Below are 57,671 nucleotides of genomic sequence, written 5' to 3'. Positions count from 1 at the left end.
AAGAAGGAGTATCTTTAAATGAGACAAGGATTTGGCTCAGCTTTTTTGTGCCTTGGAGAATCCAAGCAAAAGGATAAGATACTTCTTAGGCAGTAAGTTGCTTCGGAGACTTCATTTCCGTTCAAAGATTCTATTGTTATTATTTAAGCGGAAGGCTGTGTGCCAGTTAGTTTATGACTTTGCGGCAGGGTTTACATGCTTACAAAGGAGCTTAGGGCTCTATTATTGCGTCAGAGCCCTAAGAGCTGGGTTTCAAGGGAAGTGACAGTGCGGAGAACTTTATTCTTCAGTCGAGAACTTTATTGTTTGTGTACACTCTCTTCTCCGAGGCTCTCTATGCCTGAAATGCTTTGACCTATTGCGGGACCCGCAGTTTACCTTCGACTGAAACCTTCTGAGGAAGGGAGATCCAGAAGCTGACTCCTAGGGCTGGACTGAAATTGGACTAGTTCTACAGCCCCCTGCTCTGGGCTTCTAGAGGCTTCGAATAGGTTGTCAGGGTGAGGGGGAGGACAGCTGAGGGTATACATGAGCTAATCGCGCCTTTGGGCACAGTTACGCGAAATGAGCTATATTCCGTGGCTGATTTTGAATATCCAATTAAGGCTTTATCTCCCGTGAAGTTAGGAGAGAACCACCATCAGTTTAAAGCGCTGAGTTAAAGAGGAAGTCAAGTTGCAGGCAGCAACTACAGTTTGATTCAGTAAGAGATTTTCTCAGATACAGCTTTGTTACTACAAAGTCACACACCAGAAGTTAACGGTAAAACAGCTGAATCCTGAGCATTAAGAACCTGTTCAACGATGTTAGCTGCCTGATTAACACCACCAGCCTCATGAATTTCTTGCTTAAGCCTCTTTGCACTCCTCAAGTAAGAGTCCCCTGTGAGTACTCGTTGGATAGCGGCTTGCAACCTGGGAATGCTCAAGGCTGAGACAGGTAGCACCTCACCAGTTCCTGTCCAACGAATACGCGCTCCGGTTCCTGGTTGTTCGTAGGTGATTGGGATAGCTACCAGGGGAACGCCATAGGTGAGAGAGTCGAGAACAGTATTCAGCCCACCATGGGTGATGGTTAGGCCAGCCTTGGAAATTACCTCTAACTGGGGGGCATACTCCACCACCAAGGGAGAACCAGGAAGTTGCTCTATACCTTCTGTGTCCATGCTGCGGCCATGCGTGATGACTAGCTGGGCATCTAGGCCCTGGCAAGCTGCTGCAATATCGCGAAAGAGATTGTGCTTGGTATTCTGCACACTACCTAGAGAGGCGTAAATTAGAGGTTGACCGGTTAACTGCTCGAAGGGAAATGAAACTATTTGCGGTGACGGGTTCCGCAACGGACCAACATAATGAAATTGTTGAGGTAGCTCAGCGCAGGGAAAATCAAATGCAGCAGGCTGCTGGCTAATCTGAGCCAATGCTCTAGAAGGGACGTAGAGATGTCGGCAAGCGGGTAATTTCCACTGCTGGCGATACTGGTTAATTACTTGCAAGATAGGCTGGCATCCCCGGTCTAACAAGTAATAAGCAACTCGGTTACGAAGGTGTGCCCACCCGCTGTTCTGATAGCTCCAAGGTGTAAAGAAAGGAGGAATATCTGCTGTGCGGTGAATGACCTGAGCACAGCAGATAGAAATGAATGGAATGCCAAGCAATTCAGCAACGGTTTCGCCTGCTGGTTCAAGCTGATCGACTAGCAGAAACTCAATTCCAGTTGCTTCAATGGCACTAGGTGCGTCCTCACAAATGATCTGAGCCACTTTCTGGCAGAAGCTGACAGAATAATGCAGTGCCTCTAGACCACTCAGTTTGCCAATTTGCTTAAAAGTCTCTGCCAGCGAGCCTGGTTGATAGCTAGAGCTACCAATTGGATAGAAACTGAGACCTTCTGACCAAACTTTGAGCTCTAGATCGCCGATTTGTAAGCAAGTAACGCGGTGACCACGCGATTTCAATTCTCGTCCTAGTGCTGCTAGGGGATTTAGGTGACCAGGAAAGGGTGGACAAATGATGCCAAAGTGAGTCATGGATCAGGCTTTAGTAAATTCGAATACGCTTTTTTATGAGGAGGGAAACTGCTCAATGTAGGCTGCTGCTTGTAAAGTTAAACTGCCTGTGACTACATCAAGCTGCTGAATTTGTAATGACATTCCCTGACGGGCAAAATTACGCAGACTTAAAAGTTCGCTTATTCTTGTGAGCAGAGCTTTCACTAACTCTGGTGGAGGTTCTTTGCCTTCCAGATACCGTAGGTTGCGCAGAGCAACTTCTTGCCCGTTGGCTTCAAGGTAAGGATCGGCTGTGAAAGCGATGGCCTTAGTGTTAGCTACTTCGTCTGCAATCACAGTATTAAAAACGATTCTGCTGTCAGCCAGCAAGGAACATTTTATTTCCTCGATCCGAATACTTTGTTGTTGGTGTAGGGATTCAAGGAAAGGTTGAGAGTTAAGGAAACGAGTTAGGTTACCCTCAGAGATCAATAGGCGCAGTGTTCCTTGAGAGGGGTGAACTAGCTTAATCTTCCCTAAAACAGCACTGAAGGGCTTGACCGTGACACGCCCAATTTGCAAATTTAATTCTTCTACATAAAACTCTTGCTCTATGAGCAAGCTATAAATATTAATAGCAATAGAATCTATTTCTCCACGGGCCAGTTTGCTAAGATCTGTCTTGACACGAACTTCTAATTGTTTTGCCTCTTCCAGTTGGCTTGCAAGTGCGATTTCCGCTATTTTGTTAATCGCCTGCTCGCCAAACTTGGACTGGTCCTGAGTCACACTGCTGCCTCAAGTGCACTATCACTGCTTAATGTAAGCATTTCCTGAAAGGAAGATATCAGCCTGTTGGCAGAAGCCAGAATCCTGACAGAGTGAAGTTTGATTTAGTTGGTTTGTGTACTACGCTACTAATTTTTAGACAGCCAAACGTGACCAATAATAGCTAATGCACCTGGTATGCAGGTATCTCAGTGAGAAGTGACAGTCCAATCACAAAAATAAAGTTTTTAATAGAAGAGGAAGAGATCGATGGAGAGCAAATTCTCCTGACCTGATGGCTCTCTAGAACCTTGGCAGTTGTGTTGAGGACATCAGCTGCAACTCAATCATGCCCTTTTCTAAGGAGAAAAAATGTTTGATTCGATGAAGTGGTTAAGTTTCTACACTTTGACCTGCGGAAATTAAGCTACAGAAGTTAACCACCGCTTTAGGCCTAAACTTTAAGCTTGAAGCAGTGGTTTTGTTAAGTCCCGTTATTTCATTCGAGGTGCAATAGCCAATTCTCAGGCCGCAGAATGACTACTACTCACCTCTAGGGGGCTGGTCTCACCGGCAAGTCGCTACGTCGTCCCCACTCATTCCAAGAGCCATCGTAGTTGGACCAATTAGTGTAACCAGCGCGGTGGAGAGCGAAGAGAACTGTGGTCGCAGTAACGCCACCATTGCAGTAGGCAACGACAGGCTGATCTTCTGTTGCACCAACATCTTCAAGAAGAGCAGCTAGTTCCTTGGGCTGCTTCCAAATGCCGGTCTCCGGATTCCAAAACTTCGACGAAGGTAAGTTCACGGCTCCTGGAATATGGCCCCCTCGCCCGCTTAAAGGAATGTCGCCTCGGTATTGTTCAACTGAGCGTCCATCAATCAGGAGAGCAGTTTTCGTCTGACTGATTTGAGCTACTTCATCTACTGTTTTACGCAGTTCAGGGCGAACCTGAGGTACGAACGTTACTGGGTCGACTGTAGGTACCTCGGTCGTAGTCAGGTGACCCTCAGCAATCCACTGTTGCCAACCCCCATCCAAGATAGAAACTCGATCGTGACCATAGTATAGGAAAACCCACCAGAGACGAGTAGCAAACAAATGCCCCTGTTGGTCATAGATAACCACATGTGTCTCATTGCTAATTCCTAATCTAGAGGCCCAGGCGGCAAACTGCTCTTCGGTTGCAACTTGAACGGGTACAGGATCACTCGCGTCGGTGATGTCTCGTGTCCAGTCAACAAATATTGCTCCTGGCAGATGAGCTGCCTGATACTCTTCTCGCCTGTCTCGGTAGGAACTAACCCAAGCTCCACTGGCATCAGGGGCATGACCGGTGTAACCGCGCACATCTAAAATCCGGATCTGTGACTCATGGAGATGGTCATTCAGCCAGGCTGTGCTGACTAGTGAGTCTACGGTCGGTAGAGTAGTCATCAGTTACTCCTGATTAGAAGGAAACTCAGCTATCCGAATTGCAGAAAAATTAGCCCCGCAATACTTTGCCAATTGCTGTCGCTTCTGGCACTTCAATTAGTTGACCCGTCCGAACATCATAGAGATAGCCGTAAATAGAAATAGTTTCAGGTACTAAGGGGTGCGAACGAATGCGTTGAACATCTGTATAGACACTTTGCCTGGGGTCTTGGATAGTCAACCAATCTACAAACTCACCCTCAATCGAACCAGGCCCTTCCCCTTGATCGTGCCAACCCTGCTCGCCCAGCACAGCAGTCTCTAAACTACTGGCCAACAGTCTGCGAATAGTTTCATCAGAGAAGGTTTCCATTCCACAATTGGTGTGGTGAATGACAAACCATTCACGAGTTCCTAATAATTTGTAAGAGATGACTAAGGAACGGATTGCGTCATCACTGGCACGACCACCCGCATTACGGATCACATGCGCATCTCCTTCAGCCAGCCCTGCTAGCTTCGCGGGATCGAGACGTGCATCCATACAAGTCAGAATTGTAAACCGGCGACCAGGGGACATGGGTAGATCCGCTTTATTCCCAAAGTTCTCAGCATAAGCAGCGTTAGCAGTTAAAACTTCCTCTAGAGTCTTGCCCATGTTTTGGTCTCCAGCGCTTTTGAGAGTGAGCGATAGTGCTCTAAAGCAGGTCCTTAGAGATATCTGCGATAAATCGGTCGGAATACCGTACTAATCTATCAAGACAAGATTGTTGCACAGCAATTCTTGTAAAGCAAGCTTGTTTCAGGGCAGGAGCCTCAAGTCTGGGCAATGTCCCCTTACTATCCGTTTATGGAGAGTTAATAAATGCGGAGGCAAAAGTAGCAATTTAGGCAGCTCAAAAGTAAAAATTACTGCAAAAAGCTCTGCATAGAAACTGCTAGCGTACCTATTAATTTAGTGAGCGATCAAATTGCTCTACAAAATCGCAGGCTGAGCTTTATGTTGAAAGATACTCCTACGACTATCGCTATTATTGGTGGCGGCTTCAGCGGCTGCATGGTTGCAGCTCATCTGCTGCATAGAGCAACCCGTCCTCTAAACATCAAGCTGATTGAGCGGCAGACTCAGCTAGGTCGAGGAGTGGCGTACAAAACTCGCTGTTCGGCTCACTTACTCAATGTTCCAGCCGGCAAGATCAGCGCTTTTCCAGATCATCCTGATCACTTTCTGAATTGGCTGCAAAGACTCCAAAAAGAAGGCTGTACAGATGAGCTCAATCCAGGCTGGAGCGCAGGACCAGAGGCCTTTGTACCTCGTAAACTTTATGGGGATTACATTGAGGAGATTTTGGGAGAGGCTGAAGCATCTGCGTCAAACCATGTGCAATTAGAACGGCTTACAAACGAGGCCATTGCGATCCATCCCACAACCGTTAAAGGGCCATCGGCAGCAATGGGGGGAGCAACCCTATACCTCAGAAATAATCAGACCCTACAGGTAGACAAAATTGTTTTGGCCCTAGGGAATTTTCCTCCTAGCGATCCACGCGTTGGGGACCCTTCCTTCTACAAAAGTCGGCGTTATCGAAGGTCTGCTTGGTCTGCTGATGCCTTGACCGGGTTGAACTCTACTGAACCAGTCTTATTGATTGGTTCAGGGCTGACCGCAATTGATTTAGCAATTTCCCTCAAGGAGCAGGGACACCAAGGCTTAATTCAGGTAGTCTCACGCCATGGCCTGCTGCCCCAGTCTCACCGACCGACGGAACCTTATCCCAGCTTCTTAGATGCTACTTTCCCGTATACGATTAGCGCTTTAATGCAAAAAGTTCGTCAAGAAGTGCGAGGTGCAGCTATGCAGGGACACGATTGGCGGGCCGTGATCGACACCCTGCGTCCCCTAACTCAAGAACTCTGGCAATCTTTATCTCAAGTTGAGCGACGACGATTTCTCCGCCATCTACGGCCCTATTGGGAAGTTCATCGTCATCGCATTGCTCCACAAGTTGCCAAGCAGATCAATGATCTGCTGCGCTCAGGCCAGCTAGTTTTTCACGCAGGCCGGATTCAGAGCTATCAGGAAGATTGTGAGAGAGTAGAAGTTGTGCTTCACAAGCGCCATACTCGGGAGCAAATACGGCTGTGGGCGAGCCGAGTGATCAACTGCACCGGTCCTGAGTGTGACTACCGCAAGTTTCATCATCCACTGATTACTAGCCTGTGTCAGCAAGGCCTGTTGCGTTCCGATGCTTTGGGGTTAGGCCTCGATGTAGCAACAAATGGGGCTTTAATTGATGCTAATGGTAACGCCTCTCGCCTGTTGTTTACCTTGGGGCCACTGCGAAAAGGCAATCTTTGGGAAACGACGGCAGTTCCTGAGCTACGGATTCAAGCCTTTGCCTTGGCCCAGGAACTGCTACGGCATCAAAGCCTTCAAAAATCAGAAAGCGTTCTAGTTCGGCAAATGGGAGGGTAAACGGGGGATAAATGCAGAAATTCAGGCATCTCAAATTAATAGGGCAAGTCAATCTTGAAGTCGCAATTCGGCGACTAGTTCCCATGCTTCCATGTACCACTGCCGTTCATGAACGTACTTTACCTGATCAATCTTAAATTCACCATAAAACTGGTTTTGTGATTCTTCAACCAACTGCTTCAGTTGTATAAAGCAGCTCTGACCCACTGGATCGAGAATACGGCCCAGTGAAATATGCCCCAGCTCAGATTGCCGTTTTGATGCAAAGGGAATTTGTTGACGCAGTTGTTGACGCAGTGAGTCAAATTCGCCATACCCCGATACGATAACTGTGCCGTCAACCGTAATCAGAAAGCCTTGGTAAGAGAGCGTAAAAGAAGGCTGCTGGCGCAACCCAGACTGGAGCAACTTTGCCACCTGTAGAAGCTGGTCAGCAGCCACTATTTCATTTGGGCGCTTGATGATAAATAGCTCCCAGTGATAGTTAGCTGGGGGAACTTTGTAAAATCGTGTTCCAGCTGGCAGAATTGCCTCCACGTTGGACACAATTCTCTGAAATCTGCTGGTTAAAGGCTGAGGTAATGGCAGACCAGCCAAGCTTGTCCAAACTTCGAAGCTGCGAGGAGTGACCGGATTAGCATCTAAATTAAATAGCTCACGCGATTGAGCTAAACTTTCCAGTTCAAAGTCTTTAAGAGCTGAAAAACGCTGGTGAATTTGTAGATATCGCCCCTTCAGGTCCATAGGTTTTCCCCCTTGCAGCTCTAGTTTGAGTTTCCTCTAACCAGTCTCTCGTAATCTGGTAGCAAAGCAAAAAATCCCCTCTACAATGCGTAGAGGGGAAGAGATACTAGGTCGCAATCACTGTTTTAAGTAGGCTGTTTGTTTAAGCCGGGAAATTGGACACAGCAAGGGTAATATCAGAGAAATCTCCACCCTCATCTGTATTTGCAACTCTGACTGAGTGAGACACAAAGTCATTGATAGGCACAAACAAGTCGAACGAAGTTTGGCCGTCTAAGTCATTGGTTTGCTCAGAAGTGCCTTCGTACAACTTGACATCACCATGCAAGCTGATTTGTCCATCAGTCAAAGCGATGGCAGTCATTTCCAATTCAACCCGCAATTCTCCACCAATACTTCTGATCATCGTCATCACGCCTTGGGGCTGGCGGCTACCGATCACTCGATCTGCCTTCATCTCAAAAGTGCCGGTTTCGTTGCGTCCAAAAGTCTCATCATCTTCGAGATACATCTTGGCGGCAACGACAACTCTGCGGCGCACTTCCTCAGCAGTAACTGGTGTGTTTTGTGGAACGGTGTTCACACCAGAGGTAGGAATAGCGCTCCAAGAACCAGCACCCCGGATAGAAATAGGACGCATCAGGCGGACCGAACTGATGGTTCTGTTGAGCATTTCGTTGTTAGACATTTGGAGCTCCCTTCATTCAGTGGTGATGCTTACTCGTGGCTTGAGGTGTTTGGGCTGAACCGCTCAGCCACCGTCATAGAGAGCCTTTCCCCTCTGAGCAGATCACTAACCGGATGCTTTCCAAAAATGCTCTACAGAACTCTCTTCCCCTGCATACAAACGGTTAGGCTTGCTGCAATAGTTGCCCTTAACCCATCACCATATCCGAAACCTAGGCAGCTGCGAAGCTGATCTTGAGGTAGTCGTTCTCCATCTTTGCCCCGGCTGGTTGCAAAGCTGCCAAAGTCTGGGGCAGAACTAGATTACGGCGGTGATTGCCAATGCGAATGTTCAGTTCGTCTCCAGTTTTGCTGAGTTCAATCTGGTCCTTAGGAATTCCTGGCAAGTAGAGGTCTAAGCGGTACTGACCGTTTTCAGTGACCACATTGAGTGTTGTCTCTTTGTAGTAAACCTGGGTGGGGTCCTCTGTACCCTCAAACAGCGTATCTTTCAGACGCTCAAGGGCTGCAAAGCCGCACATCTCTTCCGAGTAGAGGGGTACTTCTTTGACCGGCAAAGGGCTGAAGTTGTCGTGGATTTCCTGGCGGTAGTGTTGCTGTGCCGTTTTCCAGCGCTCAAAATAGGGATCCTGAACCGTGTCAGGCAAAATTCGATTGGCAATCACTAAATCCGTCGCCACGTTATATAGGCTCAGATAGGCGTGAGCCCGCAGCGACTCCTTAATCACCATCTTTTCAGGATTGGTTACCAGACGAACAGTTGTATAGGTGTTGTCTGTAAGAATGCGCTCCAGAGCTTCAATCTGCTCATAGAACTCGTAGGGCGCATCAATCACCTCGCCCTGCGGTAGTGAGAAGCCAGTCACCTGTTTGAACAGGGGGTTAAACACTGGCGTAAACATCTTGGCCATACCCCGCATTGGATAAAAGAAGCGGCGCATGTACCAGCCTGAAACCTCTGGCAAACTCAGCAAGCGCAGGGCTGTACCCGTTGGTGCCGAGTCGATAATCAGAACGTCAAATTCATTCTCGTCGTAGTGGCGCTTCACTCGTACCAAGCCGAAAATTTCGTCCATCCCCGGCAGAATGGCTAATTCTTGAGCTTGCACTCCGTCAAGGCCGCGCGCTTGAAGGACCTCGGTGATGTAGCGCTTGACCGAACCCCAGTTGCTCTCCAACTCCATTAGGGCATCCAATTCTGCCCCCCACAGATTGGGTCGGACCTCGCGGGGGTCGTGGCTAAGTTCAGTATCGAAGCTATCTGCTAGAGAGTGAGCAGGGTCAGTGCTTAAAACCAGAGTGCGGTACCCCAGTTCAGCACAGCGCAGACCTGTGGCGGCTGCCACAGAGGTCTTGCCCACACCACCCTTGCCGGTCATTAGAATCAGCCGCATAGCTGGAGTCCGCTCACTGAGAATGCTTTACATTAGTTTACCTGAAATAATGCAGCCCTTTAATCGCAGCCACTAGAAACTATCAGCAAAGGCAAAGCGAATAGGCGTCGAAAATAGGGCGAAGTTGCGTAAAAACTCTCCAATTGAGCGGTTTATTTCCTGCAATTCCAACCTCGCTTAAGCAGTAGTCTAAAAATTATTTAACCCCCAGTAACTTAAACCTTTCTAAAGATGAACGGCTAGACAATCAACTGATCCCTAGAAAACCCACAGTTCATGCTGTGCGCGTTTAAAATCTGCCGTCAGTCGAGGGTTGCCCACTAGCCAATGTAGCGCCTAGCAACCTCAAAATAGGTCTGTTATGATTGCGTCGAGCAGGGTTGAGAATCAGTCGAGGCTCTTAACAGTTACTTTAGCTTTAAAAGGATAAAACGATGGAAAACAGTGAACTCTTTACTCTAATTATGCTGTTGAGCCCCGGTCTTTTGCTGTCAATCATTGTCATGCTCACCTTTGCCGCGGGTGGCTGAGCCTCAAGTCTTGATGCGGGGCTCAAAGGAATGCTAGAACTCCGTCATGCGACTAATGTAGTCTGAAATCTGCGCGATGCAGCGACGAATGTTTTGGTCCCTAGCCCCGCGATTATCAATCACGGTAATGATGTAACGCTCACCATTTAGCTCCAAAGCCAGCGTTGTTCCTAGAGCTTTAGAGTTTTGTCCCGTTTTTTCGCCCAGCCAACGCGCGGTAGAGCCTCGTAAAGCAGCAATTCCCAACCACTGATCGTACTGACGGCTGAGCGCGTCAACGATCACATCATCGCCAGCATGTTCCCGGTTGTAGATTTGAACCATCATTTCCGTGAGTTCATCACTGGTGATTTGATTGACGGTGTAGCCAGGATTAATTGGTACTGTGCTAGCTCCGGTAAGCTTATGATTCACGCGGGTGACACGGTAGCCGCGCTCTTGTAGAACTTGATTAATATAATCCTGTCCTAGGTAGTCAATCAACTGATTAGTCGCGATGTTACTGCTCCGCGCAATCATTTGCACGAGTAGCGTTCGTAAAGAATAACGTCGCCCCACTCGAATGGCCGCAGCATCTTCTGTAAAGTTGCCTGGGTTGACATAGATGAGGCTATCGAGATCAATATTTTCAGTCGTAACTTTGTGCATCAAGGCCACAGCTACAGGCACTTTGATCAAACTGGCTGGACTAGCTGGGGGAGTGTCACCCCGCAACCGACGGCACTCCCTTGAAAGCGTGCAAATCGTAATCATGGTTTGAGCAGACAGGCCACTGCGACGCACAATTGTCGGCAAGAAGTTTGCCTGTGCAGTCTCTAATTGTTGAGTGACCTGATCTAGGTAAGCTTGATATTCCTGGGCTTTTTGCAAAGCTGGTGCGGCTAACTCAGAAGTCCGTTCAATCTCACTCAATGAGGCAAGTGCTTGTTGCCATAACGAGCGCTCCTGTTGCCAGGTTTGAACAAAGGGACGGGTAGTTTGCTGGAGTTGTCTAGCCTGGCTGGCCAACTGCATTGCTCGATCCCAACGTGCCTGAGCGGCCGTTTGGTCTGAACTCTGTCTTCCTGCTTCTACAGATATTGCAGGAGCAACTTGAGCCAGCACGCGAGAAGCCTGCAATGACTCAGCGCTTAAGACCAAACTGAACCCGACCACCAGAGCCTGCCAAACCTGATTGCGCACCATACCCACCCACACCTCACCAACTCAGGATAAAGGCCACTGAAGCCATAAGCAAAGTTACAGCTACAGGCCAAAACTAGAAGCAGCCGTTGACCAGCTTTCGTGACTATGCCAATGTCTGTGCCAATTAATGTGCCAACTGCTGCCCCCTTCCTGTTTCTAGGAGTAGGGCTGGGCACCCGGTAAATTGCCCAAAGGCGGTCTACCTCTGGGCTGAGTTGGGCTTATTTGGAGGTTTGTTTTGGAGTTTATTTTGGGGCTAGGGGTGCAAGCAAAGCTAGCCCTGCTTACGCCAGCTGATTGGGATACCCGGTGATGAGGAATCAGCAGCTTGCTGAACAGCAGCCTGGGTTTCCTGATCCAAAGCATTCACAACCTGGTTATAAATATCTTCGGCCTGTTGCGGTGAATTACCGATGCAGGTGAGCCCTAGCTTACCGAACTCTGACAGACAACCCATTAAGTGAAAGACAGTACCGGTCTCAGTACAGCGATCAAAATGAAGCTGGTGATGGGCCATAATATCCATCAAGTCATCTGGCAGTAGCCCCCGATAACGCTCTTTCTGCAAATTGTCTGAAGCCATGTAGTACTTCGGGCGACCCTGCTGGCTGTAAAACAGACCAGTTGAGAGATCATAACGGCCATTAGTCAGAAACTGCAGCGTCATCAGTGGGTGAGTAGTCCCCCCTTTGCGCAAGTTGATTTCAATTGCTTGTAAATCCCAACGATCGCCTTCAGGAATCGCCAAAAAATCGACAGCGAAGCGCTCTAATGCCCCTTTAGCCGCTAAGTTCTTACCAATGCGCAGCCCTATTTCTTGCAATTGAAGGCGATAAGCCTCATCAGCAGGAAATGTACAACCGAGAAAGACTTGACCATCAGGACCCCCTAAAATCTGATCGTGGGTCGAGACAATTTCAACTTCCCCACTGGGTGCAATTCGGCCTTGAACACTGGGAGATCGCTTCTGTTCTCCTTCAACAAAGGCTTCAACAATTGCGCCAATTTCAGGAATACGGTTGGAGAAATTGGTCCAGTTTTCATTCTTGGCTTGAAAACTCAAATTCTCAAAGCGCTGGTGAAGAATAGCCGCTCGCTCTGTATGAGATTGAGGGTTAATTGATTGCAGTGGCTTGAGATCCAATAGAGCATTTCCCTCACCAGAAAAGCCCTCATTGAGTTTGACTACCATCCGCTTCAAAGAGGGCTGACGCTCCCAGAGATCTGCCGACGCAACGGCTAAATCTTGGCCATTCCAAACCGTGCCGCTGCCATCGGGATGGGGCACATCACACTCCGCAAAAATCTGACGGCTCCCACCTTTGGTACCCCAGTAAAGGAGATCTGGATCAACAGCAAACAGCGGAATATCTAACTGCACTGATAGATCGCGCTCTAAGGCCGTTGAATTAAAACAGATCATGTAGGACTTTTGGGGCCGAATAGCCTGACGCATCCGCTCGATCAGGCGAGGACGCTCCAAAATCTTCTGAGTTAAAGGCTTATCAGAAGCATCATAAGGTGACAGCAGCAGCAAGCGCTCACGGGCATGAGAGAAAGGAATACCCGGTAGCAAATGCAAATAGTAATCAACGATACTAGGATGCAGCGGTTGCGAGGAGACATAAACCAGCCGAGCTCGCGGATTGCGCAAGCGAATGAGCGAAAATAGCAGTCGCTCCTCGTAGTAATGAACGCCCTGAATCTTGGTCAGTTCTCGCTGGTCCAAACTAAGAGAAGGCACGACCAAAATGTCGTAGTCACTCCGGTCAAACTGATCAATCTCTAACCAACTGTCTCGTAATCGGGCCTGAAGCTGACGAAATTGCTCCGCCTGTTCGGAAGAGGAGAAATGCAGTGTTTGCATAGCCTCAGCTCACCCTAGTTCGTATAGCACTGATTTTAGGCGATGCAGGCAGCAGTAGTGGCGGCGATAGCAGCAAGGCCGTCTCTATAGGTTCCAAGAGTTTTCGACTGCCAAAACAACATTGGCTAGTTTAATTTCAAGCGCTGGCTGTACGAAATGATCTAGCGACAGAGTTACTCTGAGTTCTAAGCAGGAGTTTTAAGCAGCTTGGGCAGCGTAAGAGTGTGACAAGGGCGCAACTTAGTTGCAGCCAATACCAACCGACGAATAGCCAGCATTGATGTAGCCACTTTATGCTGCTTTGTTTAGGGGCTACATAGCTGATTGCGATCAAGGGTTGGTTCTGTCTGCACAGAACCAATCCCCCAGCTCTAATCGCCCCACACTCTTGGTCAATCCATTGGTCAAGCTGGATTTAGGCTATGTGAGCCACCTATGGACGCAACGCTGCTATCGTCTGCGGTCCTGCAACCCCATCTTCGGGCAGGCCGTAGTAACGTTGAGCCCTCGCCACGGCATCCCGCGTTGTCGGACCGTAGACGCCATCAAGCAGGCCTACATAAAACCCCCGCTCTGCCAGTAGACCCTGCAACTCCTCAACATCAACAGAACTGGGAACAAAGTCATCGACTACGCGATTGCTAGCGGCGACGGTAGTTGATTCCAGAGCTGCCAGAGTTTGCGAACCAGCAACGCCATCTACAGTCAGCCCATAGTAGCGCTGGGCTGCAAACACAGCGGCTTCGGTACTGGGCCCGTAGATACCATCAATAGGCCCCTCGTAAAAGTTTCGGGATTGCAGCAGGCGTTGCAGTCTAATGACCTCATCGGAGCTAACGTCGGCACTTGCATTGGCTCTGGTTTCTTCGCTGGGTGTGCTAGCGACAGTAGAGTCTTGACTTGAGCTGCCTCCTCGCAAGGCTCGAATCGTCCGGTTACCAGCAACGCCATCCTGAGACAGGCCATAGCTGCGTTGAGCTGCCACTATCGCAGCTTGAGTTCTGGGACCACAGACCCCATCAACCGCGCCGCCATAGAAACCTTGAGCACTCAGCAACTTCTGCGTTGCTGACGTGCCGTGGGGACAGGGATTGCTGCTGGTATTGGCTTCGCTTCTTGCCTCAGTATTGCGGGCGCTACTAGAGACGTTGCGGCTGCTGTTACTGGCATTGGTGTTGGCATTGGTGTTGCGCCGTCTGCTGGTCGCTGGCGTGCCCAGCAAGAGCCGCCTAGTTTGAGCGCCGACAATGCCATCGGGGGTTAGCCCCCGGCTGCGCTGAAATCGCTTAACTGCCTGTTGCGTTTTGGGGCCAAAACCACCAGTCACCGGTAGCTTGAGGGCTCTTTGAATTTGCTCCACCTCCGATCCTGAATCCCAGAGGTTGGTTGCCGCTATAGCACTAGTACCTAGACCAGAGAGGAGGGTGAGCAGAAGCGTTAACCCCCCTGTTGTCGCAGGTCGCGACAGGTGATGCCGTCCTGAGTTAGCGGGCTTTGAGGTTGCCTCCGCCTTAGAGGCGCCAGTCTCGCCTACGTTGGCCTCGCCGATATAGAGCTGCTCACGGGTTCGCCGGGGATGAACAAAGCCAAGAATTTCCATGAGTGCTACCTGAAGTTACGCGAATTGCACCAATCAGCAGTTCTAGTCAGCAATTAAGAGTTCAGCCGCAGGTTAGCCAGAGACAGCGCCTCCTAGGGTGTAGATGCACGTCAACGCCGATGGTACTTGGGACAGAATCATCCGTAGTATCCACCAAACGGTAGAAGTTTGGGGACAAGCACCTCCGCTGTGATCAGGTTAGGCCAGGTGCATCCGTTCGGGCAGACCAGGTTGATGGGGGGTTCAGGCAATGGAAGTTCAGACTTACCGTATTGGTGAAGAGTTTTTAGCATTTGAGCTAGGCCGGAGCTTCGTTCTTGAGTCTCTGTTTTTCTCCCAGTCCTATGCGTTTGGAACGGCTGGCATGCCGATAGAAGCAATCACAGAAGCAATGGCTGCTACAGTCTGCGACTGGCTAGATTCTCAGGGCTGTGATCTGGCGCTTACCTACAGCTTCCGTGAGGTCTGGGTGAAGGCACAGGCTGACCTTACCCTCAACCGTACTCCTGCACGTTCCATCGCAACTCTGGTGGCTTGAGCGGTCTGCGCTCGGCTCAAATCTGGCTCTAGTTCCGGTCTATGTCATAGGAAATAGAACCTAGCGGCGCTATGTTGCGCTGTATAGTTTTGTGACAACTTTTCCTGCTTAAGCAGGCGTTAGGAGCACTCTCAGCCATTTCCAGCCGAAGCCTGAGAGTTAGTTGCCATGCCTGTTTGCGCCTTTCACCTGTTTTCAGTAGCTGGACTACTGCATACTTTATGTCTTTCGGTAGACGCCGTAGACCTAAACTATCTACTTGTTGTCGTGGTCACAAGAAGGGGTATGCTGCCCTAGCACCTTACCGAGCTACGAGCGTCCCCAATTTTGGTGAATTTAGCGCGTTTCTTTGTGACCTTCTTCCTGGTCTTGCTAACCTCTCGGATTTTACATCCCGCGCCTGAACTGCCTCAGCCCGAGAGTAAGCTGGTACTGCCTGCGGTCATTGAGTCCTCTAATTTCCAATCGGAATACCTCAGATCTGAGTACAAAGCTTTCCTTCAGCCCTGCGTTGGCATCGTCGGCGACGGTGTGGGAGCCCGAGGTGGCAGACACAAGGGCGTTGATATTGCTGTCCAGGCAGGCACGCCAGTCCAGGCTGGTGCCACTGGCCAAGTAGTCAAGCTAAATGACTCCTGCCCCGCCTATGGCAGCTTGGCTTCGGGTTGTGGTGGCCGAGGTGGCAACTACGTTGTCGTTCAGTATGCCAATGGCCTATTTGGCCGCTATCTACATTTATTGCCAGGATTGCCGGTCCGCGTCGGCCAAGCCGTCCAGCAAGGGCAACTTTTAGGTTTGGTCGGATCGAGCGGACGCTCCAGCGGACCTCACCTGCACTGGGAACTGCGCAAAGGCAGACCCCTGGGCCGCGTGCTCAAACCCAGCGATGTCGGCGTCCAGCTCCTGCCACCCCAGTCCGGCGTCGTTTAGAACCAGGCGGACTTTGCCTTATCTAGCCGCGATTTCAATTGCCAGGTCTCTCTTCACGCCTGCTCATCTTCACGATGGGTAGGCTCAAATCACAAAAATGCTGTAACCTTTCTTAGAAGCCTCGCTTCGATGGTGAAGCAAAACAGGCAAGTGGGTGGGTACTCTGCCGCTGATCATTTTTGTGTCATGAGTATCAACCAAGGAAAAGCTTCCTCAAAAGCACCCTCAGATTCTGGCTCGTCCCCGCGGACGTCCCAAAACTTGCTCAGTTTTTACTGGACGCTTGGTACCAGCGCTGGCCTTTTGGTCGCAGCTCTGGTTGGGCTCAGCGCCTTTCAGGCCATTATTCAGGTACCGCAGACTCCGGATTGCAAGAGCCTAGATAGTGGTGCGGCGGACTCGCAACGAATCTATTGCGCGCGTTTGCTGGCTCAAGATGGCAGCGCGGCTCAACTGATTAAGGCCATTGACCTTGCCAAGCAGGTTCCCAGCAGCTCGCCTCTGAAAGCAGAAGCAAGCCAATCTCTGGAGCGCTGGTCTAGGCGTTTGTTGGAACTAGCCGACGAGAAGGCAGAACAAGGCGATCTCAAGGGCGCGATTGGCCTAGTGGATCGCATCCCTAGCAGCGTAGAAGTGCGGGCTTCTGCTGACGAGGCCAAAGCTCTCTGGCAGCAGGGCGAGCAGTGGGCTGGGGCAATCGACCAGAGAGTTCAGATCGCTCTACGCAATCAGCAGTGGGACGAGGCAGAGGCCCAAGTTCGTCTGCTGGTCGGTGCGCCTGGCGGTATCTCGCGGCAGCAGAAGCTCGACAAGCTCCTGGCCCAAATTAAAGAAGAGCGGGGTGCTGCCGAGCGTCTGGAAGAGGCCCGCGAACTGGCAGAAGAAGGCACACCCGAGCAACTGCTGAAGGCAATTGAGATTGCCCAGACGATTGGCCCAGACCGGATCGTGCGTAAGTCGGCACAGTCGGATATCAGTATTTGGGGGCGTCAGTTATTGACCCTGGCCCAAGAGCGTCTAGACGCAAAAGATGCTGCTGGCGCTGTGGAACTGGCCGAGCTGGTGCCCAAGGGTTTGTCTAACCAGGCCGAGGCCGAAGATTTCGCCGTATTAGCTCGGGCACAGCGTTGGGCTTGGTCCAATACCTTCTTTGGGCATCTGCTGGCACGCGCCGAAGCTCGACAGATTGCCCCAGATCGGCCTTTGCACAAGCGCGCTCAGACTCAACTAGCGACCTGGAAAGCCGAACTGCCCGATCTCACCTTGCTCGATCTGGGCCGTTTGCTATCGACCTTCCCGAATACTGCAACTTTGCGCGCAGCGATTGCCTCAGCCTCAGCTGTACAACCTGGACGGCCCTACCGGGTCCGAGCCCAGACCTTTGTGGCCCAGTGGCGTAAAGATATTGAGCGGTTTGAAGACCAGCCGATTCTGGATCAGGCTCGCGAGATAGCACGGGCAGGCACCATCCCGGCGCTGGAAGCGGCAATTCTTGCTGCTCAGCAGATTGAGGAAGACCGGGCGCTGCATGACAAGGCTCGCGGCTTGATTGCTGATTGGCGCAACGGCATCGAGCTGATTGAAGATCGGCCCGTCTTGGAGCGGGCAACCGAGCTGATCGAGGCCGGGGCCTTGAGCGAGGGAATTGCCGCAGCCGAGCGGATCGGGCGAGGCCGAGCGCTTTATTATGACGCGCAAGCCTTGATCGATGGAGCCCAGGCCAAGCTCAGGGAGGCTGAGGAGCAGAGCATTTTGACCGAAGCTTACGATCTGGCAGAGCAGGGTGAGCTGAGACAGGCGATTGGTACGGCGCGGCGAGTTCGACGCAGCAACCTGAGCAACGAGGCTCAAACTGCAATTGACCAATGGAACAACCAGCTGCAATCGGAACCAGCCCAGCCAGAGCCAGCCTTTGAGCCAGAACCGCGAACAGCCGAGGAGCAACCGGCACCAGGACCGGAGCCAAGTACCGACTCGCAGCCTCGTTTCGACCGTTAAAACAATTAAGGCCGATTTTATTAATGCTCAGCGAATTGCTTAGCTACATATAGGAATGCGCCTAACCAAAATTTATTTTGATCTAGGTATCTTTAAGCAAGCTTGAGTATCCAATCTGGCTCATATCTGGCTCATAGTGAACCAACCTTATGAGTTTGAGGTCGCTACTAGTCATTAAAGATACAGAAACTGATGGCAAGGCCAAAATATCTGCTTCAGTCAGCGATGTCTTTGCAAGCCAACGAATGCCGCTTCTTAAAGACATTTCAGATATTGGAGCCTCTGAATAACAACTGTTACCCAGAATATTTGGCTAGAGAACTGGGCAAGTAACAAAATCAGGCCTGCTGTTAATAAAACTTGTCTCTCTTTTGGATCAAAAGATTAAACAGGTTTGAGTATAGTTAACCTTAGGGAGAGGCCACGCAAAGCTATTTGGCTTCAAAGCTGTTGTTAGCAGCCATTCCTCAGATTCTAATCAGACTTCCACTAGAGTTCAGCCCGAAAATCTCAACAGAGAATGGTCCACAACTGCGGAGGTTTACCAGTGGTGTCAGGCAACACAGCCAATGGTCGCTCGAATCTGCGACTTCAACTTCAACAGAAGTCAGACTCTCTACAAACGATTCAGGTCCCTGCGGCTGTCGCGGATCAACTCCTGGAATTGGTTGAGCAACTACAAGCGGGTAGACCGTTTGCAGAGGTTTTCGCCAATCTACACCCAGATCTAGATATATACGGGGCTGAAACTGACGAAACTCAAGAAGATTCATCTATGGCCAAACTTGCCTTGGCAAGTTTGGCCATAGATGAGGCCTCCAAAACCTCTTTGCCTCCGTTTCTGCAACATATTGAGTTAATGCAGAGCCGTTTGGCCAAGCTGTTCGAGGAGTCCGACCAAACGGGTATGCAGCAGCAGGAAGTCTTGCCAGATGTTTTTAGAGGGCTTGGCATTGCCTCCGAAGAGCTGACCGTGGCAGTCGAAACCTTATGCCAACAAAACGAGGAACTAGCCGCAACCCGTCAGGCCATTGAACTGGAGCGTCAGCGTTATCAAGAACTGTTTGACTACGCGCCAGACGGCTATTTCATCACTGATACGCGCGGCAACATCGAGCAGGCCAATGCGGCAGCAGCACGACAGGTTGGCGTCTTACAAAAGTTCCTGGTCGGCAAGCCCTTAACTATTTACATTGCCGAAGTGCATCGCCCAGCTTTTCGGACCAAGTTGAGCCAGTTAGCAAAGAGCGACTGGAGTCAACAGGAGTGGCAATTTGAGCTGCAACCGCGCGACCGCCAACCCGTCCGAGCCGCGATCAAGGTCGTCGCCATCCGCAATGCAAGCCACAGCTTAGTGGGTCTGCGCTGGCTGATCCGCGAGATCAGCAGCAGCTCCACTCCTCCAGAAACAGCCCCAGACAGCACGCCCAAACAGGAGCGCCCTGCGCAGACCTACATGCGCGGTGAGTTGGTGCCGCTCAACTTGCATTCAATTTGGCAAGTGCAGCGGGGCGTGGTCAAGCTCAGCACGCTCAGTGACAACGGCGAGGAGATTTTAATCGGTCTGGCCGGCTCATCCACGCTATTTGGCCCCATCTTAACGACACTGTCGGTTTATCAAGCCGTTGCGCTCTCAGACACAGTTGAGCTGGTCGCCATTCCTATAGCCGAGCTGGCAACCTCGCCCGATTTGGTTCAAATGCTTTTTCCTCAGGTGACTCAACGGCTGCACCAGGCGGAGACTTTGCTCGCAATCGTGGGCTATCGGCATGTTCCCGACCGTCTCTGTCGGCTGTTGCAACTCTTTGGCAAAGAATTTGGGCGCCCCGTAGAGCAGGGAGTGCGCTTGAGCGTCCGGCTCACCCATGAAGACCTTGCCAGCGCTTGCTCCACCACTCGCGTCACGGTTACTCGCCTGCTCAGGCAGTTGCAAAAGCAAGGCAAAATTGATGTCGGTCCCGACCGCCATATCACTCTAAAAGCTGGATTGCAGGACGGCACCAGCTTTTAGCCAACTCATCTAGCAAACTCATCAATTAGATTCACAAGGTCCCAGTTGACGCCAGCCCAGCGTCAACCGGGAGCACAATCACCAGGCTTCAGACAGTTTCCACGCGGAAATTGAGACCTTTGATGGAGCCTTTTGACAGCCGTTTTAAATCATTATTTGGTTGAGACTGGCAAACGAGGCTGGCAAACAGGATTCTCTGGTTTTACTGGGCTAGGTGAGCCTAGCGATTTTAAACCGCCTCCTCCCCCAATCTCTCCCCGGTGGGGAAGGCAAGTCAGATTTGAGTTCCTACGGAGATGGGTAGGAGTCCCGGAGCGAATTTGACTACAAAACCTCGATACGAGTTCAGACCCTATCAGTTTCAGCGCCAGCAAAAGGCGGGCCAATGATTGGACATGACATTATCGTGATTGGCGCTTCTGCCGGTGGAGTCGAAGCGTTGATCCAGCTGGTGAGCAATTTGCCTGAAGACTTGCCAGCTAGCATTTTTATCGTCCTACATATCTCTGCTTCAGGCACGAGCGTTTTGCCCAAAATCCTCAAGCGTCATGGCTCTCTACCGGCTAGACACCCGGTAGACGGCCAGGTCTTTGAGCGAGGGCAGATCTACATCGCGCCGCCTGACCAACATCTGTTAGTTAAACAGGGCTTCATTCACATCGTGAGAGGCCCCAAAGAGAACACATATCGGCCCTCTATAGACCCACTGTTTCGTTCAGCCGCTAGAGTTTATGGCCCTCGGGTAGTGGGTGTAGTTCTTTCTGGCATGCTCGATGACGGCACCGCAGGACTACAAACCGTCAAGCTCAAGGGGGGCATAGCGATAGTTCAAGACCCTGCCGATGCGCTGTTTCCCAGCATGCCGCGCAGTGCCATTGAACATGTTGATGTTGACCAGGTCCTACCTCTGTCAAAGATTGCACCGGCCCTTGTAGAGTTGGCCAGAACTCCAGTGCAAGGAGGAAAAAGGATGGATGACGAAACAGATGAGCAGCTAGATATTGAAGCTGATCTAGTAGAGCTGCAACCAGAAACCCTACACCAGCAGGAGCGAGCGGGGACGCCTTCGGGCTTCGCTTGTCCAGAGTGCGGCGGTGCCCTGTGGGAATTGCAGGATGGTATGCTGCTGCGCTTTCGCTGCCGGGTGGGTCATGCTTACTCAAGCCAGACATTGCTCTCGGAGCAGACTGACGCTCTAGAAGATGCCCTCTGGCAGGCTCTGCGGGCGCTAGAAGAGAAAGCAGCGCTAACGGAGCGGCTGGCCGAGCGAGCCAGAAAGCGCAACCACGGCATCAGTGCAATAACCTTTCAAGAGCAGTCTCAGGATGCCAAGGAGCGAGCCGAGGTGATCCGACGAGTGCTGATTAATGACCAGGGCGATGGCCAAAGCCCGATCAGCAAGTTTGCTGAAGTGATGGGGGAAACCAGGACAAGCCCTGAGTAGCAAGCCCCAAGCAGCAAGCCCTGAGTAGCAAATATAAGTAGTAAGCCCTGAGTAGCTATCAGTAGCAAGCTACAAAGAGCCAGGCTTGCGCCTGTTCATACTTTTGTAACGCTCAACACTAATGGACCTAGGCGCATATCTGATGAAGATAGGTGTCTAGGTTCATTAGAGGAGCAAGATATTTAGTGTCAAAAATCTTAATAATTTCTTTACAGGGCTTGATTATTCATAGCTAAAATAGGCTCAGGTATTTAGAGCCATACAAAGCTCAAACACCTTAAAAGGAGTTGATAGTGGGGTTAAACGGCAAGGAACAAGCCTCTGGTTGAGAGAACCTGTGTCTACCTTGTGAGCTCAGCTTGTCCAGCAGCAGATATTGTGATCGAGAGCGGAATTGTGCCAAGCAAAGATTTTAGCCAACAGCGGTCTACAGCAGCGGCTTTACGGGCTAGAGCAGCTAAATTATGCCAACAGATCAAGTCGCCCCAAAAACTGGCAGCCCATTGCTGCCAACGCAGTGCAGAACTCTCCAACCAGGCACTGCAAGTTACTAGAGAAGCGGAAGAACTGCGGATACGCTCCCAAAAACTGCGGCAGCGCGTCCAGGCGAGCCGCACACAGCTCCATCAGATTGATCAGGACCTACCGCCTCAAACTAGCCGCTCAGCAGCGTCATACCAAGAACCAGCAAACCAATCTCAAGGCCAAGGCGTTATTAAGGTCGGGGCTGACAATGAGCGGGTTGCCTTTAACTACAGGGGCCACGTTATCTACATGGCAAATACTCTACAAGGCTGGAAGCCAATGGTCGATCACTGGATATTGCCAATGCGACCAACTCTTGGAGAGGCAACCTGGCTGGCTTGTACTTTTGTCGATCACGCTCAGGTATGCAACTCTGTAGGCCAAGTCTTGACGGAAATGTTCGAGTCGAGAACCTTGAGCCAAGAAGAGTGTCTGAATCTACTTAGCTCGCTTCACGAAAGTATTGGGCCGTAAACCTGCGCTTGCTCCTGATTCGGATTGGCCCCCTGGATCTTGCAATTCGGATTGGCCCTTTAGATCTCCCAGATCGGATTGGCCCCCTAAATCCCCCAATTCTGGGGGACTTTGACTTTTATTCAGCTTAGAACTAGCCCCAGAGGCAAGGAACCAGAGAGGCTCCACCTACTCCAGCTCCAACACTTGCTCCGGTTCCCCCCAGAATTGGGGGGCTAGGGGGGCCTACACCAACTCCAACGCCTGCTCCGGTCCCCCCAGAATTGGGGGTTAGGGGGGCCTACTCCGGTCCCCCCCAGAATTGGGGGGCTAGGGGGGCCAGCCGCATTTATTCCTGCTTCAGAAACTTCTTTGATAGCTCTATAGCTCGGCGCGTTTCTTCTAGGTGCTCTTGGGTCGCTTCAGCGTACTTCTTTGCTGCTTCTATATGCTCTTTATTCGCCAGCACATGCTCAATCGCAGCATTGACAAATGCCTGGGTTGAGCCTTCCTCCAAAGCCGTCGCTGCCTCAGCCAGCGAAGCCTCAGCATGCTCTATAGAAGCTTTGCCGTGGGCCTCAATTTCCTTGCCTGCTTCTTCACTGTGGCCCCCGTGAGCCTGAATGATCTGGCCTGTCTTCTTGAGAACCAGCCCCTGCTTCTGAGCCAATGCTGCGTGCTCAACAGCGGCCTCGGCGTTTTTCTTTGAAATTTGGTGGTCAGGGGTCCTGATCTTTGGGATCTGGTCCTTTGAGGTTGGGCGTTCTGGAGTTTCGGGCTTTGAGGTTTCGGGCTCTGGGTTTTTGGGCTCTGGGTTTTTGGGCTCTGGGTTTTTGGGCTCTGGGCCTTGCTGAGCGGACATGGTCTTCTCGGCCTCCTTGGTCACAGGATCGAGACGTTACCCAATCAGCTTAGCCAGCAGGCAAAATTGGCACCTATAGCGATGGGCTAGGCTTTAGGGGATGGTAGCTGTAGTGACCTGCTCGCTTGAGACCTCACCGCTTAAGACCTTCATCGCTTGACACCTCATCACTTGACCCTGGCTTGAAGCCGTCTTTAAGGCGACATTTTGGGCCGCCTCTTAAGACCAGCTCTTGGACCAAATCCTGGACCAGCTCCTGGACCGGCTTTTAGGCCAGCCTTTGGACCATCTTTTAGGTCGTCTCTTGAACCCATATATTGTAAAGATGTCGTAGACTACACTCGCCCGGTAGCTCTACGCAAAGTTCAGTATTTGGAGGGTTAGGGGAGTCTGTTTGGTCTACTAGACTTTCTACTGAACTTTAAGTCACTTTTAACAATGCTTAGCAGTGTTTAGCAGTGCATTTCAGCTATTACGACCATCAAGGCAGGTTTGTTTTGTCTTTGATTTCGGTACAGGTATTTGGGGCACTTGTGTCTCAGTGGGGAACTGGAGATTGAAATGAGCAAGGCTGAGGCCGAGCAGGGACTCGACTCCCTTTTGGAATACATCAAGCGTGGTCGTGGCTTTGACTTCACAGGCTACAAGCGCTCTAGCCTCGTGCGTCGGGTAAACCGACGGATGCAGGAGTTGGGCATGGAAGCTTATGAAGATTATCTGGATCGTCTAGAGGTGTATCCCGACGAATTTACCCAGCTCTTCAACACGATCCTGATTAACGTGACGGCTCTGTTTCGAGATGCTGAAGCCTGGAGCTACTTGGCTCAGGAGGTCATTCCTCAGATCCTGGCTAACAAATCAGGGGGGCAACAGATTCGCGCCTGGAGTGCAGGTTGTGCCTCCGGCGAAGAAGCCTACACGCTGGCAATTGTGCTAGCCGAAGCTTTGGGCATAGACGCTTTTCGCAACCAGGTAAAAATCTACGCCACCGATCTAGACGAAGAAGCCCTGGCCGAGGCGCGCCAAGCTACCTACAGCGCCAAAGCCCTCCAAGTTCTGCCTGAGGAGCTAACCCGAAAATACTTTGAGTTCGTAGGTGGCCGCTATGCCTTTCGCAATGACTTGCGCCGTTGTGTGATTTTTGGTCGTCACGATCTGATCCAAGACGCGCCGATCTCCCATCTAGATCTGCTGATCTGCCGCAACGTCTTGATGTATTTCAACTCAGAGACCCAATCGCGGGTGTTATCTCGGTTTCACTTTGCACTCAACGACGATTGCTTTCTGTTTTTAGGCAAAGCAGAAATGTTGCTGGCCCATGCCAACTTGTTCACGCCCTTGAACTTGAAACATCGCGTTTTTCTGAAGAGTTCAAAGTTAAATTTACGAGACCGGCTACTAGTTCTAGCGCAGTCGGGGGATGAAACCGTGGGCAGCACTTTAGCTCGACAGATTCGGATGCGAGAAGCCAGCTTTGACGCCATGCCACTGGCTCAGGTTGTGGTGAATGCCGCAGGCACACTAGTGCTAGTTAACGAACAAGCACGCCACCTGTTTGATCTCAAGCAGCGGGATGTGGGCCGTCCTTTTCACGATCTAGCGCTGTCCTATCAGCCGATAGAATTGCGCTCGCGCATTGACGAGGCAATGCGCAGCGGTAAAGTCATTGATCTGCGCAACATCGAACACAATACCAGCGCAGAGGAACTGCAATTTCTCGATGTACAGGTTGCCCCCTTGCTTGATGCCGATGGTGAATCGTTGGGCGCTAGCATCAGCTTCACAGATGTCACTCGCTACAACCGTTTGCGACTTGAGCTGCAACGCTCTAACCAGGAACTCGAAACTGCTTCCGAAGAACTGCAATCGACCAATGAAGAACTAGAAACCACCAACGAGGAACTGCAATCGACGGTCGAAGAACTAGAAACCACCAATGAGGAACTGCAGTCTACCAACGAAGAGATGGAGACCATGAATGAGGAACTGCAATCGACCAACGAAGAACTCCAGGCCATCAACGAAGAATTGCGCGAACGAACTGAAGAACTGAACGATACTAATGCCTTTTTAGAGTCGATCTTGACGGGGTTGCGGACCGGCATTGTCGTGCTCAACCGCGATACCAGCATCTCGATCTGGAATCATCAAGCTGAAGAGCTATGGGGCCTACGCAGCGACGAAGTAGAGGGACAACTTTTCTTGGACCTAGATATTGGCCTACCCGTCGAGCGCCTGCAAGCAACCATTGAAAATGCGTTGAGTGGCGAGGCAGAGTACCAAGAATTGTTCCTGGATGCAATTAATCGACGGGGCCGAAGCATCCGGTGCCGCATCACTTGCACTCCCCTAGTCAACAGCAAACAGCGTCAGGGGGCTATTCTACTGATGGAGGAGTGGAAGCAAGAACAACTATAAGTCACTTATAAGTCACTCTAACCGCAACCCCGTATAGGAGGGCAATCGTGAACGCTCAACCTTGGGACAATGTCAACGACACCTTTAACACCAGTTTTGGCAACCCGTTGGTGGAGCAGGAGATCGGCGAGCTGTTGAGTGTCCTGCTGGCAGAACTGGAAGGGCAGAAGCAGAGACTGCTTTTAGAGAATCAAGAACTGCTTCTAGAGAACCAAGAGCAGCGCTTGGAGATCCAAGCGCTGCTCTTGGAGAATGCAAAATTGCGAAATGGGCAACAGCAACAGGATTTAGCCCTCAAGGAAGCCACAACCCTCGTTCAAGGTCTCGACGGCTCTACCTCCACCCACCTTTACTCAGATAATGAGAACTTAAGGGTCGCCAACGAAAGCCTCCGCTCTAGAAATGAGCAGCTTAGCCTCGATAACCATGGCTTAAACATCAGCGACCAGACCCTGAACACGAGCAACGATAACTTACGCCTGAGCTACGAGAGCTTGCGTTGCGACAACACAGAACTGCGCTGCACAAACGAAGAACTGCAATATAGCAACAAGCAACTCAATCGGTACGCTGAAGTGCTCAGCCGTAGCTTCAAAACCCTCAGCGAACGGAGTCAGTTGCTGGAATCGATCCTGCTAAACTTGCAGCTTGGCATAATCGTGCTCGATTCCCAGCTTCAGGTTTTGAAGTGGAACTCCCAGTGTCTAGAACTGTGGGGGCTAGATGAGCGAGAGGTGAAAGGACAAGCTTTTCTAAGCCTCAACCTTGACCTGCCAACCGAGCCATTGCAAGCAGCCCTAGATAGCTTGGTCAACGCTCAATCTCAGTCTCAAAAATTAGTGAGCAAGACAACCAACCGGCGCGGTGAAATCATGCAGTGCGAAATTGTCTGCACACGATTCACCATAAGCGCAAGGCAGGGAGAGGGCGTGCTCCTAATAATCAAGCACTCTATCTAATCGCTCGACTCACTCGATTCAGCTAAGAGTTCGGCTAAAAGTTCAGCTAAAAGTTTTGCTGTTATGGGGCAATGCTTGTATGTGCCTTGTGCGTGCCTTGTGCGTTCTTTAGGCATGACCCGTGCTTGTCCTGCTTTATGTTGCTGCCTTGGGATCGCTACCAATAACGCTCAAGCAGCACAGTCAACAGGCAAAACATTCAATAGGACAGCGAACGGGACAGGGAACAGGCCGCGTAGGCTTCCACAATCTGAGTTAGCTCATCCAGGCCGTAGGGCTTGGTCAGGTAGTTATCAAAACCTGCGGATAGTCCTCGCTCCCGGTCTCCGACCATCGCCCTTGCCGTGACGGCAACTACAGGAATGGTTGCGGTTGTTGGATCGGTCTTGAGCCGCTGCACAATCTCTATGCCATCAGTATGCGGTAGGGCAATATCTAGCAGAACCAGACTTGGCTGGTAGAGCTGGCTCAGCTCCACCACCTTTTCACCACTAGAGGCACTGACATAGGAATAATCCAGCAGCTCTAGAATCTTAAGAGCTAATACTCGGCAGTCTTCATCGTCGTCTACAACCAAAACGAGGGGCCGCCCTTCCATCAGACGATGCTCATGGACAGCTTCCGAAGCATTTATTACTGAACCAAGCACTATGTCTTTTCTCTGCAAAAGTTACCTTTTCCAACAGACCCCTTAAGTTACACACATAAATCTAAACATGACATCTATCCTTTTACTGATGCCACCCAAACCCGTAAGTATATCTGCTTACTGTATCTAAAGGCAACCCTTAGCTTCTACAGCTCACTCTAAATTTCTATCTCCGTCCTATTTCTACCTTAAGTCAGATGCCAGCACTTGCAGAATCAATCTTTGGGTCTATCTAAATTGCAGGCTCATGACTTTGTAACACCCTTTACATTACAGGTTTAGAATTATAGCTCTTCTCCAAACACAGGCTAAGAGTTTCAGACCATGAATTAGATTATGAGTTAGGTTATAAACTAGGTTACTAGCTAGGTCAAAAACTTTAGAGCCTTGACGGACTCCCAGTTTTTGATTCAGACTCTTGATCAAGACTCTTGATTTAGATTCTGGATTCAAGTTGAGAACAACAGTGCCTAGGTGAGCAAGACTATAGCAAAGTGAACTTTCGGCTTCGCGTTCATGTTTTTTCAATTGCAGGGATTTGATTGGGCACAACCCCTAGCTCAGGCAAAATGCTCTGGCAAATAGCTCTGGCTAGTGCCAGTGTGAATACAAAAAAAGAGCAACCTAATTCATGGGGGTTTATTAAAGCATTTATAGTTTTTTTGAAGCCTTCGTTCTGCTCTACCTTTCACCATTTGGTCCTGTACCAAGCTTCTATTTAAGCGTGGGCAAAACGCAGAACTTGGTTAGGACTTGGGGCCGGAACTGGCCTTGGAGCGGTCTAGCGCTGGCGCTGGTGCAAAAGTCAATAAAACGTTTAGGCAGTACAATCACGTTGAAAGCATACTAATATCAGTCTCTACTTGCAGTTGCACTTCCATCAATCAAACCCCCGCTTAACCTCTCCTAATCTATTCCTAATCTATTGATAGACATTGCATAGGGACACCACTTAAATCTAAGTTCTAGTAATTCATCCCTACTCCGACTCAGGCAGCAAATCAAAAACAACGTCTAACAATGTCTAACCTAGCCTCTGAATGCCTTCAGCAAAATGCTCAAAGAATCATGCAGTTGTGGGAAAAGCGGGCGCGTACTGAAGTTGGGGCATCGCTCCATCAAGACTCTTTGATCCTACAAGATTCGCTGCCTGAGTATCTGAAGCAATTGGTGGCTGAACTGTCAACCAAGATTGAAAGGACACCTGCCAGAATCAGAATCGATAAGCTAGAAAGTACTCGAATTGGCAAAAAACATGGACATGAGCGGGCGAGTTTTGCTGACTACTCCATGACCCAACTCATTTTTGAATACCACATTCTCCGTCAAGTTGTCTTTCAAGTGCTAGAGGAAGAAGCTCCTTTAGAAATCAGAGAACGGGACATTATTATCGACTCTATTGAGCAAGCGGTTAATGATGCGGCGACTCAATTCTCCCAAACGCTGCAAGATATTCAAGAAATATTTATGGTGACGCTGACCCACGACCTCAGAGGTCCACTCAACGTCATAAAGATGGGATCCCAACTGACTCTGCGACGGCTGGAAAAAAAAGACACTCATGCAAGCATCGTGGCAAAGATGCTCAATGCAGTCGATCGTTTAAATTCGATGATCCAAAATCTACTGGATGCCAGTCGGCTGCGGTCAGGGGAAAGCCTAAAGTTAGAATTTGAAGAATGTAGTTTAGATAGCCTTGTTCAAGATGTAGCCGAAGATTTGAACTTTACTTATGGCGAGCGCTTTGTCGTCGTCTCTGAGACTGATAGCAAAATCAGTTGCAGCCGTAAAGAGATTCAGCGAGTCATCGAAAATCTGGCCACTAACGCCATCAAGTATGGCGCTCCTGACACACCCATTACCCTCACGCTTCAGCCAACTGAAACCCAGATTAGCCTCACTGTTCACAATGAAGGCAAGCCGATCTCTTCAGAAGATAAATCTATTTTATTCCAACAATTTCGTCGCACCATCGCGGCTGAAGATCAGGCGGGATGGGGATTAGGCTTGTTTTTAGCAAAAAGCATTGTTGAGGCGCATCAGGGGACAATTGAAGTTGAAAGCGCAGAGGGTAAGGGCACAAGTTTTATTGTCAAGTTGCCCAAGCTTCCCGATTAGTGGTCTGATTTGCTGGTGCGGGCTGCGACGATACCGCATCACCCCTGGTCCGAGCGCCCCCCTAACCCCCCAACTCTGGAGGGAACTGAAGGGTGTGGTCTTCATTGCCTAATACCTACTCACTTTTTAATCGCTACACATACCCCTCCCAACCTCCCCTTGCCAAGGGGAGGAGCCGTAGGCAGTGGGGTTTTGATTTGTAGCTCTCATTTGGAGAGTTGGTATAACTTTTTGGTTTCAACCCCCTCCATTTAGGTTCCAACCCCCAACAACCCGGTTCAAACCCTAATCGTATTTGGTTTCAACCCTCAACAACCCGGTTCAGACCCTAATCATATTTGGTTTCGACCCCCAACAACCCGGTTCAAACCGTAATGGCATTTGGTTTCGACCCCCAACAGCCTAGGTCAAACCCTAATCGTATTTGGTTTCAACCCCCAACAACCCGGTTCAAACCCTAATTGCATTTGGTTCAGACCGTAATCGCATTTGGTTTCGACCCACAACGATTCGGTTCAAACCGTGGTTTTACCTAGGCGACAACCCCAGCCATCCGTAATTCCCCCAGATCGTTTTTAGCTATAGCTGCTTTTTTCCGTATTCTCAACAAGTTTTTTCAGTCTCAAACTTGGGCATACAAAAATAGAGCCTCGAAGCTAAGTCCAAAGCTCAAACTCAAGCCTCAAACAACGGTTCTAATACTTTGGAGATCTAAAACCATGCCCGCCAACTCTGTCAGCGCCGAATTTCCCCCTGCCAAACTTGAAGCTGTCCTCGCTGAGATTGCCGAACTCCGTAGCCACTTCTCCTTTGGAGTTAGCTTGACTCCCCAGGAGCGCCGCCTCATGATCCGCATCGGCGACAAAACCCGCTCCTTCGTGCGCACCGCCGTAGAAGTTGCCACCGAGAACCAGCAACTCATGCCCGGCTTCCTCGACGTTGCCGAAATGCAGCGCGATCTCGAACTGACCGAATCCCTGTCCCCCGTCTTGGAGGCCCTGGCCGAACTCCAGAGCCTAATCGAAGACACCTACATCGCCGCTGGCACCGAAGCCTACACCGCCGCCCGCGTCGCCTACCGTTCCGCCCGCGACAACAGCAAAGCCTTTGGCCTCAACCCCAGCGTTGACCGCTTGGGCCGTCGCTTCCGCAAAAATCGCAAACCCCAGTCCGATACCCCCTCGACATAGATGGCCCGTCGGCTCTCAATTGTGGAGCAGAAACCTGTAGGGACTTGAACCTGTAGGGACTTGGCAGTGCCAAGCCCCTACCCAAGCCCAAACCCCAACACTCGATCCAACCGTATAACCTGCTACTTGCCAAACACCGTAGAGTTGTGTAATCTCAGTAGCGATCTCATCGGCCAGCACCTAGTAGGAAGTGATTACTGCACTCCTACTAGGCTAACCCCCAAGCTGAGTAGACCAGCCCAGAGGCTAAGGGGCAGTTTAACACTGCCATCAGTTCTCACCCCCTAGGGCGAAAGGTGCAAGGGCGCGCGATGGGACCGGGGTAGCGAGGTCAAACTTGCTACCCCTCAAAAACCACGCACGTACGACACGCACATAGGAACTGAATTATGTGGACAACCTTTGGCACCCTCGGAACCGGGGAGCGCTTCTATTTCGCTGGCCATGTCGCCGTCAAGCTTGCCAGCGGCGGCATCAACATCCCCGGTCGCTTCCGCTGGGACGGCGAATCCGACCACCCCGGCTGGGAAATCTTCAACGGCACCCGCGTCCAAGCCTGCACCTGCCCGCGAGGTGAATAAGGAGACCTAAACGGAGACCTAACCCCCCAACCCCCTTCCCTGCGAGGGAAGGGGGAGGCAAAGCGCTACAACCCATACAAGAGCTAAGTAAGTCAACAACAAAATCCGGCTCCCCTCTCCTCGCAGGAGAGGGGCTGGGGGTGAGGTCCTCAAACCCCCAAACCCGGAGACCTAACCCCCCAACCCCCTTCCCTGCGAGGGAAGGGGGAGGCAAAGCGCTACAACCCATACAAGAGCTAAGTAAGTCAACAATAAAATCCGGCTCCCCTCTCCCCGCGGGAGAGGGGCTGGGGGTGAGGTCCTCAGAAACCCCCCGACCCCCTTCTCTCTTACTTACACCTAGAGGGAAGGCGGAGTCATTAAACCCCATACAAGAGCCAACTAAGTCAACAATAAAATCCGGCCCCCCTCTCCCCGCGGGAGAGGGGCTGGGGGTGAGGTCCCTCCAACCAAATTGCGCCTATCATTCCTAGAATGTAAGCGCTTTTCTCCCAGCTTTTAGCGAGTTCCTGCCAAGCTTTTTAGTTCCGAACCCACATACCACCATCCCCTGATTTGCCTAATTTGCCTACTCTGCAAACCCTAAGCTCAGGCTGTTAGCTTAGTCCCATGACAGAAGCCTTCGCAGAATCCGATGGCAATCCAGAAGAATTGCGGCCAGAAGGATTGCAGTTAGAAAAATTGCAAATCGTCCTGGCTCAGTTAGAGCAGCAGAATAAACTACTGCTTCTGTCACAGCGAGCTATGGCTACTGAGCATCGGCAATACCGAGAGCTTTCTCAGTCAGGCAACGAAGGCTATTTAATCACCAACCACCTAGGCATCATTCAGGCTGCCAACCAACAAGCAGCGCAAATGCTAGGCTGCCCGCTCAAGCATTTAATCGGTAAACCCCTAGCGGTTCTTGTTGTCTTGTCTGAACGTCGGCGGTTTAGACAACTTCTAGCTGAGCTGAATCGTACAGACCTCAATACTGAATCCGGCCAGTGGCAATTCCAGTTGCAACCCTACAGTCAGCCAGCTTTTGTCGCCGAACTGAGCGTCACCACGGTTCAGAACTCGGCAGGCCAAATCTCAGCCCTACATTTCTATCTACGCAATACTGCCACGGCTGAGCAGGCCAGCACCGAGCTGCAACAAGCCCTCGACTTCGAGGCCGCCTTGAAGCGGATCACCGACCAGGTTCGAGACAGCCTGGACGAGCAACAGATCTTGCAGACCGCAGTGCGAGAGTTAGGGCTCGTGCTCAATGCCAGCAACTGCGCCATCAGCCTGTATGACTTCTATGACCCACATGGCCGCGACCCACATGGCCGCTCTCGGCTGAGTCACCAGTTCTCCACCACCTTCCCCCAGAACCCTGAAACCCCAATGGCAAGCTGGCCCGAGATCTATAACCAGCTCCTACAAGGTCAAGAGCTTCAGTTCTGCCATTTAGAGCCGCCCAGCCCGCAGCCGCAGGCCGCTATATTGGCCTGTCCTATTCTAGGTAGCGGCGTAATTGGCGATATTTGGCTATATAAGCTCAAAGACAGTAGCTTTTCTGACCTAGAGGTCCGTTTAGTTCGCCAGGTTGCTAATCAGTGCGCTATTGCCATTCGCCAAGCTCGTTTTTATCAAGCCGCTCAAGCCCAAACTCAAGCCCAAACCCAAGAACTAGAGCAGCTAGATCAACTCAAAAACGAGTTTTTAAGCACCATCTCCCACGAGCTGCGCACACCTTTAAGTAATATAAAGCTGGCTATTAATATGCTGAAGATTGGCTTCAATCAGCTAAAGCCATTGCTCCAAGCCTCGGCTACTGATTCTCTAGCCAGAACAGACCCTAATTTAGCAATTCAGAAACTCAATCACTATTTACAAATCCTAGAGAACGAATGTAATCGGGAAGTCGAACTCATTGAGGACCTGCTCACCTTTCAGCAGCCCAGGATTAATACAGATTCCTCCTCGCTAGAACCGATTCAACTACAACCTTGGCTGTCCGAAATTCTGCAATCTTTTCAGCCGCAAGCTCAAGCCCAACAGCAGCGTCTAACTCTAGACGTACCCGCTGCTTTGCCGACTTTGGTTTGCGACGCATCTAACCTAAGACGGGTTATCAAGGAGTTATTAGTTAATGCTTGCAAATATACTCCTTCCGATGAAGAAATCACCCTGTCAGCTTGTATCAACACTGATACAGTTCAACTCAGCGTCAGTAACACGGGTATAGAAATTCCACCTCAGTCATTGCCCCATCTATTCGAACGTTTTTACCGGGTTCCCAATAGTGATCCCTGGAAGTACGGTGGTACTGGCCTTGGTTTAGCCCTGGTGCAGAGATTAACCGAGCAGCTAGGTGGCAAAATTTGGGTAGAAAGCAGTTCAGATCGAACAACCTTTACACTAGAGTGGCCCTGTCGCTTTCAAGACTGATAGGAGGCAGATCAGGCGTCAGACCAGATGGCAAAGTATCTTAAAGTCTATGCTGTCATTCTCATCACGCAACCTCTTAACATCTTTCGATATACTGATGAAGAATTTTTAGGGCCTTTCTAGGCTTCTAGTCTGACCACCTTCTTTTAGACTCAACTTAAGTAAACAGAAAAAGTGGACCAAGCACGCAGGATGGTAGGGGGGCTTCTGACACAGCAAATTGAAGAAGCGCTGCGCAGAGCAACTGTCCTGCAACAGTGTATTGATGAAGCCCCTGACTCAAAAAACGATCTGGTCAAGGAATCCCTCGATCAGCTTCACTCAACCCTAGAAGAATTACGGGTATCTGAAGAAGAATTGCGGATACAGAATGAGCAGTTGGTAGCAGCCCGCGCCGCCGCTGAAACTCAAGAGCAACGCTACCGTGAATTGTTCGAATTCGCGCCTGATGGCTACCTCGTCACCGACAGCAATGGTGTCATTCAACAAGCCAACCGCGTAGCTTCTCAACTGCTCAATGTTGAACAGCATTTCCTGGTCGGTAAACCGCTAGCGCTGTTTATTGATATACCCATGCGCTCTGTTTTTCGCAGCAAGCTGTGGTGGCTACAACAGGGCAGGCCCGTCCAGGAATGGGAAGTCCACTTACAACCCCGAGAGCAATCCCCCTTTGAGGCTGCTCTCACCGTTGCGGCCATGCCTGGGCTACAGAGTGAAGCAGTCGTGCTGCGCTGGCTAGTGCGCGACATCAGCACGCGCAGACAAAAAGAAGAACAGCTGCGCCGCATCCAAACTCAGAACATGCATCTGTTGGAAGTCAGCCGGCTGAAATCGCAGTTCCTCGCCACCATGTCCCACGAGCTGCGCACGCCAATGAATGCCATTCTTGGCTTCGCGCAACTGCTGCTCCGCCCTAAGCAAAAGTTGGCGCCGCCGCAACAAGACATGCTAGAGCGAATCCTAAACAATGGCAAAAACCTGCTACGACTGATCGACGATATTCTCGATATCTCCAGACTCGAATCTGGCCGTATGGAATTGCGACCAGAGCGATTCAATCTCACTGAGCTGGTGCATGAAACCATAGACGAACTACGGCCCCTGGCTGTAGAGCAAAAGCTGGACTTGCAAATCAGGGCCGATCTCCCTGATCCTTGGGTGGTCAACGACCCAGACCGCCTGCGTCAAGTGCTGGTCAACTTGCTTTCCAACGCCATTAAGTTCACTGAAGTTGGCGAAGTTCGGGTAGCTATCCAGGAGCCAATCCCCGACTTCCTCTTACTAGAGGTTCAGGACACCGGTATCGGTATTGCTTCCACCGACATAGAATCCATTTTTCAAGAGTTTCACCAGGCCAATCAATCCTTCACGCGTCGGTATGGTGGGACGGGCTTAGGGTTAGCAATTACTCGTTCCCTAGTCAAGCTCATGGGCGGCGCCATCACAGTAAACAGTGAAGTCAACCAGGGCTCTACCTTTCGAGTGAGGCTACCCCGTCAAGTTAAAGCTGCGGCGCAGCGGAATGCCAGCTTAGAGTTATAGCTGGAGTTATTGCTAAGGAGTGATTTCTAGCCTTATTGATTGTGACTAACCTAGGACTATAACGACCAGATACAAACCATCAATAAGGATTTAAGGATTTAGCCATGAAACTCAATTTACCAAAGGTTATCGGAGCCAGTGCAGTCGCGCTGAGCTTGGCGACTCTGACCACCGTTCTACCTGCCTCTGCGCAAACAAATACCACCGGCACCTCTAACGTCGACACCACTCCCGATGGTGTTTTTGATGGCAACTACGCCGATGGCGATTGGGGCCTGCTGGGTCTGCTAGGTCTTTTCGGCCTGCTAGGCCGCAAGAGTGAAAAACAGGACGATGGTACAGTCGCACGTTATCGTGACCCCGAGGTTGTCGGCACCCCTGGTTCCAGCGACTACTAAGACTACTAAACGCCTCACCCATTGACCACCTGAGTCAAACAGTAGCCCCCAGTGCAGCGTCAGTTGCGACTGGGGGCTTTGACCTCACCCCCAGCCCCTCTCCCGCGGGGAGAGGGGAGCCGGATTTGGGGTTGGCCTTATCGGCTTTTATGGGTTTTACCGCCTTGCCTCCCCCTTCCCTCGCAGGGAAGGGGGCTGGGGGGTTAGGTCTCCAACCTGGGGAGCCGGATTTTATTATTGACTTACTTAGCTCTTGTATGGGTTTAATTCCTTGCCTCCCCCTTCCCTCCGGGTGTAAGTAAGAGAGAAGGGGGTTGGGGGGTTAGGTCTCCGAAGGCTCATCTAGGCGTTCAGGCTCCTGCACCCCGGTCAAGCGGTTCCAGAGCGGGTAGTCCATTTCGGACTTGGGCACATACCAGTTATCAGGCCCAGCTTCCATGTTTCCCATTGCCGTGAACTCCTTGCGTTCCGGATCCTTTAGGTCCAGATATTTAGCACCCTGCTGCAAACGGGTTCCGGTAGGCAATACCCGAATTTTCTTCAGGTCGCCGCTGTTATAGCCTTCCAGATATTGATGGAGTTCCTTGATTTCAAACGCATTGGGAGAATCTTTTTCAGAGGATGAACTCTCCAGCCCAGTGTTCTGACCCGCTTGTGGGTTAGGGTTCAAATCCTGTTGCCATTCATCAGGCTGCTGGTCGTTTGGCCGTCCCTGTTTTTGAGTTTGAGCCATGATTGATTTCTCCTTAAAACAGATCTTTGCCTTGCCATACCGAGGCATAGGCAATAACCTTCAGTAAACTCATTTGTGCCCACAAATACCCCATCCCCAGGCCTAGATCTAGCTCGCTACCCATAGCAACAATGCCTTAGACCTTCAACTTAAAATACCTTGACCCTGGGACATAAAAAGCTCCAGACACGCGAGCACAAATCTGTACCAAAGAGCAGAGCTCCATTTTCGTAGAAGGTGGAAAATAAAACCAACGAGGCTCACTAGAATCTATCTAAATAACTTGACCTTATAAAAGCTGGAGAAACGCCATGTGGAGAGCAAACGTTTTAATCAACAGAGTCAGAGGTTGGCTAAAGTCACTGCCCAGAACCCAAGCAGACTACCGCACCAGCCATAGTCAAGACCAACCCTTTGAAAACCTACCAACCCCTTGGATGATTGCTCAAGTTGAGGCTGAAGAAGATCCGCGCATTCCTTAATCACCTTCTTTAACCAAAAGCTTTGAGCAAAACAACTCCTCAAAAACCACTTAAAATCACTCACTAAACCAGCCTTAACTACCCTTAAAAGCCATGCAATCGATGCAGCAGCCCATTACCCAAGCTGCTTATCCCTACCTGCTCTTCTTGCCCCAGCGCTATGAAGAACAATCGTGGCCGCTCATCCTGTTTCTGCATGGTGCTGGTGAGCGTGGCTCAGATCTAAACCGAGTGAAACAGCACGGCATTGCCAAGCTGGTTGAAGAACAGGCCAATTTCCCCTTCATCACCGTCTCGCCCCAATGTCCCCAGGGTCAACATTGGCAAGTGTCGCTCCTGAGCACCCTGCTCGACCAAGTCACCCAGACCTATCGCGTTGATCCATCCCGGATCTATCTAACTGGCCTGAGCATGGGTGGCTACGGCACTTGGTATTTGGCCGCTGCCCAACCGCAACGCTTTGCTGCCATCGCACCCATCTGTGGTGGCGGCAACCCCAAACAAGCTTGCGAGCTTAAGGATTTACCAGTCTGGGCCTTTCATGGCGCCCGCGACCGGATCGTGCCGCTCAGCGAAACCGAACTCATGGTCAAAGCCCTGGAAGCCTGCGGCGGCAATGTCAAGTTCACCATCTACCCCGAAGCTGGCCACAATTCCTGGACCCAAACCTACAACAACCCAGACCTGTACGCTTGGTTCCTAGAACATCGCAGCCGTCTTGACTCCGCTCAGGAGCTGAGAGCTTGAGTGGACTTGTTACTGGGCTTGTTACTGGGCTTGAATGTAGGCGCTTAGCGTCTTCGCAACTGCTTAGCGATAAACTCCCCCAACACCTGCACCAGTTGCACCAGCACGATCAGCACCAGCACCGTTGCTAGCATCACCTCTGTTTGGAAGCGCTGGTAGCCGTAGCGAATAGCCAAATCGCCCAACCCACCCCCACCAACCGCACCGGCCATCGCCGAGTAGTTCAACAAACTAATCACGGTGATCGTGATGCCCAACACCAGTGAGGGCAAAGCCTCTGGAATCAGCACCTTGAGGATAATCTGCCAGTAATCGCAGCCCATCGCCTGAGCCGCCTCCACCAAGCCCCGATCCACTTCCAGCAGCGCAGTTTCGGCAATGCGAGCGAAAAAGGGAATCGCTGCAATCGTCAAGGGCACTAGCGCTGCGGTACTACCAATCGAAGTGCCCACCACCAGCCGCGTCAGTGGAATCAAAGCCACCAGCAAAATAATGAATGGCAACGAGCGACCAACATTGACCACCGAGCCCAACAGCTGATTGAACCCTGGTGCCGCCAGAATATTCCCCCGTCGGGTCGCCACCAAGACTAGCCCCAAGGGCAAGCCCAGCAAGATCGTAAACAAGGTAGAGACGCCCACCATGTAGAGGCTCTCCAGCGTCGCCGCCCACAAATTTTGCAATAAGACCAGTCCTTCCATCACTGCACCTTCACGCGCAAGCCGAGATCTTGTAAATAGGCCAGAGCCGGTTGCAACTGCGCCCCGGCAAGCTCTACTTGCAACTGACCAATGCGCTGAGTGCTCACCGCTTCAATGCTGCCGCTGAGGATATTCACCTCCAAGTCAAAGCGCCGCACCAGTGTAGAGATAAACGGCTGGGTTGCAGCCTCGCCAACAAAGGTAATCGTGGCCACGATTGCACCGGCCTGGGGTACATGACCATTCAGGTGGGGGAAGAATTCTTGAGCCAGCAGCGAATCCGGCTGAGCCACCAATTCCTTGACCGGCCCCTGCTCAACGATGCGCCCCGCCTCCAACACCGCCACACTGTCGCAAATCTGCTTCACCACACTCATCTCGTGGGTGATCAGCAGGATCGTCAGCCCCAAGCGCCGATTGAGATCGCGTAATAGCTCAAGAATCGAGCGCGTGGTTTGCGGATCTAGAGCCGAAGTGGCCTCATCCGACAACAGCACCTTTGGTTCAGACGCCAGCGCCCGCGCAATGCCAACGCGCTGCTTCTGTCCGCCCGAGAGTTGCGCCGGATAGACCTGCGCTTTGCCCTCCAAACCAACCAGAGCCAGCAGTTCCTCCACCCTGGCTCGGCGCTTGCGGCGGCTATAACCAATCACCTCCAGCGGAAAGGCTACATTGTCCGCTACGGTCCGCGAACTCAGCAGATTGAAATGCTGAAAGATCATGCCAATCTGCTGACGGGCTCGTCGCAATTCAGGCCCAGACAACTGAGTCAGCTCCTGCCCATCTACCCGAATTGAGCCCGAGGTAGGCCGCTCCAGTAAGTTAACGCAACGGATCAGCGTACTTTTGCCCGCGCCACTCTGACCCAGAACGCCGAAAACCTCACCTGGCTGGACATCAAGGCTAACCCCATCCAGAGCCACTAACTCCAGACCGCCCTGACCATACACTTTGCGCAGATCCTGAATTGTGATCACGGGCCTCCTGCTTCAGTCGATCAGAATACAGAAATCAGAACGCAGGAATCACTGCCCCTTGATACTTATCATCAATAAATTGTTTGACCTCAGGTGAGTTCAGCAGCTTGGCTAAAGTTTGCACTGGAGGATCATTCTCCCGGCCTCGCAGCACGGCTAAAACATTGGCGTAGGGGTTATCTTTGGCCGACTCTAAAGCCAAGGCATCTTGGCTGGGCTTCAGGTCAGATTCCAACGCATAGTTGCCATTAATCACAGCAATCGAAACATCATCGAGAGCCCGTGGCAACTGGGCCGCTTCGAGTTCCTTAATCTCCAGATCTTTAGAGTTACCTGTGATGTCCTGCACAGTTGCTGCAACCCCTACGCCCTGCTTCAGTTGCAGGAGATTATTGTTGGCCAAAAGCAGCAAGGCTCGACCCGCATTAGTAGCATCATTGGGAATAGCCGTAAGGCCCTTCTCCGGCACCTCAGTCAGAGACTTAACCTTTCTGGAGTAGATTCCTAAGGGCTCGATATGCACCTTAGTAACGGCAACCATATCGATGCCTCGCTCTTTGCCAAAATCTTCCATATAGGGCACATGTTGGAAAAAGTTGGCATCGATCTGAGCATCTTTTAAGGCCAAATTGGGCTGAACATAGTCGGTAAATTCGACGATTTGCAGATCTAAGCCAGCTTGAGTTGCCAGATTATCCTTGACGAAATTTAGAATTTCAGCGTGTGGAACGGGTGAGGCACCCACTTTGATCGCAAGACTTTGCCCCGCTCCTGTTGACCCGGAAGGTGCAGCAGTTTGGCTGGCTCCACAGCCAGAAACAACCACAGTAATAAATGTCAGAAATGCTACAAGTGCGTAAACAAACCTCTTCATGAGTTCTCTTTCTCGAGGGTTCCTAATACTTTGGTCTATCCTTGTGCCTGTTCAACTAACTGCCTAATCCCTGCTTAATCCAAGCCATTCCTTGACCCATGCAGCCAAGGACATTTCCAAAACTCCGGTTATTCGACCGGAATAATGGAGTAGGTGCATAATACAGAGGGATGCTTGAAAGTTCAAGTGCTTTCAATACAACCGACCATGTATCTGGTAATGCATTTGGCAATGCAACTGGCAACGCAACTGAAAATCTACAGGGCAACCTAGCAGACAACTCAGTAGAAGTTTAGATATCGCTAGGCTCTGGGCACGAGAGACTAAATCCAATTGAATTCGATCCTCTCAAGCCAAACCAGGAATACACAACCTTCACAAAATCAGCAGTATTAACCGCTGGACGTGAGCAATCTACGTATTGATTTGGCCGGTCGGGAACAGATTGAGTCAAACTGGCATCGGTGAAGCAGAGTTAGTGACTGGAGCCTGGACCATGCGCAGAGCGCTGCTATTTGCCTCAAGATTTGCCATCGGCTTGCTATTAGTAACTCTATGCTCTGTGGGCTGGCTGATGGTTTCGATGTCGCCAAACCAGATCGATGGTGGAATTGCCAGCGTTAGTATTTTCCAGGATCCACAAGATCATCAAAATCATCTGCGCATCCCTGGGCATCAATTCGCTTGTACTGAGCAAGGGGTAACGGACCACTGTCAATTCACATTACGCGACCAGCCTCTAAAGATGACAGTCATTTACGAAAATGAAGTTAGAAAACAATTTGCTTCTGACGTGAAATGCCAGGCAACCTATGCCGGTCGGCCAGTAAACTGCGGAGTGAGCTACGATTTCGCTTCAGGCACGTTACCCAATCTCTCGATTCAAGACAGTTTGGGTTTAAGCAACCAGGATTTGCAAGCGCTGCGACAGCAGTATTTCTTCGCGCAGTTCAATGATGATCGATGGATGCAATTAACCTCAACCATAGCCATCATTGCTGGCCTTATCACCACTATGTTCATTTGGTTGTACACAGGTCAGCAACTCATTAACTCGCGCAACGTGCAGGTTACCAAACTTGTTGCCAGCGTCAATGGCGGTATTTTCGTGTTTGGCTTACTGTGGGGTTCCTTCTTCATGAGCCTGCTGGGGCTTAACCTCATAGATTAGAGGACAGCTTCTAGGCCCCTTAACCAACAAGTTTGGCCCCATTCCATTCCATTACAGCAGAGCACTACAGCCTGCTCATGCCGCCGTCAATGATCACCTCACTACCCAACATGAACGAGGATTCAGACGAGGATTCATCGGAAACCAAAAACACATTATTGATTTGGCCGGTCGGGAACAGATTGAGTCAAACTGGCATCGGTGAAGCAGAGTTAGTAACTGGAGCCTAGACCATGCGCAGAGCGCTGCTATTTGCCTCAAGATTTGCCATCGGCTTGCTACTGGTGACTCTATGCTCTGTAGGCTGGCTGATAGTTTCGATGTCGCCATACCAGCTCGATGGTGGACCTGCCAGCGTTAGTATCTTGCCGAATCCACAAGAGTATCAAAATCGTCTGCGCATCTCCGGGCACCAACTCGCCTGCAATAAGCAAGGGACAATAGACCGCTGCCAATTCACGCTGCGCGATCAACCCCTAGAAATGACGATCACTTATAAAGATGAGGTTAGAAAACAATTCGATTCTGTGGTGAAATGTCAGGCAACCTATGACGGTCGGCCAGTAGCCTGTAGCATTAGCTATGACTACGTATCAGGCGCGTTACCCAACCTCACAATTGAGGACAGCCTGGGTTTAAGCAACCAGGATTTGCAAGCGCTGCGACAGCAGTATTTCGTTGCGCAGTTTGGTGATGGTGGTTGGATGCAATTAACCTCAAATGTAGCCATTGCTGCTGGCCTTATCGCCACTACTTTCATCTGGTTACACACAGGGCAGCGACTCAAAACCTTTACGGCGATCAGTGCAGGTGTCGGCGTATTTGGTCTTCTCTATACAGCATCCATGCTGTTTATGCCCTCTATAATGTTGTCTGCTGCGCGCTTTATCGGGCGGCATGGGTCAAGTTTAGGCATGCTTCCTATAGTGTCCTTGTTTGGGGCCAGTATACCGATCACAGCGGGGCTGTTTACGGCCTTAGCCGTTGAGCGATGGGTGAACCAACCCAATAAAGTCCTGGTTTGTCTGAGTAGTGTAACGGGCAGCAGCTTTGCCCTCCTCAGCTTGTTAATTTACTCTCGTATTTACTCTAGTGGCGGTGCCAGCTTCAGCCTTATTGCAGCTGCTTTGGCTGTTACAGGTTTATCCATCGCCCTGCTAGTTAACTCACGCAATGTGCGGGTTGCCAAACTTGTTGCCAGCGTCAATGGTGGTATTGCCGTGTTTGGCTTACTGTGGTACTCCTTCTTCATGAGCCTAGTAGTGCTTAACCTCGTAGATTAGAGGACAGCTTCTAAGCCCCTTACCCCCTAACAACAAGTTTGGCCCCATTCCATACTGTAGAGCGCTACAGCGTGCTCATGCCGCCGTCAATGATCACCTCACTACCCAGCATGAACGAGGATTCATCGGAGGCCAAAAACACAACTGCCTTTGCTATCTCCACCGGGTTGCCAAATCGTTTCAGAGGGACCTGCTCTTGGATTCCCTCTGCCATCTTCTGCGCTACTTCCGCCGGGATGTTCAGCTTTCCATAAATCGGCGTTGAGATAGGCCCAGGACTGACGGCATTGACCCGAATTCCTCGGCCTACCAGTTCGCCAGATAGAGTTCTTGCCAGCGAAAGCATAGCCGCCTTACTGGCACCATAGACGCTAGAGTTGGGCATGCCGATATGGGCATTGATCGATGTGTTCAGGACAATCGAGGCGGGGTTAGCAAGTCCAGGCAGCAGACTTTGAATCAGAAAGTATGGGCCTTTGAAATTGATGGCAATCTGTTTGTCAAAAGCTGCTTCATCCCAGGCTTCTATAGGATTGAAGAGACCAACCCCAGCATTGAGAAATACCACATCAAGTTTGTCAAAGGCTCGTGTGACTTCTTCTGCCAAGAGCTTTTGGGCACCAATATCACCCGCATCACTCTTGATCACAATCACTTCTTTGCCTAATTCCTCCTGTGCCTTCGCTAAGGTGTCCGGATTTTGCCCCGTTACCGCAACACGTGCACCCTCAGCTAGAAATTGCTTGGCCGTTTCAAGCCCAATACCTGACGTTCCGCCCGTGATTAAGGCTCGTTTTCCTTGTAAGCGGTTCATGCAATTATTTCTATGATGGATTAAATGGATTCTAAAGGACAGCCAGAAGATCTGCCAACACCATCTTAAAAACGCCAGTTAAAATTCTCCTAAGCAAAGAATTATCTGCTTCCAATTGCTTGCTCTCTATTTGATCTCTATCAAATAAGGCAGTACACAAACTTGATTTCAGGCAAGGGGACACTAATCGAGGAAGACACAATATTGCTCTGAGAAGCGCGGCTTCCACACCACTAGCTTACGACGGATACCAATGCTGGAAAAAGTTGAATGTTAAGTCTGTCATGTTAAGCAACCCAATCAGAGCTTTTCATAGGCAGAAGCCAGGAGCAAAGCTAACCCAGAGATTGGAGGCACTAGCTCCTAGCAACTTGTTGCAGATTTTACCAGGCAGGAATGTCTAACCAGCAAAGCCCTGTCGAGATTGAGCTACTAGGTTAACTCCCGTTGGTTACAGATTAAAAATTGCTGTAATCGGGGCGTGATCCGAACCCGGTTCTCCCCGCCGCTGATTTGGGTCATCGCTGATGGAGGGGAGAGTGGCGCCAATATCGACATGGCTGTCGACTTTAGGTAACTGGCGAGGCTGTCCAGGCAATAGCTCCTGGCTGACAAAAATATGATCGATTAGCTCTTTGTTGGTTTGGTAAACCCGCGAGTATCTCCTCTCTTGAGGAATCAGAGAAGCTAAGTTAAACAACCTAGTATCATCCCCCTTATCTCGGTGTTTGAATCCAGCGGTGCCAATCTCGCTGCCATTCGGACCTTGCAAGATCTGAGTAGTAGCAGCAGAGGGTACATCATTCAGGTCACCTAGAATAATAAGCCCCTGCTTAGCATTGTTCTCTAGTAACTCATTTGCTTTAACCCGCAATGCAACCGCCTCTGCCGTCCGTCTCAAAAGCGCTAAACCAGCCACTCGGGCACGCTCGTTTTCATCGCTAGGGGCAAACCTCGGTTGATTCGCTTTTGGCGGAAAGGTGAGTAGCTTTGATTTCAAGTGTGCATTAATCAAGTGAATTGCCATATCTTGCTTAGGCCTGACAAGAATGCGGAGAGCACCTCGACCCATGCGAGTAATTTCAGTTATGCTCTCTTCAGTATCTTGACCCCGCACTTTGAGTAAACTACCTTCAGGAAACGCCGCAATTTCCTCATGTTCCTCAATAGCCAATTTGGCAAGAAAGCCAACCCGAATTCCACGAGGATCTGGGGAAGCAGAGATGTGGGTATGTGGATAACGCCCCTGAAGCAACGCAAGGAGTTCATCAAGGGCCTTTAAATCCCCGATCTCTTGGAGAGCTAGCACATCAGGATCAAGAGCCAAAATTACCTTGGCTAAGCTCTTCAGCTTTTCAGTATACTTCTCTTGTGTTTTAGGACCAAAGGCGTTGCCGAAGCGGTATAGGTTTTCTACGTTCCAGGTCATGACCTTAAATGTAGTCATACTTCCCCCAATCGTTGTAAATAGCTTTCAGCAAAAGTCCAATGCCTGCTTGGACTTTGCCATTACTCTCAAGTAATCTCAAGAGTCTTCTTGACCAGTCTCCACTGTTTCAGAGCATCTCAAATACCGTTGCCCTGACGCCCCCCAAACCAGTGACTAAAACTCCCCTACTCTTACAAACTGTGTAAAAACTGAAAATCGGCGCTACACACAGGCTATTTGTTAATCAACAGATACTGCATGTAGCGCTCCAATCTTACCCGCCAGTTTTCACACAGTCTGTCTCTTGGCTAGATGATGCCGCTGAAGCCACGATATCTACACGCGTAATCTACACGCGTAGAGCGCTGCTTATTGTGCAAGCAAGCTTCTCAGCATCCAGGCGGTCTTCTCATGGACCTGCATGCGTTGAGTTAGCAAGTCTGCGGTTGGCTCGTCATTAGCCTTATCTACTACGGGAAATATTGAACGGGCTGTCCGTACTACTGCTTCCTGTCCTTCCACCAGCAACCGAATCATCTCCTCGGCTGTTGGCACGCCTTCCTCTTCCTTGATAGAGGACAACTGTGCAAATTCCTTATATGTCCCAGGGGCAGGAAAGCCTAGGGCCCGAATGCGTTCAGCTATTAGGTCAACAGCCAGAGCTAGCTCGTTGTATTGCTGTTCAAACATCAGGTGCAATGTCTGAAACATCGGCCCTGTTACATTCCAGTGGAAGTTGTGAGTTTTCAGGTAAAGCGTGTAAGTGTCTGCTAGAAGCTTTGAAAGTCCCTCAGCTATTTGCTGGCGGTCCTGCTCATCAATGCCTATATTGATTGGCATCGCTCGCATCTGCGCAGCTATATTCGTTTGCATTTGCTTATCTCTCCTCCAGAGTGGGACTTTCTTCCGTTTACCCTGGAATCATAGCAAAATTATTTGTGGTTATGGAGGATCACAGCTATAAAACCACAAAAATGCAAAATGATAATGCGTAATGATAAAGAACCTTGAAACGCAGTTTGCGATCCTTTTTCTATTCGCTACCTATGCTAGATCAAGGAAAATATTGTGCCCACACAATGCGAGTGCCTGCTGAATAGCTCGCTCAATCTAGCCATCAACAAAAACAAAATATTATCTTGATGCTGCATTAAGATAGATTACTTAGCGGGCAAATGTTTCTTACGCTCTTTAGAAGAGCCTTACAGGTGAAGCTGTGGTCTATGAAGCTCAGAGATTGCCCGCACTGCAGGCAATCTTGAGCTTTCGTTCGTTCCTTACAGGTTCCCGTTCTTCACGTCCTGAAGACCTTTCTAGCGAGTGCGCTCACCGTTGACCAGAAACTCGATAACTGGGGCATAGGTTTCTCTTTAAGGTTTGACATTCACGGGCTTGACCATAGCACAACAAATTTCATGCTTATGTCGTTTTATGCCAAGGACGGTAGACAGGAGACATCTCTTAAATAGATTAGAGCTAATCCTTGCCCTATCAGACTTCAGCTTTGGTTGAAACTTTTTCTGTTGTTTGTGCCAGCGAGTTAGCCCGTAAGGCACGGAACATTCCGAATCGGCAAAGACCTGTGCCAAAGGCTAGCCGCATCAGCAGAAGGGTCGGTACTTCGCGCAGAGATTTAACCAAACCAGATGGACCAAATCGCACCAATCCCTCTGGGCGAGCTACTCCCTGCCAGATAGAATCTAGCCAAGAAGGAAGGGTTTGTTCCGTCCAGTCTGCTGTTACCACTCTTCCCTCAACAAACCCTGTTGCTTCTAAAAGCTCGGAAAAGCCTTCGATGCTTGAGAATGCAGGATGGGACCACTGATCGAGGAGCTGCTGCATGACCGGTCTCTCCCAGAAATTGAGCGGATTTTGGCGGTCGTCCCTCTGATTCCAATCAGCCACAACCAACACGCCACCCGGTTTTAGCACTCTCATTAACTCTCTAGCGAAAATGGCTTTATCTGGCATGTGGGGTCCAGCTTCAATCGACCAAACTACATCAAAACTCGCATCTGGAAACGAAAGTGACATAGCATCATCCACCAAAAACTGCGCGTTAAGTTCCTTAGAAGTTAACTCTTGAGCGCGTTTAACCTGCTGGGGACTGATGGTGATACCGGTGACTGCAAATCTATAATCCCGTGCCAAGATGCGGCTGCTGCCCCCAATACCACAACCAACATCTAAGACCGTAGTGCCGGGGGGTAATTGATCTAAGCCACCCCAACGCACCATTTCATGCACAAAGTCAGATTTCGCAGCTAGAAAATCCTTCTGTTGGGGCGGTGAACCATAATGACCTAAGTGAATATGATCCCCCCAGTAAAACTCCAAAATACCGTCTTCAGTCCATTCGTCATAGGAATTGGCTACAGAATTAGATGACTGATAACGGCGAGCCGTGATTAGATAAAACGCGACGCCCAGTACGAGCAGGACAAGGAAAAGTCCAAGCGTCCAGAAAAACAAACCCATTGAGACAAAACCTAATGTTTTTGACGATTTTACCCCATTACTAGACGGCAAGATCCGGTTTGCTCAGAGCGAGTCTATTGATAAAGCTCCTTGACCGTGCTTTGCTTGCATTTTTAGTGAATTCTCTTTTGACCAATCGTATTTAGTCTGTATTTAGTCATCGATCAAATATCCCTATCGCTCATGCTATTGCTGCATTCACAGGTTGGGTTAGCTTCTCATCTGAAGTTAGCCTCTTTGACTCAGCTTCTGGTTTCTAGCAGGCCTCATCTTGATACTCACCGCTTTAGCTGTCTGAATTGTTAGTACCGGAGGCCAAGTAGCGGAGCAATCTGAGCCACCAGCAGACCATACTCAGCTAGATCTTTATTTGGGCTGCTCGCTCAGCCCGCTGGCTCACCCTAGAGGATCGCTTTATCAAGTCTGGGGGGAGCACCGGTGGCCTCTCTGCATTGCCCCCAAGCCCCTCTAAGCATCTTCTACAGCTACCCCTAGATCTGCTCCTCGCCACGCCTCGAAATTCTTCTACCTAGACTGTTGACACTCAAACTGTTAGGGGCTACATTAAAGACATCGAGAGTTCGAGCCCAAACAGTCTGAGGTAAAGAAAATGAAAATCGCCCTTCGCAATGCTGCTGTAGCTTCCCTCTTCTTAACTCTTGGCTTCGCCTCCTTCGCTCAAGCTAATGGCATTTCCGAGAAGGTCCGCGAGCGCTTTGAGACTGCTGCAGTTCCTACCCAAGTGCGCAATCACTTGCTGACCGCAGAAATTCCAGCTCAAGTTCGGGACCACATGTTGACAGCAGAGATTCCCCAACAGTTGCGGGACCGCCTCTTAACCGCTTCTGCCAATGTCATCAGTCCTTCTGACGCTCAGTACGGCGTTCGTAATCTGCAATCTGCAATTCCTACCAAACTGCGTGAACGCTTCGAAACCGCAGAGATTCCCCAACAGTTGCGGGATCGCTTTGAAACGGCTGCAATCCCTGCTCAAGTGCGTGACCATCTGCTGACTGCTTCTGCTAGCCCCGAGGCCAATGGCTACTACACCGGCCTGATTCAGCAAGCCTAAGCGGCTTCCAATGTCTGACCTCGGCTGATCGCAGCCACGTAGTTTTTAAGATCCTGAAAGACTAGCAGACTGCTAAAGCAAATTTTAATTCTGCTTTTCAAGCTTGGGTTAGTAATTAAGTAGGTAATTCATAAGAGCCTCCTTTCAGTTATGAAGGGAGGCTTCTTAGTGAGTCTGGTATCTGTTGTTGGTCAGTAAGACCTCAACAAATTTCTACATAGGAGTAATTCAGCAAGGGAGGCAGTTGGTTTCGAAAGTGCTGTTGCCCACAAACCTGAAATCACGAGTAAAGGAAACATCTGTTGAATCTTGGATAACCGCAATTAAATCTCCACTTTGAGTATAAAGCCCTGTATCTTGAGCTGAACTACCCATCCAGTAACCATAACTAAAATAGTAATTACTGGCGTCACCATAAGCCTGAATATAATCAGCAGTTAAGTCCCAATCAGTGATCAGAGCATAGGATGAATCTACCCCAGCCCCATTAGAGCCACCCAAATAGCATATACCGTCAAAGCGTCCGACGACAAAGGTGTCAGATCCGCTGCCACCCGTTAAAGTATCAATTTCTTGATTGTAGTAGCCGGAGAAGCCATCTAGTGTGTCGTTGCCGCTTCCGCCGTCTAAAGAGTCGTTGCCATAGCTCCCATAAAGAGCATCATCCCCATGCCAGCCGTTTAAGGAGTCATTACCATAGCCTCCGTAAAGACTGTCATTACCCGCGTCCCCATACAACGTGTCATCTCCACTATTACCGTAAGCAACAAGATTTTCAGGGCTGAGCCAGTTTAGATAGTCGCTGCCATCGGTGCCGTAGTAATACTCAGTCATTGCTGTGTTCCTTGGTGTAGATGCTTTGTGAGGCGATGACCTTAAGTTAAAGGAACCAGCCTGATAACACACGTACTTTTTACGCCAGCTTTAATGTGGAATTTAGACACCCGAGGTTCAGGAAACCGTTAGAGCAGTTGCAGAAAACAGCAATTGGAGAGAAAGTCTTTTTCTGCTATGTACCGACACTTCAAAAGAACGCTCTTAAGGTGTAAATCTTTGAGCAACTGCAGCCACTAAATTTAGGATTAAGTTGCTGGTTCACTGATAGCTTTTGTTTACGGAAGGCTACCAGATGCTACCGGCTTGATGAGATGAGTTCAAGCTGAGGCGCGTGCAGGTGGTTTAGCAGGTTGTGGGCTTGGCAGGTTTAGCAGCTAAGCCAAGACATGAAGCCAGTTGGAATGCCAATTCAGCCTGTTCGGGAGAAGCCGCTGACCTGTCCGTGCTTCTGTCAACTGGCTCTTAAGCCTTGTGGAGATCGAGCCGAAACGATGGCCCTATACGATAGAGGCGAGACAGCTTAGGGTGAGGGACAGTGGGCTAGCCATGCCTTGCGCTCCCTTTGCCCTGAAGCCTAGAGGACGGCCTGTTTTTGCCCCTCACGTCTCTCGCAACCCGCCACTCCGCTGATCCATGCCAACCAGTCAACAGATTCAGGCAGAAATCCAAGCTCGGTTCGGCTTTGTCCCCCCTTTTTTCGCCCCGGCCCAGCAGCACCCACAAGTGCTGGAGAACCTCTGGCAGCAAACAGTCTCTGCCTACTTGGACAATCCTCTGCCTGCCCTGTTTAAGGAGAAGCTCGCTGCCTATCTAGCGCGCTACTGTGCGACTCCCTACTGCTTGGTCTGTCACAGCTGTACCTTGAGCCTCTTGGGCATGAAGGCCCAGGAGGTGTTAGCCCTACTCCAATCTCCTGGTCCGACGGCAACAGACATTCAGCAATTTCTCGAAGTGCTAGCAGGCGAGATGGATGCCCTAACAGATTGGCCAGCCCCAGGATCACTGCTCGAAACAAGCTTACTTGCCTGTAGCATTTTCATTTTTTTAGAACGACAAGAGACCGAGCGCTGTCGGGGTGAGTTGCATCGGCTGTTGGGACCCTTGAACTATCAACACTTAATCACCTTCATTGCCTATTTAAAAACCTGTCACCTATGGGTAGAAGCCCATCCCGAAGTGGCGTATGAAGCTGATCCACGCGCCCGCAATCATCTAAACGCTTTAGTACAAAGTGAATCCAGACTGGGCAACTTTTTCGCCAATTATGGGGAGCGAGTTAGGCAGGAACAACAGAGCAAGGCCGAGCTGCAAGCGGAGTTAACTGCGCACAAGCAGGCTGAGGAGTCGCTGCGACAGACTCATAACGAACTAGAAAGCCGAGTGAGAGAACGGACGCAGGAACTAGCACTTCTGAATGAACAGCTAAGGGCCGAAATTGCTGAGCGCCAGCGGGTGCAGCTCTCTCTCCAACAGCGTGAGGAGCATTTTAGATCGCTAGTTCATAACATCCCTGGCGTAATTTTTCGCTGTGCCTATGACTTGGCTTGGACGATGGAGTACGTCAGTGATGGCATTGAAGAGCTGACAGGTTATCCTGCTGCCGACTTTATCGGTAATCGGGAACGCTCCTTCGCCAGTATTGATCACCCTGAAGATTTAGCAATGATTGCGCAAGTCGTTCAGCAAGGATTGGACGAGCGACAACCTTGGATGCTCGAGTATCGGATCATTCGTGCCAACGGCAGCGTGCGTTGGGTCTATGAGAAGGGTCAGGGCATTTTCAACCAGGATGGTAGCGTGTGTTGGATTGATGGCGCAGTTTTTGACATCACTGAGCGCAAGCAAGCAGAGGAAGAACAAAGACGGCAGCAGGAGCTTCTACAGACCATCTTTGAGAAAATCCCTGTAATGGTGGCCCTCTTTGATGAGAGGGGTCGGGTCAAAATGACTAATCCCGCTTGCGAAACCACACTTGGATGGCCCGCAGAAGAGATACAGTGCCGTGATCTAATGGTCGAGCTTTATCCCAATTCCCAGTATCGTCAGAGCGTTTTAGATTGCATTCGTAGTGCAGAGGGAAAGTGGGAAGATTTTAGAACCAGGACGCGAGATGGAAGAATTTTAGATACCTCTTGGGCGAATGTGCTGCTGTCAGATGGCACGAGCATTGGCATTGGTCAAGATATTACTGAACGCAAGCAGGCAGAGGCCAAGCTGCAGCAGTTATACCAACGGGTGCAGTTGCTTAATACTGAACTTGAACAACAGGTGCAAGAGCGCACAGCTCAATTGCAACAGTCGTTAGAATTCGAAGCGACGCTAAAACGAGTCACTGATAAAGTCCGGGATGGTCTTGATGAGGGGCAGATTTTACAAACAGCTGTTCGAGAGTTGGCTTTGGCACTAGCGGTTAGCTGCTGCAATACGGCTTTATATGACCTTGACCTAGCCACTTCAACCGTCTACCACGAATATGCCCTATCAGGCTTGCCCTCTGCTCAAGGGCAGGTGCTGCAAATAGTTGACTTTATGGAGATTTATTCTCAGCTTTTGCAGGGGCAGTGCCTGCAATTTTGCGGCATTGTTGCTGGCTCTAGCCGTCTCCATGCCGCTATACTAGCTTGCCCCATTTTTGATGATCAAGGCATCTTAGGAGATCTATGGTTATTTAAACCGCTAAACGCAGTTTTCACTGAGTTAGAAATCCGCTTAATTCAGCAGGTGGCCAATCAATGTGCCATTGCAATTCGCCAGGCTCGTCTCTACCAAGCTTCTCAAGCGCAAGTCGCTGCCTTGGAGGAAATCAATCATCTTAAAGACGACTTTTTAAGCACGGTTTCCCATGAACTGCGAACGCCCTTGTCCAACATGAAAATGGCTATTCACATGCTGAGGATGTTTGTATCCGAAGAGCGGTGTGAACGCTATCTCAAGATTTTGCACGACGAGTGTGCTCGGGAAACAGAGCTTATCAACGATCTACTAGACTTGCAACGGCTTGAGGTCGGGGCGGACTGTGTTCATCTAGAAACGTTGCAACTACAAGACTGGCTGCCCAAGATTATTGAGCCGTTTCTGCTGCGGGTTAAAGACCGACAGCAAACTCTTGACGTTGAACTTTCTGCCGACCTACCTCCCTTGATTTCAAATGCTGCTGCTCTAGAGCGGGTTCTAGCAGAACTGCTAAATAATGCCTGTAAGTACACGGCTTCAGGAGGAGAAATTGCCTTGAAGGTAGGGCACATCCCAGAACGACAAGCAATCATTTTTGTCATTCACAACCAGGCCGAAATTTCAGCGACAGAATTGACTCGTATTTTCGAAAAGTTCTACCGCATTCCCGGTGCTGATCCCTGGGGACAAAAAGGCACTGGACTAGGGTTAGCACTCATTCAAAAACTGGTCGAGCGCTTGGGCGGAGAGATCGGTGTGGAGAGCCAAGCAGGTCAAACGACTTTCACTGTGGAACTACCTCAGCAAGGATGGGTTTAAGGGCAAGTTTTAACGGCAGTTCTGCAAAAGCGACAGCAGGGTCTTCGATGGCAACATCTAGTGATGCCATCGAAGCCAGTTAGATACTCTTCAAACGAGTCCAATAGTCATCAAGCAGAGCTTGCGTTGGCTCATCAACCGGTTGAATCCGCTCGCACTTAGCCAAAATTTGCTCGGAGGGTTGCCAGTTGGGATTATTCTTCAACTTTTCGGGAACCAAAGCGATAGCTGCTTTGTTCGGCGTAGAAAAGTTGTTGGCACTGCTGATCTCAGCTGCATTCTCAGGTTGTAAAAGTGCATTGACCCAGGCATAAGCTGCTGCCTTGTTGGGGGCCGCTTTAGGAATGGCAATAGTATCAGTCCAGAGCGAGGTACCACCAGCCGGAATCACATATTTAATGTCAGGGTTCTCATCCCCGATCGCCAGCCCATCGCCTGAATAAGCCATAGAGACAACCACATCGCCTGAGAGCATTTGAGGTCGCCAACCATCGCTGTTGAAACTGGCAATAGTAGGCTTGAGTTCCCGCAGTTTTTCATAGGCTTCTTCGATCTGCGATTTATCAGTGGAGTTGTACGAATACCCCAAAGAGTGTAGGGTCATGCCCATGACTTCTCTAACATCATCGGCTAGAGTCAGGCGGCCTTTGATCTCCTCTTTGAGTTCCCAGAGTGATGTCCAATCGGTCGGAGCTTTCGGCAGAAGTTTGGAATTGTAAGCAATCCCTGTTGTTCCCCAGGTCATGGGCAAGCTATGGGCATTGTTGGGGTCATAGGCTGGGTTCTGAAAGGGTTCAGCCAGTTGATTCAACCCTTGGAGCAAGCTTTTGTCCAGAGGCTCCAACAACCCCAACTCGACCATCTGGGTCACCATGTAATCGCTTGGGCTCAGGATGCTGTAGCCTGCCCCGCCTCTGGCCTGGATTTTGGCCAGCATGGTTTCATTGGAGTCGTAAGTATCGGCTATAACTTGGATACCTGTATTCTGAGTGAATTTCTCTTGAATCTTGGGATTGACGTAACTGGTATAGGTATAAATGTTGAGCGTACCGCTGGCGGTAGCTGAACTTGGTTCACGTTCGGCAGTGCTTGATTTTGCTCCCTTTGAAGAGCCATCTGCAAAGCTACAAGCAGATAGCCCCAGCCCCAACAAGAAATAGCTGGAGCGCTGGACAAACTGTCGCCGTTTCATGGTTGAAAGAGATACCATCGAGCCCCCGATTTTGCAGGCAAACTCCGCGTATTATTATGCCGTAATGCTGTAGCCACGCTCACCACGGCAAGCTAGCGCCAGCCGACCTACAAGCTTGGGAGGTGCAAATTTGGCTTGAAATTTGGCTTGGTAGATGTTTCAGTCCGTCTTTTGTATAGACCCAACCAAGTGTATGGAGACATGCTAAAGTTCTACCGCTTCGATTAACTGAGCGAAGTAGGTACCTATCCCTAGGTGAGTTCTTTAGCTTGAGAATCTCTGCCCCGTCGTCTTGTCGCTGTCAATGGCAGCGACCCAAGGGATGCTAGAACTCAACCTTCTAGCAGGTCCGCTCCGTTCAGTTCCACCGCCCCTCCTCCTCTATGTTGATCCGTTCTGCGACTTTGGCTGATATTCCTTCGGTTCAGGCAATGGTGGCTAAAACCTGCGCTTTGCACGAGGTTTGGGACCCTGTTAGATACAGTTTTCCTCCACACCCTGAACAACGCTATGAGCGATGGCTGGGCAAGCGGGTGGCGGATGAGCGAAGTGTATTTTTGGTGGCGGAGAATGAGGTATCTGAGCCGGGGCAGCCGGTCGCATTAGTCGCATTTCTAGTAGCGGCAATTGAGCGTGAAATCCCAATTTATCGTCTGCAAGAGTTCGGCTTGATTCACGAGCTATGGGTTGAGCCCGAATACCGGAATCAGGGAATTGGGCGTGAACTGCTTTTGCTAGCGATTAAACGTTTGGGTCAAATGGGTATTAAACAAATCCGACTAGATGTTTCTGTTGTCAATGAACCCGCTCGACGGTTGTATGAATCTTGCGGTTTTCGGCCAAGTACTATAGAAATGTTGTTCGAAGCGGATTCTGCAGATTCTAACGAAAGCAGCGAGCCGTAAAACTCAGGATGAAGCAAAAAACTTTTACAGTTCCTAAAATCAGCTTCAGAACTAGTAGAGTGAGTAGCGGCTCTGCCTCTGCTGGCGTTAGATATCTACCTACTATTTATGTCAGGTCTATGTCGAGTCAGTCTCAGGCTGGCCACCTCTCACATGCGGGTAAGAGCTGCTACCTTGGTTAGCTTGTCTGTTCCCAGTCCCTCTAGCTCATCAAGATGCAGCCAGCCCTCTTTAACCAATCTGGCAAAGACGAAGATAAGAGCGGAATATTTGTAGTCGTACTTGCCATCTATTTCGTGTCTTCTTGCACTTAAGAAATCGTGTAATTGCCACATATCATTAGAGTGGCTAATTGCACTGGCTCTTTCGCGAACTTCTTTGGCTACAGCGTCAATTTCCCGCTCATAGGCTTTTGCAAAGGCGGCTTGAGCTACCTCCTTCTCAGTCTTAGACCACTCAACTTCACTGACTTGCATCATCAACTTAAACTCTACGCGGCTGCCTATCTTATCGATCTACACCACTGACGTCAAAACAGCGGAGCGCTCTTGGCTAGAGAGCGCTCGCACCATCATTTGGACGGACCTACACCGAGCGCTTTTCTATCGAATCAAATTCAACAGTTCTTTCGGAGAGGCCAACAAATCAATTGCGACAAAGAAAATCTTGCCTTGAGGATTGAGCAGGAAGCGCCAAGCCATATTCATGCCCACAGCAGCACCAAACCACGGAGTTTGAACTTTGCCCGTGACTTTCACCTGGGTGTAGCCGTCTTCTGTGGGTTCAGAAACGCCTCGCTCCGGAATCAAATTGAGGTTTTGGCATTCTTCATTGAAGAATTGAAGAATCGCATCTCTACCGACGATTGGTCTTTGGAAAGGAGGTTGTAGGGCAGCATCAGGCGCAAATAGGTCAATCAGAGCCCCAAAGTCGTTGGCATTCATGTTGTTCATGTAGCTCAACACCGTTGGCTCAGTAACCCCTTCGATGGCGACCTGAGTTCGTTGGGCTAGGTCCTTGGGAGCGACAACGGGTTCGGTGACTTTGGTATAGTCGCCCAACTTGCCTGGATCAAACCCCATATCAACCACAGAACTGCGTAGGACGGTAATTTGTTGTCCCTGGTCCAGTTCTCTAACCGCTTGCAGTACTGCCGAGGCGTTAGCAGAAAGCTGATAGCCTGCTGGAATCGGAGCAACAAGGCCCTTGTCCATCCACTGCCCAAGTTGATACCAGAACCCTAGCTTGATATTTGCAGACCAAGTCGCATAGGTACGGCAAAGCGGCGTATCAGCGTTATTTGCCAGGTCGCACATAGCCTGGGTTTGCTCAGAGGGAGTCATTTGCCGAATTTGATTTAAGACCCCTTCTGCAAACTGCATACTGGCAGCGCCTGGAGCGGCGACCGTGATGGTCTTACCCATCTCGATATAAGCAAACCAAGTCCATGCCAGTTGGTCTTCGGCGCTAAGTTGCTTAAATCTTGCGATTGTGGCTGGTACTGCATCAGCAGATAGGGTTTGTGGAAAAATACCACGAGCTGAGTCAATCGTAATTGCCATAGCGCAGACCAAACTGTTCGAGATTTACAACCGGCAAAAGCATGCAGCCGAGAGCGCCTGAGCGCCAAGGTTGCAACCTTCCGTTACGAAAGTACCACAAACTTTACAGATTTTAACAATCTCCCGAAGATCACCTGTGCAAGAGGCTCGACAGCACAGAGATCAAACAAGGCCATCTGAGTCCGGCCTGCAAATAGTTGCGTCCGCTCCGACTTTACTTTATGACAAATGCTGGGTTGAGGCAGGCGGACTGAAGGACAGAACCCCTAAAAAGGGGCTAGAAGTACCGTTTCGTCAATAACTCAGCGGCATAAAGCCTGAGATGAGCCACCCCCAATAGCCTTACGAATAGCCTTTCCCTACTAATAAACCCTCAGTGGGCCACTCCATTAATTAACTGGTTAGCCGTTTGTAGGAGTTCTAGATGATGCAGAACTTTCTAAATCCGAGTTTGATTCTGGCAGATAAAGTCGCTCTTCATTGGCGTCATATTCAAATAACTCTGCATAGCGTCCCCAATCTACTGCTGTAGCAAACTGACGCTCTGCTTCTGTGTGAGGGAAATGTTCAGTTCACAAGTCTATGAAGAAGTCTGAGCGCATGGAACCACTACGCTTCTCTCGGAGGGTTTGGACGATGCTGCGTAAAACAGGAACTTGTTTTAGTCCCTGTTGTCGGAATAGATCTTTACTCCGAAGAATCATTGTTGTAGCAAAATCTTGTCCAATCTCTGTCAGTCTGACATCACCCTGAGAAACTTCGGCAAAATCTAAGAGTACAGCTGCGTCGAGAATAGGGAGCAGGTCATCGACGGCCAGTTGCAGCCGTTCTATCATCGTTGGCCCCGTACAGCGGCTTGTCATTGCTGAAAACTCGCCCCTCGCTGGGATAGATCAAGCCAGCCATAACCTGCAATAGCGTACTTTTACCACTACCAGTGCGCCCCAATAAAGCAACAACTTCGCCTGCGTTTACAGCTAAACTAACGTCACTTAAAACGGTGAATTTGCCTTTGCCGTCCGGTAAAGGGAAATACTTATGAACCTGTTCAACAGTGATGAGACGGTCACAGTCATGCTTTGCAGTAGTTGCCATACTCCTTTCCTCTTACAAATGGTATAGCTCTACGCGCATACGTTAGGACATTGCTTGAACGCAGCATCCACACAATCTCGAAAGTTCTCAAACTCATCCAATCGCTGTCGCATCCAATTCTTCAGCACAAACCAC

47 protein-coding genes and 2 pseudogenes are annotated in these 57,671 nt (G+C 50.2%); 22 read left to right on the top strand and 27 right to left on the bottom strand.

What is annotated here, in order from left to right; all coding sequences use genetic code 11:
* Window positions 1-742 precede the first annotated feature (742 nt).
* The 4 genes from H6F94_RS04170 to H6F94_RS04155 form a co-directional block, all read right to left on the bottom strand.
* The gene (locus H6F94_RS04170) at window positions 743-2,029 is read right to left on the bottom strand and encodes a glycosyltransferase (RefSeq protein ID WP_190800979.1); all 1,287 of its coding nucleotides are present in this window, start codon (window positions 2,027-2,029) and stop codon (window positions 743-745) included.
* A gap of 33 nt (window positions 2,030-2,062) precedes the next feature.
* Window positions 2,063-2,779 (bottom strand): LmeA family phospholipid-binding protein, encoded by a 717-nt coding sequence (locus H6F94_RS04165; RefSeq protein ID WP_190800978.1) that lies wholly within the window; start codon window positions 2,777-2,779, stop codon window positions 2,063-2,065.
* A gap of 532 nt (window positions 2,780-3,311) precedes the next feature.
* Entirely contained in the window at window positions 3,312-4,196 is an 885-nt protein-coding gene (locus H6F94_RS04160) for a sulfurtransferase (protein WP_190800977.1), read from the bottom strand.
* Between the two features lie 49 nt (window positions 4,197-4,245).
* Window positions 4,246-4,833, bottom strand: coding sequence for a beta-class carbonic anhydrase (locus H6F94_RS04155; RefSeq protein ID WP_190800976.1), 588 nt, complete (start codon window positions 4,831-4,833; stop codon window positions 4,246-4,248).
* 342 nt (window positions 4,834-5,175) lie between these two features.
* On the opposite strand from H6F94_RS04155, the gene H6F94_RS04150 reads away from it, so the two are divergent.
* Complete coding sequence (locus H6F94_RS04150; protein ID WP_190800975.1) at window positions 5,176-6,651, top strand: FAD/NAD(P)-binding protein; 1,476 nt, start codon at window positions 5,176-5,178, stop codon at window positions 6,649-6,651.
* Window positions 6,652-6,699: 48 nt separating this feature from the next.
* On the opposite strand, the gene H6F94_RS04145 is transcribed toward H6F94_RS04150, so the two are convergent.
* The 6 genes from H6F94_RS04145 to H6F94_RS32825 form a co-directional block, all read right to left on the bottom strand.
* The gene (locus H6F94_RS04145; RefSeq protein WP_190800974.1) at window positions 6,700-7,395 is read right to left on the bottom strand and encodes a hypothetical protein; all 696 of its coding nucleotides are present in this window, start codon (window positions 7,393-7,395) and stop codon (window positions 6,700-6,702) included.
* Window positions 7,396-7,537: 142 nt separating this feature from the next.
* Entirely contained in the window at window positions 7,538-8,083 is a 546-nt protein-coding gene (locus H6F94_RS04140; protein WP_190800973.1) for a hypothetical protein, read from the bottom strand.
* 211 nt (window positions 8,084-8,294) lie between these two features.
* Window positions 8,295-9,476 (bottom strand): TRC40/GET3/ArsA family transport-energizing ATPase, encoded by a 1,182-nt coding sequence (locus H6F94_RS04135; RefSeq protein ID WP_190800972.1) that lies wholly within the window; start codon window positions 9,474-9,476, stop codon window positions 8,295-8,297.
* 563 nt (window positions 9,477-10,039) lie between these two features.
* Window positions 10,040-11,191 (bottom strand): serine hydrolase, encoded by a 1,152-nt coding sequence (locus H6F94_RS04130; protein ID WP_190800971.1) that lies wholly within the window; start codon window positions 11,189-11,191, stop codon window positions 10,040-10,042.
* A gap of 274 nt (window positions 11,192-11,465) precedes the next feature.
* Window positions 11,466-13,058, bottom strand: a complete 1,593-nt coding sequence (locus H6F94_RS04125) for a peptide ligase PGM1-related protein (protein WP_190800970.1) — start codon at window positions 13,056-13,058, stop codon at window positions 11,466-11,468.
* Window positions 13,059-13,491: 433 nt separating this feature from the next.
* Entirely contained in the window at window positions 13,492-14,658 is a 1,167-nt protein-coding gene (locus H6F94_RS32825; RefSeq protein ID WP_190800969.1) for a peptidoglycan-binding domain-containing protein, read from the bottom strand.
* Between the two features lie 250 nt (window positions 14,659-14,908).
* Between H6F94_RS32825 and H6F94_RS04115 the strand changes: the two genes are divergently transcribed.
* From H6F94_RS04115 to H6F94_RS04090, 6 genes are all read left to right on the top strand, one after another.
* Entirely contained in the window at window positions 14,909-15,196 is a 288-nt protein-coding gene (locus H6F94_RS04115) for a hypothetical protein (protein ID WP_190800968.1), read from the top strand.
* Between the two features lie 330 nt (window positions 15,197-15,526).
* Entirely contained in the window at window positions 15,527-16,126 is a 600-nt protein-coding gene (locus H6F94_RS04110; protein ID WP_190800967.1) for a M23 family metallopeptidase, read from the top strand.
* Window positions 16,127-16,387: 261 nt separating this feature from the next.
* Complete coding sequence (locus H6F94_RS04105; RefSeq protein WP_190800966.1) at window positions 16,388-18,124, top strand: coiled-coil domain-containing protein; 1,737 nt, start codon at window positions 16,388-16,390, stop codon at window positions 18,122-18,124.
* Between the two features lie 550 nt (window positions 18,125-18,674).
* On the top strand, window positions 18,675-20,135 hold the full coding sequence (locus tag H6F94_RS04100; RefSeq protein ID WP_190800965.1) for a helix-turn-helix domain-containing protein: 1,461 nt from the start codon (window positions 18,675-18,677) through the stop codon (window positions 20,133-20,135).
* A 385-nt stretch (window positions 20,136-20,520) separates the two neighbouring features.
* A complete protein-coding gene (locus H6F94_RS04095; protein WP_190800964.1) occupies window positions 20,521-21,579 on the top strand; it encodes a chemotaxis protein CheB in 1,059 nt (352 codons plus the stop codon).
* 348 nt (window positions 21,580-21,927) lie between these two features.
* Complete coding sequence (locus H6F94_RS04090; RefSeq protein ID WP_190800963.1) at window positions 21,928-22,578, top strand: hypothetical protein; 651 nt, start codon at window positions 21,928-21,930, stop codon at window positions 22,576-22,578.
* A gap of 328 nt (window positions 22,579-22,906) precedes the next feature.
* Here the strand turns inward: H6F94_RS04090 and H6F94_RS04085 are convergent, their stop codons facing one another.
* Window positions 22,907-23,419, bottom strand: a complete 513-nt coding sequence (locus H6F94_RS04085; protein ID WP_190800962.1) for a hypothetical protein — start codon at window positions 23,417-23,419, stop codon at window positions 22,907-22,909.
* Window positions 23,420-23,980: 561 nt separating this feature from the next.
* On the opposite strand from H6F94_RS04085, the gene H6F94_RS04080 reads away from it, so the two are divergent.
* Window positions 23,981-25,837, top strand: a complete 1,857-nt coding sequence (locus H6F94_RS04080) for a CheR family methyltransferase (protein ID WP_190800961.1) — start codon at window positions 23,981-23,983, stop codon at window positions 25,835-25,837.
* Window positions 25,838-25,884: 47 nt separating this feature from the next.
* Window positions 25,885-26,796 (top strand): PAS domain S-box protein, encoded by a 912-nt coding sequence (locus H6F94_RS33195; protein ID WP_190800960.1) that lies wholly within the window; start codon window positions 25,885-25,887, stop codon window positions 26,794-26,796.
* A gap of 199 nt (window positions 26,797-26,995) precedes the next feature.
* Here the strand turns inward: H6F94_RS33195 and H6F94_RS04070 are convergent, their stop codons facing one another.
* Complete coding sequence (locus tag H6F94_RS04070; protein ID WP_190800959.1) at window positions 26,996-27,394, bottom strand: response regulator; 399 nt, start codon at window positions 27,392-27,394, stop codon at window positions 26,996-26,998.
* A 1,221-nt stretch (window positions 27,395-28,615) separates the two neighbouring features.
* Here H6F94_RS04070 and H6F94_RS31545 point away from each other — a divergent pair.
* The 6 genes from H6F94_RS31545 to H6F94_RS04040 all read left to right on the top strand — a co-directional run bounded on the left by H6F94_RS31545 (window position 28,616) and on the right by H6F94_RS04040 (window position 35,692).
* Window positions 28,616-29,563 (top strand): sensor histidine kinase, encoded by a 948-nt coding sequence (locus H6F94_RS31545; RefSeq protein WP_199320202.1) that lies wholly within the window; start codon window positions 28,616-28,618, stop codon window positions 29,561-29,563.
* A gap of 719 nt (window positions 29,564-30,282) precedes the next feature.
* Complete coding sequence (locus tag H6F94_RS04060) at window positions 30,283-30,753, top strand: hypothetical protein (protein ID WP_190800958.1); 471 nt, start codon at window positions 30,283-30,285, stop codon at window positions 30,751-30,753.
* Between the two features lie 389 nt (window positions 30,754-31,142).
* Window positions 31,143-31,334 carry a hypothetical protein gene (locus H6F94_RS04055; RefSeq protein ID WP_190800957.1) on the top strand — a complete coding sequence of 64 codons (192 nt, stop codon included), beginning with the start codon at window positions 31,143-31,145 and terminating at the stop codon, window positions 31,332-31,334.
* 609 nt (window positions 31,335-31,943) lie between these two features.
* Complete coding sequence (locus H6F94_RS04050) at window positions 31,944-33,752, top strand: sensor histidine kinase (protein ID WP_190800956.1); 1,809 nt, start codon at window positions 31,944-31,946, stop codon at window positions 33,750-33,752.
* Between the two features lie 192 nt (window positions 33,753-33,944).
* Window positions 33,945-35,294 (top strand): PAS domain-containing sensor histidine kinase, encoded by a 1,350-nt coding sequence (locus H6F94_RS04045; RefSeq protein WP_190800955.1) that lies wholly within the window; start codon window positions 33,945-33,947, stop codon window positions 35,292-35,294.
* Between the two features lie 104 nt (window positions 35,295-35,398).
* Window positions 35,399-35,692, top strand: coding sequence for a WGxxGxxG family protein (locus H6F94_RS04040; protein WP_190800954.1), 294 nt, complete (start codon window positions 35,399-35,401; stop codon window positions 35,690-35,692).
* A gap of 322 nt (window positions 35,693-36,014) precedes the next feature.
* Here the strand turns inward: H6F94_RS04040 and H6F94_RS04035 are convergent, their stop codons facing one another.
* Window positions 36,015-36,425, bottom strand: coding sequence for a hypothetical protein (locus H6F94_RS04035; protein WP_190800953.1), 411 nt, complete (start codon window positions 36,423-36,425; stop codon window positions 36,015-36,017).
* Between the two features lie 311 nt (window positions 36,426-36,736).
* On the opposite strand from H6F94_RS04035, the gene H6F94_RS04030 reads away from it, so the two are divergent.
* Window positions 36,737-36,907, top strand: coding sequence for a hypothetical protein (locus H6F94_RS04030; protein ID WP_190800952.1), 171 nt, complete (start codon window positions 36,737-36,739; stop codon window positions 36,905-36,907).
* Between the two features lie 93 nt (window positions 36,908-37,000).
* Window positions 37,001-37,654 carry a carboxylesterase family protein gene (locus H6F94_RS04025; RefSeq protein ID WP_190800951.1) on the top strand — a complete coding sequence of 218 codons (654 nt, stop codon included), beginning with the start codon at window positions 37,001-37,003 and terminating at the stop codon, window positions 37,652-37,654.
* A gap of 44 nt (window positions 37,655-37,698) precedes the next feature.
* Here the strand turns inward: H6F94_RS04025 and H6F94_RS04020 are convergent, their stop codons facing one another.
* The 3 genes from H6F94_RS04020 to H6F94_RS04010 are packed head-to-tail and all read right to left on the bottom strand — an operon-like array spanning window position 37,699 to window position 40,206.
* Window positions 37,699-38,355, bottom strand: a complete 657-nt coding sequence (locus H6F94_RS04020) for a methionine ABC transporter permease (RefSeq protein WP_190800950.1) — start codon at window positions 38,353-38,355, stop codon at window positions 37,699-37,701.
* Window positions 38,355-39,332, bottom strand: a complete 978-nt coding sequence (locus H6F94_RS04015) for a methionine ABC transporter ATP-binding protein (RefSeq protein WP_190800949.1) — start codon at window positions 39,330-39,332, stop codon at window positions 38,355-38,357. Before H6F94_RS04015 ends, H6F94_RS04020 begins: the two co-directional genes overlap by 1 nt.
* Window positions 39,333-39,366: 34 nt before the next feature.
* On the bottom strand, window positions 39,367-40,206 hold the full coding sequence (locus H6F94_RS04010) for a MetQ/NlpA family ABC transporter substrate-binding protein (protein WP_190800948.1): 840 nt from the start codon (window positions 40,204-40,206) through the stop codon (window positions 39,367-39,369).
* Between the two features lie 445 nt (window positions 40,207-40,651).
* On the opposite strand from H6F94_RS04010, the gene H6F94_RS04005 reads away from it, so the two are divergent.
* Window positions 40,652-41,377 (top strand): hypothetical protein, encoded by a 726-nt coding sequence (locus H6F94_RS04005; protein WP_190800947.1) that lies wholly within the window; start codon window positions 40,652-40,654, stop codon window positions 41,375-41,377.
* 233 nt (window positions 41,378-41,610) lie between these two features.
* Window positions 41,611-42,660 (top strand): hypothetical protein, encoded by a 1,050-nt coding sequence (locus H6F94_RS04000; RefSeq protein WP_190800946.1) that lies wholly within the window; start codon window positions 41,611-41,613, stop codon window positions 42,658-42,660.
* Between the two features lie 64 nt (window positions 42,661-42,724).
* On the opposite strand, the gene H6F94_RS03995 is transcribed toward H6F94_RS04000, so the two are convergent.
* From H6F94_RS03995 to H6F94_RS03980, 4 genes are all read right to left on the bottom strand, one after another.
* On the bottom strand, window positions 42,725-43,474 hold the full coding sequence (locus tag H6F94_RS03995; protein ID WP_190800945.1) for an SDR family oxidoreductase: 750 nt from the start codon (window positions 43,472-43,474) through the stop codon (window positions 42,725-42,727).
* A gap of 451 nt (window positions 43,475-43,925) precedes the next feature.
* The gene (locus H6F94_RS03990) at window positions 43,926-44,921 is read right to left on the bottom strand and encodes an endonuclease/exonuclease/phosphatase family protein (protein ID WP_190800944.1); all 996 of its coding nucleotides are present in this window, start codon (window positions 44,919-44,921) and stop codon (window positions 43,926-43,928) included.
* Window positions 44,922-45,272: 351 nt separating this feature from the next.
* A complete protein-coding gene (locus H6F94_RS03985; RefSeq protein WP_277877980.1) occupies window positions 45,273-45,776 on the bottom strand; it encodes a Dps family protein in 504 nt (167 codons plus the stop codon).
* Window positions 45,777-46,394: 618 nt separating this feature from the next.
* Window positions 46,395-47,381 carry a methyltransferase domain-containing protein gene (locus H6F94_RS03980; protein WP_190800943.1) on the bottom strand — a complete coding sequence of 329 codons (987 nt, stop codon included), beginning with the start codon at window positions 47,379-47,381 and terminating at the stop codon, window positions 46,395-46,397.
* A 610-nt stretch (window positions 47,382-47,991) separates the two neighbouring features.
* Here H6F94_RS03980 and H6F94_RS03975 point away from each other — a divergent pair.
* A complete protein-coding gene (locus H6F94_RS03975) occupies window positions 47,992-48,453 on the top strand; it encodes a hypothetical protein (protein WP_190800942.1) in 462 nt (153 codons plus the stop codon).
* A 228-nt stretch (window positions 48,454-48,681) separates the two neighbouring features.
* On the opposite strand, the gene H6F94_RS32820 is transcribed toward H6F94_RS03975, so the two are convergent.
* Entirely contained in the window at window positions 48,682-49,287 is a 606-nt protein-coding gene (locus H6F94_RS32820; RefSeq protein WP_190800941.1) for a calcium-binding protein, read from the bottom strand.
* 636 nt (window positions 49,288-49,923) lie between these two features.
* On the opposite strand from H6F94_RS32820, the gene H6F94_RS03965 reads away from it, so the two are divergent.
* Window positions 49,924-52,782 (top strand): sensor histidine kinase, encoded by a 2,859-nt coding sequence (locus tag H6F94_RS03965; protein WP_190800940.1) that lies wholly within the window; start codon window positions 49,924-49,926, stop codon window positions 52,780-52,782.
* A 79-nt stretch (window positions 52,783-52,861) separates the two neighbouring features.
* On the opposite strand, the gene H6F94_RS03960 is transcribed toward H6F94_RS03965, so the two are convergent.
* Window positions 52,862-53,992, bottom strand: coding sequence for an ABC transporter substrate-binding protein (locus H6F94_RS03960; RefSeq protein ID WP_190800939.1), 1,131 nt, complete (start codon window positions 53,990-53,992; stop codon window positions 52,862-52,864).
* A gap of 365 nt (window positions 53,993-54,357) precedes the next feature.
* On the opposite strand from H6F94_RS03960, the gene H6F94_RS03955 reads away from it, so the two are divergent.
* A complete protein-coding gene (locus tag H6F94_RS03955; RefSeq protein ID WP_190800938.1) occupies window positions 54,358-54,879 on the top strand; it encodes a GNAT family N-acetyltransferase in 522 nt (173 codons plus the stop codon).
* A gap of 149 nt (window positions 54,880-55,028) precedes the next feature.
* Here the strand turns inward: H6F94_RS03955 and frp are convergent, their stop codons facing one another.
* From frp to H6F94_RS03935, 5 genes and pseudogenes are all read right to left on the bottom strand, one after another.
* A complete protein-coding gene (frp, locus tag H6F94_RS03950) occupies window positions 55,029-55,358 on the bottom strand; it encodes a fluorescence recovery protein (protein ID WP_190800937.1) in 330 nt (109 codons plus the stop codon).
* Window positions 55,359-55,481: 123 nt separating this feature from the next.
* Window positions 55,482-56,441, bottom strand: coding sequence for an orange carotenoid-binding protein (locus tag H6F94_RS03945; RefSeq protein WP_190800936.1), 960 nt, complete (start codon window positions 56,439-56,441; stop codon window positions 55,482-55,484).
* 401 nt (window positions 56,442-56,842) lie between these two features.
* Window positions 56,843-57,277, bottom strand: a pseudogene (locus H6F94_RS33460) (AAA-associated domain-containing protein).
* Complete coding sequence (locus H6F94_RS32085; protein WP_242040986.1) at window positions 57,246-57,536, bottom strand: ATP-binding cassette domain-containing protein; 291 nt, start codon at window positions 57,534-57,536, stop codon at window positions 57,246-57,248. The pseudogene H6F94_RS33460 and the gene H6F94_RS32085 overlap by 32 nt, the downstream one beginning before the upstream one ends.
* 29 nt (window positions 57,537-57,565) lie before the next feature.
* A pseudogene (locus tag H6F94_RS03935) lies at window positions 57,566-57,671 on the bottom strand (IS630 family transposase); the annotation flags it as partial.

The sequence above is a fragment of the Leptolyngbya sp. FACHB-261 genome (genome assembly GCF_014696065.1).
Taxonomy (GTDB): domain Bacteria; phylum Cyanobacteriota; class Cyanobacteriia; order FACHB-261; family FACHB-261; genus FACHB-261.
This window is presented reverse-complemented; position numbering and strand designations above follow the sequence as displayed.

Excerpts from the sequence above, each read along its gene's own strand:
- H6F94_RS04145 (WP_190800974.1), bottom strand. The coding sequence starts at position 7,395 with ATGGACCTGAAGGGGCGATATCTACAAATTCACCAGCGTTTTTCAGCT.
- H6F94_RS32085 (WP_242040986.1), bottom strand. The coding sequence starts at position 57,536 with ATGGCAACTACTGCAAAGCATGACTGTGACCGTCTCATCACTGTTGAA.
- H6F94_RS04030 (WP_190800952.1), top strand. The coding sequence starts at position 36,737 with ATGTGGAGAGCAAACGTTTTAATCAACAGAGTCAGAGGTTGGCTAAAG.
- H6F94_RS03995 (WP_190800945.1), bottom strand. The coding sequence starts at position 43,474 with ATGAACCGCTTACAAGGAAAACGAGCCTTAATCACGGGCGGAACGTCA.
- H6F94_RS04160 (WP_190800977.1), bottom strand. The coding sequence starts at position 4,196 with ATGACTACTCTACCGACCGTAGACTCACTAGTCAGCACAGCCTGGCTG.
- H6F94_RS04130 (WP_190800971.1), bottom strand. The coding sequence starts at position 11,191 with ATGGTGCGCAATCAGGTTTGGCAGGCTCTGGTGGTCGGGTTCAGTTTG.
- H6F94_RS04045 (WP_190800955.1), top strand. The coding sequence starts at position 33,945 with ATGGTAGGGGGGCTTCTGACACAGCAAATTGAAGAAGCGCTGCGCAGA.
- H6F94_RS03980 (WP_190800943.1), bottom strand. The coding sequence starts at position 47,381 with ATGGGTTTGTTTTTCTGGACGCTTGGACTTTTCCTTGTCCTGCTCGTA.
- H6F94_RS04025 (WP_190800951.1), top strand. The coding sequence starts at position 37,001 with ATGCAATCGATGCAGCAGCCCATTACCCAAGCTGCTTATCCCTACCTG.
- H6F94_RS04115 (WP_190800968.1), top strand. The coding sequence starts at position 14,909 with ATGGAAGTTCAGACTTACCGTATTGGTGAAGAGTTTTTAGCATTTGAG.
- H6F94_RS04155 (WP_190800976.1), bottom strand. The coding sequence starts at position 4,833 with ATGGGCAAGACTCTAGAGGAAGTTTTAACTGCTAACGCTGCTTATGCT.
- H6F94_RS04055 (WP_190800957.1), top strand. The coding sequence starts at position 31,143 with ATGTGGACAACCTTTGGCACCCTCGGAACCGGGGAGCGCTTCTATTTC.
- H6F94_RS04000 (WP_190800946.1), top strand. The coding sequence starts at position 41,611 with ATGCGCAGAGCGCTGCTATTTGCCTCAAGATTTGCCATCGGCTTGCTA.
- H6F94_RS04050 (WP_190800956.1), top strand. The coding sequence starts at position 31,944 with ATGACAGAAGCCTTCGCAGAATCCGATGGCAATCCAGAAGAATTGCGG.
- H6F94_RS04125 (WP_190800970.1), bottom strand. The coding sequence starts at position 13,058 with ATGCAAACACTGCATTTCTCCTCTTCCGAACAGGCGGAGCAATTTCGT.
- H6F94_RS32825 (WP_190800969.1), bottom strand. The coding sequence starts at position 14,658 with ATGGAAATTCTTGGCTTTGTTCATCCCCGGCGAACCCGTGAGCAGCTC.
- H6F94_RS03945 (WP_190800936.1), bottom strand. The coding sequence starts at position 56,441 with ATGGCAATTACGATTGACTCAGCTCGTGGTATTTTTCCACAAACCCTA.
- H6F94_RS04040 (WP_190800954.1), top strand. The coding sequence starts at position 35,399 with ATGAAACTCAATTTACCAAAGGTTATCGGAGCCAGTGCAGTCGCGCTG.
- H6F94_RS32820 (WP_190800941.1), bottom strand. The coding sequence starts at position 49,287 with ATGACTGAGTATTACTACGGCACCGATGGCAGCGACTATCTAAACTGG.
- H6F94_RS04085 (WP_190800962.1), bottom strand. The coding sequence starts at position 23,419 with ATGTCCGCTCAGCAAGGCCCAGAGCCCAAAAACCCAGAGCCCAAAAAC.
- H6F94_RS04150 (WP_190800975.1), top strand. The coding sequence starts at position 5,176 with ATGTTGAAAGATACTCCTACGACTATCGCTATTATTGGTGGCGGCTTC.
- H6F94_RS04010 (WP_190800948.1), bottom strand. The coding sequence starts at position 40,206 with ATGAAGAGGTTTGTTTACGCACTTGTAGCATTTCTGACATTTATTACT.
- H6F94_RS04170 (WP_190800979.1), bottom strand. The coding sequence starts at position 2,029 with ATGACTCACTTTGGCATCATTTGTCCACCCTTTCCTGGTCACCTAAAT.
- frp (WP_190800937.1), bottom strand. The coding sequence starts at position 55,358 with ATGATGCAAGTCAGTGAAGTTGAGTGGTCTAAGACTGAGAAGGAGGTA.
- H6F94_RS04035 (WP_190800953.1), bottom strand. The coding sequence starts at position 36,425 with ATGGCTCAAACTCAAAAACAGGGACGGCCAAACGACCAGCAGCCTGAT.
- H6F94_RS04095 (WP_190800964.1), top strand. The coding sequence starts at position 20,521 with ATGATTGGACATGACATTATCGTGATTGGCGCTTCTGCCGGTGGAGTC.
- H6F94_RS03955 (WP_190800938.1), top strand. The coding sequence starts at position 54,358 with ATGTTGATCCGTTCTGCGACTTTGGCTGATATTCCTTCGGTTCAGGCA.
- H6F94_RS03960 (WP_190800939.1), bottom strand. The coding sequence starts at position 53,992 with ATGGTATCTCTTTCAACCATGAAACGGCGACAGTTTGTCCAGCGCTCC.
- H6F94_RS04135 (WP_190800972.1), bottom strand. The coding sequence starts at position 9,476 with ATGCGGCTGATTCTAATGACCGGCAAGGGTGGTGTGGGCAAGACCTCT.
- H6F94_RS03985 (WP_277877980.1), bottom strand. The coding sequence starts at position 45,776 with ATGCAAACGAATATAGCTGCGCAGATGCGAGCGATGCCAATCAATATA.
- H6F94_RS03965 (WP_190800940.1), top strand. The coding sequence starts at position 49,924 with ATGCCAACCAGTCAACAGATTCAGGCAGAAATCCAAGCTCGGTTCGGC.
- H6F94_RS04140 (WP_190800973.1), bottom strand. The coding sequence starts at position 8,083 with ATGTCTAACAACGAAATGCTCAACAGAACCATCAGTTCGGTCCGCCTG.
- H6F94_RS03990 (WP_190800944.1), bottom strand. The coding sequence starts at position 44,921 with ATGACTACATTTAAGGTCATGACCTGGAACGTAGAAAACCTATACCGC.
- H6F94_RS04060 (WP_190800958.1), top strand. The coding sequence starts at position 30,283 with ATGCCCGCCAACTCTGTCAGCGCCGAATTTCCCCCTGCCAAACTTGAA.
- H6F94_RS03975 (WP_190800942.1), top strand. The coding sequence starts at position 47,992 with ATGAAAATCGCCCTTCGCAATGCTGCTGTAGCTTCCCTCTTCTTAACT.
- H6F94_RS04080 (WP_190800961.1), top strand. The coding sequence starts at position 23,981 with ATGAGCAAGGCTGAGGCCGAGCAGGGACTCGACTCCCTTTTGGAATAC.
- H6F94_RS04070 (WP_190800959.1), bottom strand. The coding sequence starts at position 27,394 with ATGGAAGGGCGGCCCCTCGTTTTGGTTGTAGACGACGATGAAGACTGC.
- H6F94_RS04020 (WP_190800950.1), bottom strand. The coding sequence starts at position 38,355 with ATGGAAGGACTGGTCTTATTGCAAAATTTGTGGGCGGCGACGCTGGAG.